The 57671-nt window shown below is 57.0% G+C and carries 48 protein-coding genes (2 of these 48 running past the window's edge); 28 read left to right on the plus strand and 20 right to left on the minus strand.

The window, feature by feature from the left end; translation table 11 throughout:
- From ACZ5AL_RS03895 to ACZ5AL_RS03910, 4 genes are all read right to left on the minus strand, one after another.
- Positions 1-1195, minus strand: the 5' portion of a protein-coding gene (locus ACZ5AL_RS03895) for a sigma-54-dependent transcriptional regulator (protein WP_464512306.1). It extends 329 nt beyond the left edge of the window; the window shows 1195 of its 1524 coding nt (coding positions 1-1195); it begins with the start codon at positions 1193-1195; the stop codon falls past the left edge of the window.
- A gap of 173 nt (positions 1196-1368) precedes the next feature.
- Positions 1369-1548: a hypothetical protein gene (locus ACZ5AL_RS03900; RefSeq protein WP_464512307.1), complete on the minus strand. Its 180-nt coding sequence runs from the start codon at positions 1546-1548 to the stop codon at positions 1369-1371.
- Between the two features lie 304 nt (positions 1549-1852).
- Positions 1853-6058, minus strand: a complete 4206-nt coding sequence (locus tag ACZ5AL_RS03905; RefSeq protein ID WP_464512309.1) for an ATP-binding protein — start codon at positions 6056-6058, stop codon at positions 1853-1855.
- A gap of 147 nt (positions 6059-6205) precedes the next feature.
- Positions 6206-6733, minus strand: a complete 528-nt coding sequence (locus tag ACZ5AL_RS03910; protein ID WP_464512310.1) for a shikimate kinase — start codon at positions 6731-6733, stop codon at positions 6206-6208.
- A gap of 160 nt (positions 6734-6893) precedes the next feature.
- On the opposite strand from ACZ5AL_RS03910, the gene truA reads away from it, so the two are divergent.
- From truA to ACZ5AL_RS03935, 5 genes are all read left to right on the plus strand, one after another.
- The gene (truA, locus tag ACZ5AL_RS03915) at positions 6894-7661 is read left to right on the plus strand and encodes a tRNA pseudouridine(38-40) synthase TruA (RefSeq protein WP_464512311.1); all 768 of its coding nucleotides are present in this window, start codon (positions 6894-6896) and stop codon (positions 7659-7661) included.
- A gap of 95 nt (positions 7662-7756) precedes the next feature.
- The gene (locus ACZ5AL_RS03920) at positions 7757-8245 is read left to right on the plus strand and encodes a hypothetical protein (RefSeq protein WP_464512313.1); all 489 of its coding nucleotides are present in this window, start codon (positions 7757-7759) and stop codon (positions 8243-8245) included.
- A 227-nt stretch (positions 8246-8472) separates the two neighbouring features.
- Complete coding sequence (locus tag ACZ5AL_RS03925; protein WP_464512314.1) at positions 8473-10863, plus strand: TonB-dependent receptor; 2391 nt, start codon at positions 8473-8475, stop codon at positions 10861-10863.
- 650 nt (positions 10864-11513) lie between these two features.
- Positions 11514-12623 carry a flavin monoamine oxidase family protein gene (locus ACZ5AL_RS03930; protein ID WP_464512315.1) on the plus strand — a complete coding sequence of 370 codons (1110 nt, stop codon included), beginning with the start codon at positions 11514-11516 and terminating at the stop codon, positions 12621-12623.
- Between the two features lie 104 nt (positions 12624-12727).
- On the plus strand, positions 12728-15709 hold the full coding sequence (locus ACZ5AL_RS03935; RefSeq protein WP_464512316.1) for a DNA polymerase domain-containing protein: 2982 nt from the start codon (positions 12728-12730) through the stop codon (positions 15707-15709).
- Between the two features lie 520 nt (positions 15710-16229).
- On the opposite strand, the gene ACZ5AL_RS03940 is transcribed toward ACZ5AL_RS03935, so the two are convergent.
- On the minus strand, positions 16230-16502 hold the full coding sequence (locus ACZ5AL_RS03940) for a DUF433 domain-containing protein (RefSeq protein ID WP_464512318.1): 273 nt from the start codon (positions 16500-16502) through the stop codon (positions 16230-16232).
- A gap of 186 nt (positions 16503-16688) precedes the next feature.
- Positions 16689-17435 (minus strand): hypothetical protein, encoded by a 747-nt coding sequence (locus ACZ5AL_RS03945; RefSeq protein ID WP_464512319.1) that lies wholly within the window; start codon positions 17433-17435, stop codon positions 16689-16691.
- A gap of 406 nt (positions 17436-17841) precedes the next feature.
- Here ACZ5AL_RS03945 and katG point away from each other — a divergent pair, with 406 nt between their 5' ends.
- A complete protein-coding gene (gene katG / locus ACZ5AL_RS03950) occupies positions 17842-20094 on the plus strand; it encodes a catalase/peroxidase HPI (RefSeq protein ID WP_464512320.1) in 2253 nt (750 codons plus the stop codon).
- Positions 20095-20307: 213 nt separating this feature from the next.
- Here katG and ACZ5AL_RS03955 read toward each other — a convergent pair whose 3' ends face one another.
- The 7 genes from ACZ5AL_RS03955 to fsa all read right to left on the minus strand — a co-directional run bounded on the left by ACZ5AL_RS03955 (position 20308) and on the right by fsa (position 26027).
- The gene (locus ACZ5AL_RS03955; protein WP_464512321.1) at positions 20308-20928 is read right to left on the minus strand and encodes a hypothetical protein; all 621 of its coding nucleotides are present in this window, start codon (positions 20926-20928) and stop codon (positions 20308-20310) included.
- A gap of 93 nt (positions 20929-21021) precedes the next feature.
- Positions 21022-21426: a 6-bladed beta-propeller gene (locus tag ACZ5AL_RS03960; RefSeq protein WP_464512323.1), complete on the minus strand. Its 405-nt coding sequence runs from the start codon at positions 21424-21426 to the stop codon at positions 21022-21024.
- Positions 21427-21553: 127 nt separating this feature from the next.
- Complete coding sequence (locus tag ACZ5AL_RS03965) at positions 21554-22027, minus strand: hypothetical protein (RefSeq protein ID WP_464512324.1); 474 nt, start codon at positions 22025-22027, stop codon at positions 21554-21556.
- Between the two features lie 28 nt (positions 22028-22055).
- Positions 22056-22850: a sulfotransferase family 2 domain-containing protein gene (locus ACZ5AL_RS03970; RefSeq protein WP_464512325.1), complete on the minus strand. Its 795-nt coding sequence runs from the start codon at positions 22848-22850 to the stop codon at positions 22056-22058.
- A 298-nt stretch (positions 22851-23148) separates the two neighbouring features.
- The gene (locus tag ACZ5AL_RS03975; RefSeq protein ID WP_464512326.1) at positions 23149-23571 is read right to left on the minus strand and encodes a hypothetical protein; all 423 of its coding nucleotides are present in this window, start codon (positions 23569-23571) and stop codon (positions 23149-23151) included.
- Between the two features lie 308 nt (positions 23572-23879).
- Positions 23880-25304, minus strand: a complete 1425-nt coding sequence (locus tag ACZ5AL_RS03980) for an MBL fold metallo-hydrolase (RefSeq protein ID WP_464512328.1) — start codon at positions 25302-25304, stop codon at positions 23880-23882.
- A 54-nt stretch (positions 25305-25358) separates the two neighbouring features.
- Positions 25359-26027, minus strand: a complete 669-nt coding sequence (fsa, locus tag ACZ5AL_RS03985; protein WP_464512329.1) for a fructose-6-phosphate aldolase — start codon at positions 26025-26027, stop codon at positions 25359-25361.
- A 159-nt stretch (positions 26028-26186) separates the two neighbouring features.
- Here fsa and murB point away from each other — a divergent pair, with 159 nt between their 5' ends.
- The gene (gene murB, locus ACZ5AL_RS03990) at positions 26187-27275 is read left to right on the plus strand and encodes a UDP-N-acetylmuramate dehydrogenase (RefSeq protein ID WP_464512330.1); all 1089 of its coding nucleotides are present in this window, start codon (positions 26187-26189) and stop codon (positions 27273-27275) included.
- A gap of 542 nt (positions 27276-27817) precedes the next feature.
- Positions 27818-28282: a hypothetical protein gene (locus ACZ5AL_RS03995; protein ID WP_464512332.1), complete on the plus strand. Its 465-nt coding sequence runs from the start codon at positions 27818-27820 to the stop codon at positions 28280-28282.
- Positions 28283-28289: 7 nt separating this feature from the next.
- Here ACZ5AL_RS03995 and ACZ5AL_RS04000 read toward each other — a convergent pair whose 3' ends face one another.
- Together ACZ5AL_RS04000 and ACZ5AL_RS04005 are read right to left on the minus strand one after the other, a co-directional pair.
- Positions 28290-28520: a YodC family protein gene (locus tag ACZ5AL_RS04000; protein WP_464512333.1), complete on the minus strand. Its 231-nt coding sequence runs from the start codon at positions 28518-28520 to the stop codon at positions 28290-28292.
- 213 nt (positions 28521-28733) lie between these two features.
- Positions 28734-29702, minus strand: a complete 969-nt coding sequence (locus tag ACZ5AL_RS04005; RefSeq protein ID WP_464512334.1) for an ADP-ribosylglycohydrolase family protein — start codon at positions 29700-29702, stop codon at positions 28734-28736.
- Positions 29703-29845: 143 nt separating this feature from the next.
- Between ACZ5AL_RS04005 and ACZ5AL_RS04010 the strand changes: the two genes are divergently transcribed.
- Positions 29846-30517: a heme exporter protein CcmB gene (locus ACZ5AL_RS04010; RefSeq protein ID WP_464512335.1), complete on the plus strand. Its 672-nt coding sequence runs from the start codon at positions 29846-29848 to the stop codon at positions 30515-30517.
- Positions 30518-30639: 122 nt separating this feature from the next.
- Here the strand turns inward: ACZ5AL_RS04010 and ACZ5AL_RS04015 are convergent, their stop codons facing one another.
- From ACZ5AL_RS04015 to ACZ5AL_RS04030, 4 genes are all read right to left on the minus strand, one after another.
- On the minus strand, positions 30640-33561 hold the full coding sequence (locus tag ACZ5AL_RS04015; RefSeq protein ID WP_464512337.1) for a glycosyltransferase family 117 protein: 2922 nt from the start codon (positions 33559-33561) through the stop codon (positions 30640-30642).
- A 593-nt stretch (positions 33562-34154) separates the two neighbouring features.
- The gene (gene rsmI, locus ACZ5AL_RS04020; RefSeq protein ID WP_464512338.1) at positions 34155-34820 is read right to left on the minus strand and encodes a 16S rRNA (cytidine(1402)-2'-O)-methyltransferase; all 666 of its coding nucleotides are present in this window, start codon (positions 34818-34820) and stop codon (positions 34155-34157) included.
- 48 nt (positions 34821-34868) lie between these two features.
- Positions 34869-35378 carry a hypothetical protein gene (locus ACZ5AL_RS04025; protein WP_464512339.1) on the minus strand — a complete coding sequence of 170 codons (510 nt, stop codon included), beginning with the start codon at positions 35376-35378 and terminating at the stop codon, positions 34869-34871.
- Positions 35379-35432: 54 nt separating this feature from the next.
- A complete protein-coding gene (locus tag ACZ5AL_RS04030) occupies positions 35433-36071 on the minus strand; it encodes a hypothetical protein (protein ID WP_464512341.1) in 639 nt (212 codons plus the stop codon).
- Between the two features lie 159 nt (positions 36072-36230).
- On the opposite strand from ACZ5AL_RS04030, the gene ACZ5AL_RS04035 reads away from it, so the two are divergent.
- From ACZ5AL_RS04035 to hslU, 13 genes are all read left to right on the plus strand, one after another.
- On the plus strand, positions 36231-36806 hold the full coding sequence (locus ACZ5AL_RS04035; protein WP_464512342.1) for a DUF3177 family protein: 576 nt from the start codon (positions 36231-36233) through the stop codon (positions 36804-36806).
- Positions 36807-36969: 163 nt separating this feature from the next.
- Entirely contained in the window at positions 36970-39438 is a 2469-nt protein-coding gene (locus tag ACZ5AL_RS04040) for a heme lyase CcmF/NrfE family subunit (RefSeq protein ID WP_464512343.1), read from the plus strand.
- 1088 nt (positions 39439-40526) lie between these two features.
- Entirely contained in the window at positions 40527-40823 is a 297-nt protein-coding gene (locus ACZ5AL_RS04045; RefSeq protein ID WP_464512345.1) for a LapA family protein, read from the plus strand.
- Positions 40816-41766 carry an LD-carboxypeptidase gene (locus ACZ5AL_RS04050; protein ID WP_464512346.1) on the plus strand — a complete coding sequence of 317 codons (951 nt, stop codon included), beginning with the start codon at positions 40816-40818 and terminating at the stop codon, positions 41764-41766. The genes ACZ5AL_RS04045 and ACZ5AL_RS04050 overlap by 8 nt, the downstream gene beginning before the upstream one ends.
- A 93-nt stretch (positions 41767-41859) precedes the next feature.
- Positions 41860-42531: a phosphoribosylglycinamide formyltransferase gene (gene purN, locus ACZ5AL_RS04055; protein WP_464512347.1), complete on the plus strand. Its 672-nt coding sequence runs from the start codon at positions 41860-41862 to the stop codon at positions 42529-42531.
- On the plus strand, positions 42515-44098 hold the full coding sequence (purH, locus tag ACZ5AL_RS04060; RefSeq protein ID WP_464512349.1) for a bifunctional phosphoribosylaminoimidazolecarboxamide formyltransferase/IMP cyclohydrolase: 1584 nt from the start codon (positions 42515-42517) through the stop codon (positions 44096-44098). The genes purN and purH overlap by 17 nt, the downstream gene beginning before the upstream one ends.
- A gap of 544 nt (positions 44099-44642) precedes the next feature.
- The gene (locus ACZ5AL_RS04065) at positions 44643-44753 is read left to right on the plus strand and encodes a pentapeptide repeat-containing protein (protein ID WP_464512350.1); all 111 of its coding nucleotides are present in this window, start codon (positions 44643-44645) and stop codon (positions 44751-44753) included.
- Between the two features lie 301 nt (positions 44754-45054).
- Complete coding sequence (locus ACZ5AL_RS04070; protein WP_464512351.1) at positions 45055-46062, plus strand: rod shape-determining protein; 1008 nt, start codon at positions 45055-45057, stop codon at positions 46060-46062.
- 75 nt (positions 46063-46137) lie between these two features.
- On the plus strand, positions 46138-47106 hold the full coding sequence (gene mreC, locus ACZ5AL_RS04075) for a rod shape-determining protein MreC (protein ID WP_464512353.1): 969 nt from the start codon (positions 46138-46140) through the stop codon (positions 47104-47106).
- Between the two features lie 62 nt (positions 47107-47168).
- Complete coding sequence (dacB, locus tag ACZ5AL_RS04080; protein ID WP_464512354.1) at positions 47169-48668, plus strand: D-alanyl-D-alanine carboxypeptidase/D-alanyl-D-alanine endopeptidase; 1500 nt, start codon at positions 47169-47171, stop codon at positions 48666-48668.
- A gap of 83 nt (positions 48669-48751) precedes the next feature.
- On the plus strand, positions 48752-49318 hold the full coding sequence (hslV, locus tag ACZ5AL_RS04085) for an ATP-dependent protease subunit HslV (RefSeq protein ID WP_464512355.1): 567 nt from the start codon (positions 48752-48754) through the stop codon (positions 49316-49318).
- 207 nt (positions 49319-49525) lie between these two features.
- Entirely contained in the window at positions 49526-50632 is a 1107-nt protein-coding gene (locus tag ACZ5AL_RS04090; RefSeq protein WP_464512357.1) for an NYN domain-containing protein, read from the plus strand.
- A gap of 134 nt (positions 50633-50766) precedes the next feature.
- Entirely contained in the window at positions 50767-52236 is a 1470-nt protein-coding gene (gene hslU, locus ACZ5AL_RS04095) for an ATP-dependent protease ATPase subunit HslU (protein WP_464512358.1), read from the plus strand.
- Between the two features lie 335 nt (positions 52237-52571).
- On the opposite strand, the gene ACZ5AL_RS04100 is transcribed toward hslU, so the two are convergent.
- On the minus strand, positions 52572-53084 hold the full coding sequence (locus tag ACZ5AL_RS04100; RefSeq protein WP_464512359.1) for a BrxA/BrxB family bacilliredoxin: 513 nt from the start codon (positions 53082-53084) through the stop codon (positions 52572-52574).
- 184 nt (positions 53085-53268) lie between these two features.
- Between ACZ5AL_RS04100 and ACZ5AL_RS04105 the strand changes: the two genes are divergently transcribed.
- From ACZ5AL_RS04105 to ACZ5AL_RS04130, 6 genes are all read left to right on the plus strand, one after another.
- The gene (locus ACZ5AL_RS04105) at positions 53269-53814 is read left to right on the plus strand and encodes a C40 family peptidase (RefSeq protein ID WP_464512361.1); all 546 of its coding nucleotides are present in this window, start codon (positions 53269-53271) and stop codon (positions 53812-53814) included.
- Positions 53815-54408: 594 nt separating this feature from the next.
- Complete coding sequence (gene greA, locus ACZ5AL_RS04110) at positions 54409-54885, plus strand: transcription elongation factor GreA (protein ID WP_464512362.1); 477 nt, start codon at positions 54409-54411, stop codon at positions 54883-54885.
- A gap of 20 nt (positions 54886-54905) precedes the next feature.
- Positions 54906-55607 (plus strand): monofunctional biosynthetic peptidoglycan transglycosylase, encoded by a 702-nt coding sequence (gene mtgA / locus ACZ5AL_RS04115; RefSeq protein ID WP_464512363.1) that lies wholly within the window; start codon positions 54906-54908, stop codon positions 55605-55607.
- 89 nt (positions 55608-55696) lie between these two features.
- The gene (locus tag ACZ5AL_RS04120; RefSeq protein ID WP_464512364.1) at positions 55697-56716 is read left to right on the plus strand and encodes a threonine aldolase family protein; all 1020 of its coding nucleotides are present in this window, start codon (positions 55697-55699) and stop codon (positions 56714-56716) included.
- A gap of 251 nt (positions 56717-56967) precedes the next feature.
- Positions 56968-57528, plus strand: coding sequence for a carboxymuconolactone decarboxylase family protein (locus tag ACZ5AL_RS04125; protein WP_464512366.1), 561 nt, complete (start codon positions 56968-56970; stop codon positions 57526-57528).
- Positions 57529-57662: 134 nt separating this feature from the next.
- Positions 57663-57671: the 5' end (the start) of a carboxymuconolactone decarboxylase family protein gene (locus ACZ5AL_RS04130; RefSeq protein ID WP_464512367.1), read on the plus strand. Its footprint extends 540 nt past the window's final position; only the first 9 of its 549 coding nucleotides appear in the window; it begins with the start codon at positions 57663-57665; its stop codon lies beyond the right edge, outside the window.

Below are 57671 nucleotides of genomic sequence, written 5' to 3' on the forward strand. Positions count from 1 at the left end.
GGATAGAGTCTGCCCTCTTTTCGTTGTTTTCAGAAGCGTCGGGCTGTGTTGTCTGCTGTTGGCCGGGGAAAAGATCTGTAGCGCCGATTTCAACGCCAGAGGCAGCTTCTACTCCGCGCTTAATGGTGTCTCGTAGTTCTTTGAGGTTGCGAGGCCAGTCGTGCTGCATCAGGCGGCGCATCGCAGAAACAGAAAACGAAAGCGCGTCGGTGTCCGTCTCCGAGGTTTCTTCTCGAAGGAGACGTTTAGCCAGCAGTAAAATGTCTTGCTCGCGCTTCCGTAGAGGGGGAATCGGGACGGGACACTGGCTTATCACATGGTACAGGTCAGACCGGAGCGTGCCCTCGGTAACGGCCTGTTCGGGGTCAGTGTAGGCGGCTCCCATAACGCGGCCCTGGTAGAAGGTGGGTGTGTCACTCCCTACTGGTGTATAGGCGTGGTGGCAGAGCACCTCTGGAAGCAATGCTTGCACGTCAGGATCCATCTGGTCCAAATGGTGCAAAAATAACGTGCCGTTTCCGGCTTGTGCAAATGCCCCTTCTATGGTGTTTGAGGTTGGTTCAGAGGGGACGGTGCCAAAAAGCGTTTCTGCTGCGGTATCGGGGACAAGCGTTCGCGCATCCAGCTCAATAAAGGGGGCGCCGGCCTGCTCCGACTGTTCATGGATGAGCCGGGCAACGCGCTCAAGCTCGGTTCCGGCCTCGCCCGAAATGAAGATAGGGTCATCCGTTGTGCGGGCCCGCTCGATCCAGCACAACGTCTTTCGCATAGCGGGGCTGTCGCCAATAAGCAGAGGGCTTTCGGATGCGGGGAGGGTGAGCGTAGACGAGGTGCGCGTGCTGACCTGGTCGATCCACCACTCGATACGATCCAGGTCGGAACGCCCTGTCATGAGCAAATCGGTTGCCCCTTGTGCCATCGCCTCGGCAGGGTCAGGCGCTTCATCTGGGCGTACCAGGAGCAAGATGGGCACAGAGGGCCACCCGGCTCGCATCTGACGAATGAGTGCAAGACCCGTGCTGTCGGGCAGGTTTGCATCCACCACCACGAGCGCAGTGGTATCATCAAGCGTGCGAAGCGCCTCGGGACCTGAAGAGACGGCCTCTAACTGGATTGACGGATTGTGTGCAAGCCGATAGCGAACAAGCGTATGATACGTTGTACTTGTACCGACCAGTAGAACCGGGGCAAACATAGCAGTCGGGGAGCAAGGAAGATACGGTGCAAAAGAGGGGGGGACTGCATGCATCGCGTCTACACGAGCATGTGGAAAAGCAATCTTATCTCAACTCAAACAGGCAAGCTGCCTTCAATAAATGCTTTGTAGCTACGCTTAATCAATACAGAAAAACGTACGAAACAAGCCGTTCATTGTTTGCTTTCGTTTGGGTTGTCTTTGGAGGCATCGGCAGAGGGGGCGCGAAGTGTAGCGGCCAGGGCTTCTAGTTCGGCCTGAAGCATGTCGATGGTGTCGTGCTCTGATGACTCCTTTTTTGTGGAGGTCGGAGGGGCACGGTTGGAGCGCTTCGTTGGAGCAGGGGTGGACATAGCGGGGTAGCGTTTCGATTCGAACTCGCACGATTTCGGGGCTCAGGCAAGCGGCTTCGTCCTAAGCTGATCTCTATAATAGGAAGCTGATTGTTTCTTCGCTTGTGTCAGCGTGCCAAATGTTTGACTATACGTGTCAAAATGAGGGATATTGGGCAGAATCGATCAATAGGGGACGTGGATTGCTTCTGGATACGTCGTTGTGATGCCGCTTGGATCCCTCCATCGGGGGACGCAGGAGCGTTCTGAAGACCGTGTCGACGCAGAGCATCGACACAAGGAGACACAGGGGTAAATTGCGTGTTCAGTCACGCATTACGCTGGTAGGGGCGTGTCCGAAGTGGTCGGAGAACTGGCGCGAAAAGTGGGAGAGGCTCTGAAAGCCTACGGCGTATGCGACTTCAGAGACGGTGCCTTCGTTGTTGTTGAGTAGTGTGTAGCCTTGCTCAAGGCGTACAGTACGGATAAGAGCGGCAGGGCTGGGGGCGTCTGCGTTATTGAGGCGACGGTAGAGCGTGCTACGACTTACGTTCGCGGCATTGGCCAGCCACTGCGCATCGAGGTTGGGGTTCGTGATATGGTCTTGAATCACGCGTCGCAGTTTGTTTTCAATGTCAGAGCGAGATTCGTCTTCAGTCGTCGGATCCGGTGCCGAATCGGTATCAGACGATTGGGCGGCGGCTTCTTCGAGCTTACGGCGCAAGCGGTGTTGGTAGGCCAGGGTGCCCCGTATCCGTGTTTCGAGCACACGTGCATCAAATGGTTTGCGAATGTAGTCGAGGGCGCCCGCTTGCAGGCCTTCGAGTTCGTCGTCGATACCGGCGCGGGCGGTGAGCATTACAATTGGAATGGCTGCCGTTTCCGGCTCGGTGCGCAGCTGATTTGTCATTGCCAGCCCGTCCATTTTGGGCATCATGATGTCGGCAAGAATCACATCGGGGAGCAACGTGCGGGCCTGTTCGAGTCCGGCAACACCGGTAGCAGCTTCGGCAATGCGAAAGGTAGGATGTAGCACAGTACGCACGTACGTACGCACATCGTCGTTATCGTCGACAATGAGCACCAGCGGGCGGTCTTCGTCGGAAGGAGGAGAAGCGGCGTCGGAGGGCGTTGTGGCGGGTCCTTCTTCAGTCCCCTGAGGCATTGTGTTGGCGGGAGGCGTAGCGGGGTCCGGCTCAGTGGGAGAGGCATCGGAGGCTGGGGAGGGAGAAGCCGAGGCATCCGGAGATTGCACGATGTGCTCTTCGGGGAGGTGGGCGTGTCCGCGTTGAAACGTGACGCTAAATGTTGTGCCTTCGCCCTCGGTGCTGTCTACGGTCAGGGTGCCGCCGTGCAGCGACACAAGGGTGTGCGTAAGCGCCAGCCCGATGCCGGTGCCTTCTTGGGTGCGGGTGGAGGCATCGTCAACCTGCGTAAACCGCTCAAAAATTTGGGTCTGCTGTGCTTCAGGGATGCCGATTCCTGTATCCGCGACGGCGAGTTGTACGGTGGTGGGCGTGGCGTTAATATGCACGTCGACGTGTCCGCCTTTCGGGGTGAACTTAATCGCGTTGGAGAGCAGATTGCCGAGGATCTGTTCCAGGCCGTCTGGATCCAAATAGACCGGTTCGGCAGTGTCGCGGTGGTCGGTGCAGGTGAGGGTGAGCTGCTGCTGTTCGGCCAGGGGGGCAAACGACTGGGTGATGCGTTCCGCTTCGGTTCCCAGGTCGGTGGGGTGGGCGCGCAGTTGCAGCACTCCGGCGTCGTGGCGGGCCAGGTCGAGGATTTGCTGCACCATGCGGAGCAGGCGGTATGCATTGCGTTCGACGAGGTCGAGCTGGTCGGTGGCAGCTTTGGGGGGAAGCGAAGCACGGCGGTTGAGCGTTTCCTTGAGGCGGCGCACGGGGCCTAAAATGAGCGTGAGCGGCGTGCGAAACTCATGACTAAGGTTGGCGAAGAAGCGCGACTTCGCCTCGTCGAGTTGTTTTAGGTCGTGGGCTTGCTGGCGGAGTTGTTCTTTCTGGGCCTCGACCTCAGCGGTGCGGGCGGCGACGGTGGCTTCTAGCGTTTGCTGGCGAGCGCGCAGGTGTCGCGAGCGCCACTGTACCAGTGCAATAATGCCGCCTGTGGCCAGGAGGCCGTACATCAGGTAGGCCCACAGGGTGCGGTACCAGGGGGGCTGGATGCGAAAGGGAATGGTGTGCACAGCGCTACGAACGCCCTCGCCCGTTTCGGCTTGTACATGAAGCGTGTATGCCCCCTCGCGCAGGTTGGGCATGGTGTAGGTTGAGTTTTGCGTCCAATCGCTCCAGGTGTCGTCATTGGTGCGGTAGCGAAAGCGTGTTTCTCCGGGGGTGCGATACGAGGGGGCTGCCACCTGTGCGGTGATGGTGTTGTTCGCATAGGCCACATCGAGTGGAGATTCAGACGACCATGCCGATGGAGAAACGACGCGGTCGCCTGCTGTCAGGTGGGTAGTGTGTACGTGGGGCGTGTGGGAGGTGGTGGTGTCGGTGGCGCTAAAGTGGTGGCGATAGAGCGTATCGTCGGCTCCAAACCAGAGCAGCGTATCGCCTGCTGTGGTGGTTTCCAGGTGCATGCCGCTATGTGAGGCGAAGTGTTGAAATCGGCGGTACGGGAGCGCTTGTTCGGCATAGCCGGTATCGGTGGCTCGGAAAAGCGCGGGGCCTTCGGTCGTTTTGCCCCACCATATCGGGGCATCGGAGGTGGCGATGCTCGGTGGAAGCGCGGTAAGTTGGGTAAGTGCTGTGCTGGTGGTGCGCACGACGGTGGTGTCGCGTGCAAAGGGTGTTTCTGTATCGTTTTCGGGGGAGCGCAGCGTATAGGCGGTACTGTCGTAGTAGGCGAGGACCCGGTCGTTTGCGCGCACGAGAGAGGGACGTCCTTCGGGAAGTTCATGCTCGGTGGTGAAGGTGCGCAATGAATCGACCCCCTGTGCGTTTGTCCATACCTGCTGGATGCCCTCTTCAGGATGTTGCACCCAGAGCGAGCCATCGGGCGCCTCAACGAGATGCTGCGACGCAACGCCGACGTCTTCGACCAGATCGAGCGCTGTCCACTGGTTATCGTCAAACTGTGCGATGCCCAGCCCTGCGCTGGTTGTAGCGTAGATTCGTGTAGTGTCGTGGGTTGCTGGATGGAGCGCATACGTGGTGGCCTCCCATAAACGGCGTGGGTCGGCTTCTGCGCGATGTACATCCAGCCCGTTGATTTCGGCCACGAGCAGCGTTTCGCCGACGGAGAGAAGGTCCCAGGTTTGACTTTGGGTGACGGGTTCCAGCATTGGAGGAGAGGCGGGGGCGTCGTTGGGAACCAGGCGGAGCAGGCTCGTCATGGTTCCAATGTGGAGTTCGCCCTGATGCCGAGCAAACGTATTGATGCGTCCGCTTGTGTTCTCGTTGACATCGACGAGTGGCTGCGTGGTCACCGGCATATCGAGGTGCCACCGCACAATAGAGCCATCGAGCAGCCCCCACAGTCCGCCATGCTGGTCGAGGTGGAGGTTTAGCACCGGGGCGTCGGTGGAGTAGTGGGTTGCGAGGCTGCCATCGGCGTTCAGGATGAACACCCCGTCGTGAATGGTGCCCAGCGCAAGTTGGCCGTTGGGCAGTGCGATGCCATTGTACGTCCACGCGTCGTTGAGGCGCTCTTGGATGGGAGACGTAATTTCCTCAAACGTACCGTTGGATCGCACGAATATCTCGCCGTTGTACGACGCCATGACGAGTCCGTCATCGTCGTATCCGTCGAGGAACGCGGCGTAGTGGGCATCCCGAAGCGCGCTGGAGGTGGCTATTTGCAGCGTGTCGAGCGGCGGCAGCGCGAGGGTGTCGTCATGCGCTGCTATAGCTTCGGAGCGCCGCTCGGAGGAGTGGGCATGAGTGGTAACGGCTACGATGCCCTCGCCGGAAGCATGGGTGAAGAGGGTGTCGCGCACGAGCGCCTCTCGGGCAATGGGCGTATCGGGCGCCCAGCCGTACATGGTTTGGGTGGCCTCTTCCCAATACAGCAAGTGATCGAACGAACGGAAGTACACACCGCCATCGACGGCAATAGTCCCATCCACATCGCCCAGGGGACGAAACGCATCGGGAACGTGCTCTAATAGAGAGATCACCTCCAGCGAGCCATCGGGCTGGCGCACCACCTGTCCGATGTCGTCATTCATCCCGATGTATAGCGGGCCGTCAACACCACCATCTACTGATCGCACCAACGCACTGCCCGGCGCTTCCATGCGGGTCCACGCTGTGCCGTTGTAGGCAAGCAGGCCGCCCGAGTTGGCCACGTAGAGTTGGTTGAGGCTGTCGCGCGTGGCCGCCCAATTCTGCGGCGAACTCTCGTAGTCGGCAGGCTCAACCGTGTGCTGCAGCACATGGCCGGCCTCGCTGTCTGGCGTCAAGAGCCTGGAATCGGGCATTTGGGCATGGACAGGAGCCGTTACCATTCCGGCGATCCCGAACAGGCTCATCAGGATGGCAGAAAGGGGGAGTCGCTGAAGGAGGGACACAGCACAGCGCTATTGGTGGGGAAGCCTTTAAACCTATGGATACAAGGAAGTCAGCAGAATATCCAGTGTCTGCCGATGTATTACCACATCCGTATGGTTTGACGTTGAAGAGGCAGGGGCTGTGCATGCCAACAAGCGCTCGGGCATTTATCGGTGGAGAAGGGTGTTGGCTATGCGTGTCGCTACCGTAGGAGGAGACGCATTGGCATCCACCGTCACGTGAGCGGCTTCGTAGAACGGGGCACGGGTGTTCAGCAAATCGCTGATGCGTGCATGCAAATCATCTCCGGTGCGCGGTGTGCCGGTGGCATCACAGAGAAGCGGACGGTCGGCAGCATCGGGGGTCAGGCGGGTGTGCAAGACATCCACATCCACGCGTAGGTAGACAACCGTGCCCAGCGTTTTGGCACGCTGCATGTTGGTGGGGTTCACCAGCATTCCGCCGCCGGTAGCAACCACGGCATGGTCGTGCGTGGCTGTGGCCTCCAGCGCATCGGTTTCGCGTTGCCGAAAGGCCGCTTCGCCTTCAGACGCAAAGTATGCAGGGATGGACATCCCGATGTGCTCCTCAATCCACGTGTCGGTATCGATAAATGAGCAGCTCTGCTGTTCTGCGAGCAGGCGTCCTACCGTGCTTTTTCCGCTGCCCATAAATCCAGTGATATAGGTGCGCATCTGTTTGTATTTTTGAGATATGTGATCTGGGGCGGCGTGATACATATATGCTTTCTGACGTCCACCGTTCAGACGGGTCTACAGGAACGTATAGGCGTTGATTGCATAGCGCCCCATCCGCGAAATAGCATTCTTGTATGTACTGAACACCGGTTCGTTTATGCCCCGCTTGCGTCTCTGTATCGAATACGACGGTACCAATTTTCACGGCTGGCAGGTGCAGCCGGAGGTCGATACGGTGCAAGGCGCTTTGGAGGAGGCGCTCGATACGGTGCTGGCCACAAGTCCGCGCCTTACCGGCTCGGGCCGCACCGATGCAGGCGTGCACGCCCGGGGACAGGTGGCGCATGTAGACGTTCCGTCCGATACCGACCCCCATCGCTTGCGCCGGAGTCTGAACGGACTTACGCCCAGTGGCATTGCGGTGCGCCGGGTGGAACGCACCCATGCGGATTTCCACGCGCGGTACGATGCTCGATGGCGACGGTATCACTACTATCTGTGCACACAGCCGCGTGCCCTTGACCGACACACGCGCACGCACGTACGCCCCGTGCCCAACTTCGACGCGATGCGCCAGGCTGCGTCTGATTTGCTGGGCGAACAGCACTTTGGTGCCTTCTGCCGGGTGCAGTCTGACACACAGAACCGCGTGTGCACGCTTCGCCATGTGCAGTGGGTGCAGGAAACGCCGCACGGCGACTGGCGCTTTGAAGTGGAAGGCTCGCGCTTTCTACACGGCATGGTACGGGCCATCGTAGGTACGCTGATCGACATCGGCCAGGGGCGCCGTCCGGTAGACGATCTGCCGCGTATCCTCGAAACCCAGGATCGGCGCGAAGCAGGACCTGCAATGCCGTCCGAAGGATTGGTGCTTGAGCGTGTGATGTACGAAACAGACCTTAGGAAACCGACCAAAACGCACTAATCTCGTCTCCCTTAAGTCTTTACGCCCTCTTGGAATCCTGGAAGGACGGTGTGTATATCTATGCGTAGCGTAGTTTATAGTCCGAAATTAAGCCTATGCGCTGGCTTCGCCCCCATACCGATGGTCCAACGCTGCCCGCTCTGGGTGTCGTGGTTTTGGTATGTGCGCTCATGATGAGTGGGCCGCTGGGCAATTGGACCCATCTGGCGGGCTACCTGACGGTTGGAGCGCCTGTAACGTGTCCTCATCATCACGACGGTGCCCATGTGTGTCCGCACCACGCGGCCATGGCAGCGGCACAGGCGAATGACGACATGCCGCCGATGCCTGATGGGGCGGTCTACTGCCCCGATCATCCGCCGGAACAGACCGAGGCTATTTCCGAGGATGGGCACCAAATTCGATGCACGTGTGACCATGACGGTGAAGGCCCGAATAGCGCAGTTATTGTGCTCGATAAGTTCGTGCTGACGGCCCTTGCCGAGCCGACGCGTGCCCTGTACACCTACGCTCTGTATCGCACTTCAAATACACTCGGACCCACCGTGTGGGCCGACGACATTTTCCATCCACCCCGGGGATAACGACGACGCACTGGGTTGGGCATGCCCCTGCACATCCATTTAATGGGTGAGCTATATCAACAGCACAGATCGCTGCCGCGCAGCGTCCTGGCAGAGGAATGTCATTGCAGACCGTTTTGGACAACCATTCACGGGTGTCCAGCGGAAGCCATCTCAGCGCGTCGTGGCTCGCACAGAGCATACTGATCCGATCTCTTTGTTTTGATCCGTTATCCCTGTATATCATTATGGATACGCAACATACCCGTGCGTTTGCACGCCTCTCGTTTATCTTTTACCTGCTTCTTGGAAGCGCCCTGATGGGTAGTTTTTCGCCAGGGGCCCTTCATGCACAAGCAACCGGCATGCTGACAGGCGAAGTCGTAGATGCCGAAACCAACACCCCCATTCCCAACGCCAATATTACGATCATCGACACGGATCGTGGAGTCGCTACAAACGCGGAGGGGCAATTTGAACTACGCAATCTGGCTCCGGCTACGTACACGGTGCGCGCCAGTGCCATAGGCTTTGTGGCGGAAGAGCGCGACATTACCATTGAGGCAGATGCCTCGGTCAGCGTCTCGTTTGAGCTGCGCTCCGATCGTGTTGCACTTGACGAGGTTCAAGTGATGGCTACGCCGCTGGAAGAACGCCTCACCACGAGCATAGGCATTGGCGAGTTGGAGGGGGCTTCCATCCAGGATCTAGCCGAAGGGCTCCAGACCGTGCCCGGTATCAACTTGCAGCGGCGCGGTGGACTCGGACTCGACCCGAATGTGCGTGGACTCACGGGCACGCAAGTTTCTACTTTTGTGGATGGCATGCGCAGCTTCGGCGGCGGGCCCGCCCGCATGGATACGCCGTTAAGCCATGTAGATCCGGGCAGTGTGGAGCGCATGGATGTGGTGCGTGGTCCCTACGCGCTTGCCCAGGGGCCCAGCTTGAGCAGCATCCGTGTTCACACGCAAGCTGCTATCCCCGACACGCCACTCACGGGGACACTCCGCACTGGTTTTGCCAGCAACCGGAATGCGTTTGACACGAGCGGACGTGTGTTAGGCCGCTCCGGACCCGTGTTCTACGATGTGACTGCTGCCTACCGGGAAGGAAGTGACTACACAGCTGGAGATGGCACAAACGTTCGTGGCGAGTTTGACTCTGCAGAAGTACGTGCACGGCTAGGCGTAGACCTCAATGATGCATCCCGGCTAAGTGGTCAGTTCAGCTTTCAAGACCAGGGTGAAATTTCCTACCCCGGGCGCCCGCTCGATGCGGTCTACTTTGAAACCCTACGTGGTTCACTGACCTACGCGTGGGCCGGCACTGGTGCGTTGAAGCGCGTGGAAGCGCAAGGTTACGGCTATCAGACGCTGCACCGCATGAACAACGATAACAAGCGAACGGCCCAGCCGCCGATGGGACCGCAAGAGACGGGGCTGTACATAACAAACGACACCGAAATCGCGACGATTGGTGGACAGGTCAACGCTGGGGTGCAGTTGGCGCCTGACTTCACGCTCGATTTTGGCACCAGCGGATATAGTGCGTTTCGCACTGCCACACGCGAGCGCGGCCCCCGAACGGAAGAAGGAGAGCAAGGCATGGTTATGCACACCGACATCGTCTGGCCCGATGTGCGCACTACGGAAATAGGCGGCTTTGCCAAACTGGAACGGTTGTTTGGCGATGCGCAGGCCACTGTTACCGGACGCCTTGATGTGGTGAACAGCGACCCCCAAAACATCGGGGACGGCTTTCTTGATCGTGCAGAGGCCGCACGCGGAATCACGCTTTCGGATGACCTCGCCGAAACTGACGTGCTCTGGAGCATCGCCGCCAGCGGAACGCTACCCCTCATCGATCCGCTTTCGATTACAGCAGGCGTAGGCTCCTCAGCCCGTGCGCCTGAAGCACTAGAGCGCTACGGCGATCGTATGGGAGCCACGCGCACGCAGCGGGGCAACGAGTTTATGGGCAATCCCACGCTCAACCCCGAGCGGACCTACCAGGCTGACCTGAGCCTGGAGGCCACTACGCTTCGCTTCAATGGGTCAATCACCGGATTTGTGCGCCATCACGATGATTACATCACCATCGTAGAGGCGCCGGGTGTTGATTCGGCGCTTCCTCTCACGCCAGATATGGTGTTCGGCTATGCCAATGGCGAGGCGACATTCTGGGGCCTCGAAGCGACCGTATCCGCTCAAGTGCATGAAACGCTTCAGCTACGCACCAGCGGGGAGTACCTGTGGGGCCGCGACGCGTCGTTTGTAGAGGATGAGCCTGCATACGGGGTGGCTCCTGCTCAATTGCGCATGGGCGCTCGCTGGATGCCTGTGGGTGACACGTTCTTCCTCGACGGATCGCTCCGGGCCGTAGCCGAGCAAACGCGGGTGGCCACCATCCGCAATGAAGGCGAAACCGACGGGTTCACGACGGTGGATGCAACTGCTGGACTTCGTCTTCCGGGCAATGTCGATCTACAAGCAGGCGTGACCAACCTGTTCGATACGACGTACCGTGAGCATTTGAACGCTCGCGCCTTTGGTTTCGATGCGTTAGCTGTTGAACAAGATCGGGACTTTGTTCCTGAACCCGGCCGCAGTCTCTTTGTGCGGCTGCAGTATGCTTTCTAACGAGAGCCTACATGCCTGGTATCATATAGCTGCCCCCGATGGATACCTTCCGTTGGGGGCAGTTTTTGTGTGGTAGCGCATGGCTTTTGTCTTTCTTTTTTTTCTTTATCAATCCTTCGTTTATGTTTGTGTCCGGATAAACACAGAAAATGCGCATGGGGGTAACGAGCACGGACCGAACGGTTTTATTCCTACAGGTCTTGGCTCATCAGGGTCGTTGCATGAGGGCGCAATCATTGGCTAACTGATTGCGCGGTTAGGTGAGGCTCTGCTGGACGTACTCTGTCTAGTCCAGTTTGTCACTTTGTACCCTTTGCGTCTTGCTGTGCGGTGCACAGTATGACGCAACACGCGCAGTGCCTTCCACGGGGGACGGGAAGGGCTGCGCGTTTTTTGTTTGGGTGAACATGTCTTTAGGATAGGAGGATAGAATAGGTCTGTAAGTGAGATCGGGTTGAAGCTACGCAACCAGGGTGTTCATGGCATCGTCAAACATGATGGGTTTGGATATGCATACCATGTGCCCCCAGTCCATCTTATTGATGTTCGTGTTACCACCAGGATGGTGATTCGAACATCAAGAGAGCCGCCGGGTGTAGAGCCCCAATATTCTCATACTCCAGACTGCAAACGAATCCTATCGATCATTTATGCACAGTGCTGCTCCTATTGGCGTCGTCGGTGCCGGACTCAGCGGACTCATTGCCGCCATGCGGCTGCACAGTGCTGGACATGAGGTTATCGTATGGGAGACCCGCGACCGGATTGGGGGGCGCACATGGAGTCCAGCTATCGGTCCCAATTCAATGCAACTGGATCTGGGGGCCGCCTGGCACTGGGCTGAGCACACCCGGGTGCAGGGCCTGGCGGAGGAACTGGACATAGAGCGTATCGTGCAGCACGAGCCTGGCACCGCGCTTTATGAGCCTCATGCCGAGCAGCCGGTGCAGCGCTTTCCGTGGCCCGAAACCCCGCCGCACTCATGGCGCCTGCAGGGGGGCACCCACGCACTGGTCCGAGAACTCGCCGCACAACTCCCCAGTGGCACGGTGAAGCTCGGCCATCACGTCACCGCTGGGTGTCAGACCGATACAGGCGTGCAGGTGCAGATTGATAGCTCCGACGGCTCGTCATCTGCAACCGTTGCGCGTCTGATTGTAGCCGTGCCGCCCCGACTTGTAGCGCACACGATTGACTTCGACCCGGCTCTTCCCGACACGCTTACTTCGGCCCAGCGCAAAACGCCCACATGGATGGCCGCCTCAGGAAAAGCCGTAGCTACGTTTGGGGATGCGTTCTGGCGGCGGCAGGGCATCGATGGGAGGGTTGTGAGCCATGCGGGTCCGGTAGCCCACTGGCACGATGCTGTGGCGCCCAATGGACGTGCCGCACTCGCGGGCTTTTTGCATCCCACCGGGCTGCAAACCCTTGCTACCAACGAACGCGAGGCGCTGCACAACGCCATTCGCAAGCAGCTTGCGCACTGCTTCGGGGACGATGCCCCCACGCCGACGGCTATCGCCACAAGCAACTGGCGCACTGATCCTGCAACCACGCCGCCTGGTGCTGATCCACTCTATGTTGAGCATCCTCCTGCACCGCCAGCTGTCCTCACCCAGCCGCACTGGAACGGACGCCTGGTGTGGGCCAGTGCCGAAACGGCCACCGAGCACCCCGGCTATCTTGATGGAGCCATCGAGGCAGGCGAGCGGGCTGTGCAGCAGGTGCTCGAGGCAGCATCCTTAGTACTCGACCGCTGATGTAGGGTCTCGCTACCATGTAGCTTAAACGGAGCAGCCGGCACCTCCTGCCCGTCCAGCGGTTTATCCTGTGCGCATCCCCCTGAATCTGGTTCATAGATTACATGGCCACGCCTGCTCCAGATACCTCCGATGCCACGCTCTACGGCCATGACGATACGCCCCGCATTGTGGATGTGCAGCCGCTGCTGAACCGTTCCTCGCGTGAGCAGGCTCTGGTGCGAATCTATCAGCGTAGCGAACACGGCGCGGAGGTGCTCACCGACGATGCGCCGCTGTATCCGTTCTTCTTTATCTCGGATATCGGGCTGCTCCGCCACCGCCGCGACACCTTTCGCGCCTCACGCCTGCAGGGCGGCGGATTTTTCGAGCACGTCGTTGTGTTCTCGTGCTGGCAGGACTACTACGAGGCCATCCGCCACGTGAAGCGCCAGACCGACAGCGACCAGCGGCAGCCTGAGGAGCTGTATCTCATCACCGATCCGGTGCAGCAGTACCTCACGCAGAGCGGACGTACCTGCTTTAAGGACATGACGCTCGACGACCTGCATCGTCTGCAGCTCGACATTGAGGTGATCAGCGACGGTTCGTTTCCCAACGCCGACCGTGCGAGCGACGAGGTGGTGATTGTAGCGCTCACCGACAACCGGGGCTGGTCGGAGGTGCTGCATCAGCGCTCCGGGGTGTCGGAGGCGATGCTGCTGCGCGAGGTGGTGCACACGATCAACGAGCGCGACCCGGATGTTATCGAGGGATACAACATATTTGCCTTCGATCTGGCGTATCTGCTGGATCGGTGCACCCTGCACAACGTCGAGTTCGCGATCGGACGCGATGGGTCGGTGCCGCGCACGTTTGACAGCAGCATGCGGTTTGCGGAGCGCACGGTCGACTTTCCGGCGATGGATATTGCCGGACGCCATGTCATAGACGCCTATTTTCAGGTGATGGCCTTCGATGTGTTCAAACGCGACCTCCCGGACTACAGTCTCAAGACCGCTGCTCGCTACTTTGGCTTTGCGCCTGAGGACCGCACATACATCGCGGGCGAAGACCTGACCGAGGCGTGGCACACCGACCGCGCGCGGCTTCTGGATTACGCACTCGACGACGTGATTGAAACCGGACGGCTGGCCCGGCACCTCTCCGGATCTACCTTCTATCTAACGCAGATGCTACCCATGACTTACGGACGGGCGGCACGGCGCGGCCCCGCGGCGAAGATCGAATCGCTCTTTGTGCGCGAGTACCTGCGCCAGCGCTACGCCTTGCCACAGAGCAACTGGGGCAGTCAGTCGATGGGCGGCTACACCGACATCTTCCGCACGGGTGTCATCGGCCCGGTGGTGTACGCCGATGTGGAGAGCCTGTACCCCTCCATTATGCTAAACTACGACATCCAGCCCGCCGGCGACGCGCTCGATCTCTTTCCGCGTCTGCTGGATCGCCTCACCACGCTGCGCCTCGACACCAAATCCGCCATGCGCTCCGCCGAGGACGAGGAGGTGCAGAGCGAGCTGGATGCGCGGCAGTCCTCGTACAAGATTTTGATAAACTGCTTCGACCCCGAAACGGAGATCATGACCGTGCAGGGTCCGAAGAATGTGCGCGACGTGTCGGTTGGCGATCGGGTCTATTCGTTCAACCCTGACACGCTCGAAGCCGAAATCAAGCCCGTAACGCATGTGCACCACCAGCCGATGTACCGGGGCGAAATGGTCCGCCTGAAGAATTATCACGTCGACTTTCTGGTGACGCCCAATCACCGCCTCCTCACCAACCGCGTGAATGGCTACCGAGAGACGGGCTATCAGTGGGTCGAGGCGGGTGATCTTTTTCGGACAACGTGCTGCCACTATCTTCCACCACAGGCAGTCCTTAACCACGAGGATGTCATTGCGAGGCGCCCTGGGCGCCGAAGCAATCTCATGCCTGATGAACTGGAACTGCTCCACGGGCAACAGCACAAGATCGCCGCGTCTGTCGCTGCGCTCCCTCCTCGCGATGACACCCTCGGACGTATTACCCCGTGTGTTGAACCCGCTCATCACTCCACGGTCGATTACGAAGGCTCCATCCACTGCGTCACCGTTGCCGACAACCACACCGTGCTTGCAGGGCGCAACGGCACATTCAACTGGATCGGGCAGAGCTTCTACGGTATGCTTGGATTCAGCCTGGCTGCCTTCAACGACTTTGCCGAGGCCGACCGCGTCGCTCGCATCGGGCAGGACCTGGTACAACAGATCATCGATGTGATTCGCGAGCGCGGCGGCACGGTCGTGGAGGTGGATACCGACGGCGTCTTCTTCGTGCCGCCCGAGGGCGTCCGCGGCGCAGAGGCGGAGCGGGACTTCACGGTCGGCCTCACCGACGCAATGCCGGAGGGGATTCGCATCGGATTCGACGGGCGCTACAAGAAGATGCTGTCGTACAAGAAAAAGAACTACGCGCTCCTCACCTACGAGGGCGACCTCAAGTTCAAAGGCTCTTCGCTCATCTCACGCTCGAACGAGCCGTTCGGGCGCACCTTCGTGCGGCGCGCCATCCGTCGCTTGCTTGACCACGACATCGAGGGGTTGCATCAACTTTATCTGGATACGCGGCAGCGCATCATCGACCGCACCTGGGAGCAGGGCGTGGACAGCTTTGCCTGCACCGAAACCCTGAAGACCAGCGTCGAAGAGTACGAAGCCGCGGTGGAAGCCGGGGATCGTCCGCGTGCAGCCACTTATGAGTTGGCGATTCAGCGCGAAGAGGAGACCGGGCAGCCCGTGCGCGTGGGCGACCGGATTTCGTACTACATCACCGGCGAGTCGGCCAACGTGACGGCGTTCAAGCACTGCGCTCGCGCCGAGCAGTGGGACCCAGACGACTCCGAAGCACCCAACGAGAACACCGCTTACTACCTGAAGCGTCTCGACGAATTCGCCCGCAAGTTCACCCCGTTCTTTCGCGAGGAAGACTTCGACCTGGTCTTCTCGCCCGAAGATCTGTTTGGCTTTTCAGCAGAGGGCATCGAACTGGTGACCAAAGTACATGAGTCCGAAGAGGACAGCGAGGCAACAACGGAGGTGCCGTTTTAGAGGAGGGGTGACTTTGTGAAGCGCGGGCTCGTCGCCTGCAGCGTTGGATTTTGTGGAGCTTTGCGTTGGTATCGCTACTTTGGTTCGTAGAAACGGTCGAATACCTTGCTCGCATAGCCCACGCTTCAGCCCCTTGTCACCTGTAGCGACGTGCTTATATGGATTAGCTCGATTTAGAAGGGAAAAGCTTTATGTACACACTCCCTTGATCGACTGCAAGCAATCCTTTGCCTTCTTCTTCATCTTGTCGCTTATCTGATATTTATTATACCGGGCCGTCCAAGACGTATTCTTCAACCAGTTGTATTCGCCTGCAACTGAAATTAGATGTCTGTAGACTAGATCAGACCTTAGTTTATGCTTTATGGATCCATCCAGATTCTCAATAGGAAAAATTTCGTGCTCAACGAAATGTATGGCGGAATAGAAGGCGGTAGTCACAACCCAGTCATTAAAACCGCCTTCATCGACACATTTACAGACTCTTTCATTGTGTAACGCGTGGTCTAAAGGCGCTTGGTTACTCATCTTCCTCGGGATATGAAAAGCTAAAATCGTCTGCGAGATTTTTTTCTTCAGAGGTGTTTGCGCGTACCAACTCTTCCTGAGCAAGATCTAAAAATGCCTTGGCTTGCTCACGCTGCACAGAGGGGAAGTCGTCGAGGAATTCCTCCAGCCGCTTTCCATGCTTAAGGTGCTGAATAAGCGAATCCACTGGAACGCGCGTGCCGGTAAAGACCGGTGTCCCGCCGAGAATATCGGGGTCGCGATGGAAGATCTGATCACGGTCCATAGCTGCGCCTCAGTGATTAATGAGTCCTTCAAAAATGAGGCGCGTTTCTTGTTTGGTTTGAACTATAGCCATAACAATTAGAAAACAGCTGCCGCTCGCGGATGTTGCCACGCACCATAACGTGGACATTCAGCCGAGACGGGCTATCCGACGGCGCGCAGCCCGCGGAGAGTTTTCAGACGCTGCCTAATCTGCCTGGTCTTCTCCTTTCTGAATATTGACGCGATAATGTGTGTAGGAATCGGACCGTCCCGGTTCTAGCCGCTTCTGTAGCATCTCCAACTGAAATGTATCTTCATCAACCCACAGGGAGCGCACGGGCCCTCCCATCTCTCTAGATCGAGCCCTCCGTCCGGTTCTGAATTTTATACTTCCTGTTCTGAAATGGATCACTTCATTGAACCAGCCTTCTCTCACAGCGAACAACTGCAATCCCTTTGGTGACCATCCCGAAACCGTATCGCCCCCCATCGTAATGAACCACTTCCCGTTTGGTGAGAAGATAGGGGGACCAAACGCAACAGCGACTTCCCCCGTCCCACGCGCTACGACCACGTACCGCCTGTACTTATTCTCCCGGGACTCAAATAGGACAAGTTCATGCTCGGGATAGTAATCTGCCAGCGAAAACGAGGCGTAGGGGGTTGAACTGTGAGCCTTTGGGTCAACGTAGACGGTATCGGTACCTGCAAGATCGGGGTTGTTATCTGTTAAGGCGATCTTCCACACTCCTCCAACTTTCTTATCCTCGCTCGGCGGTTTCAGAAAGGAGTAATCGGTTGGCGAAACCGAATCGGGAAGAGACGGAGGGTCAGGATACTCAAGTGAATCGGTCTGGGCGACCTGCAGGTAATAGGTGCCTCGATCAATCGGAGGTGGATAGGCATCAGGGAGATCCTGCCCCAAAACCAGGATCGGAATCGCGTTGATCAAAAAAGCGAGGGCGAATTTTCTCATCGATATGGTCTGTCTGTGAGTTGTCGCATAACCTATCCTCAAACCAACCCACGTCACATATCACACATCAAGAAAGTCCGCGCAACACCCTGGCATGACTATGCGATGGGCGATGTCGGCTCGGTCTTATGTCAAGAGGTTGGACTAAACGCAATATGCCGGGTTTATGGGATCTGGATGCTGATTTAGTATAGTACAGCAGCGCACCGGGTGCAAGCATTATGGGAGGCGCGCATGGGGGGCGGGCCTGCTCCCCGCGTGCGCTTTCCACATCCAATCTGGATCGGATTTTTAGCGAGTATATATCAACTTCGCTACGCATTCTCCGGATGGGCTCTTACATTTCATGTGGCCGTACTTAAAACAATCAGTGAGGTACATTATGGAGCATTCTCAAAAGCAGTCTCCATCAAGCAACTCGGGGAATGGGGCAAGCGGATGCCCGGTCCATGGCGGAGGGGCGGACAAGGTCACCGGCAATCGGTTTAGCGATCATGACTGGTGGCCCGACCTGCTGCCTCTGAACATCCTTGACGACAATGCCTACGGTGGGAATCCGTACGACGCAGATTTCGACTACGCAGAGGCCTTCCTATCACTGGACTTTGAGGAGGTCAAGGAGGACATCTACGAGGTGATGACCACGCCTCAGGATTGGTGGCCCGCTGACTATGGACACTACGGACCGTTCTTCATTCGCATGGCCTGGCACAGCGCCGGCACGTACCGCACAGCGGATGGCCGCGCGGGCGCCTCAGGCGGTCTCCAGCGTCTTCCTCCGGAAAGCAGCTGGCCCGACAATATCAATCTCGACAAGTCGCGCCGCCTGCTGCAGCCGGTCAAGCAGAAGTATGGGCGGAGCCTCTCGTGGAGCGACCTGATGGTTCTTGCGGGCAACGTCGCGCTGGAGTCGATGGGCTTCGAGACGTTCGGATTCGCAGGTGGTCGCGAAGACGCGTTCAAATCCAACGAGGCGGTTCTGTGGGGGCCCGAAGAGGAATGGGAAACCACCTCGCCCCATCGCTTCCGCGAAGGAAAGGTCGGGCAACTCAAAGATCCGCTCTCAAATACCGTGATGGGGCTCATCTACGTGAATCCCGAAGGGCCGTACGGCGAGCCGGATGTGGAGGGATCTGCTAAGAACATCCGCGAGACGTTTACGCGGATGGCCATGAGCGACGAGGAAACCGTTGCGCTCATTGCCGGCGGACACACCTTTGGAAAAGTGCACGGCGCCGACAACCCTGAGGAGCATCTTGGTCCGGAGCCCGAGGCCGCTCCCATCGAAGAGCAGGGCCTGGGCTGGCAGCATGAGTTTGGCGATATTGGTGGGATGATTACCAGCGGCATCGAAGGGCCGTGGAACGCCACTCCCACGCAATGGGATACCAGCTATGTCGATAACCTGCTGGACCACGACTGGGTCTCTGTCAAAGGTCCTGGAGGGGCATGGCAGTGGAAGCCGGTCAATCAAGACGAAATCGAGCACGCCCCCGGTGCACAAGATCCGTCCACAACCGAGCAGCCCATGATGCTGACAACGGATCTGGCGCTGAAGCACGACCCCGATTACCGCGAGGTGCTGGAACGCTTTCAGGAGGATCCCGACCTGTTCCAAGAGGCGTTCGCCAAAGCGTGGTTCAAACTTCTGCACCGCGACATGGGGCCGCCCGAGCGGTACCTGGGTCCCGAAGTGCCCGATGAAACGATGATCTGGCAGGATCCGCTTCCCCGTGCCGACTACGACATGATTGGGGACGAGGAGATCGCTGAGCTCAAAGCGCAAATCCTGGACACGGATCTTTCGATCGCGCAGCGTGCGAAAACGGCCTGGGCGTCCGCCTGTACCTACCGCGATAGTGACAAGCGCGGCGGAGCGAACGGAGCCCGGATTCGCCTCGCGCCACAGCGCAATTGGGAGGTGAACGAGCCGGACGCACTGAAGACTGTACTGGAGACGTATGAAGCGATCCAGGAGGCCTTCAACAGCGCCCGTTCTGATGATGTGCGCGTTTCGCTTGCCGATCTGATCGTGCTAGGCGGACACACAGCTGTTGAGCAAGCTGCTGCCAAGGCTGGATACGACGTAGAGGTGCCGTTTGAACCCGGTCGCACCGATGCCACGCAGGAGCAGACCGACGTCACGTCGTTTGAGGTGCTGGAGCCCAAAACCGACGGCTTCCGCAACTACCTCGGTGGCGACTATGACGACCTCTACGACACGCTCGAAGAGCGGATGGTCGACCGAGCCGAGCTGCTGAACCTGACCGTGCCGGAAATGACGGTACTGGTCGGCGGTATGCGTGCGCTGGGTGCGACCTACGGAGACTCCGACCGCGGCATCCTCACCGATCAGCCGGGCACGCTGACCAACGACTTCTTCAAGAACCTGCTCTCAATGGACTACACGTGGGAGCCGGTCGATGAGGACAAGCAGGTGTTCGAGATCTGCGACCGCGACACTGGCGATGTCGAATGGGAAGCCACCCGCTTCGATCTCATCTTTGGATCGGATGCCCGCCTCCGCGCTGTTGCGGATGTCTACGGGGCTGATCCCGCCGAGGAGAAGTTCGTGCATGACTTCGTGGACGCCTGGACGAAGGTCATGACGCTGGATCGGTTCGATCTGAAGTAGATAACCACGTCATAACGTTCCGAGGCTCCAACACGCGCCTCTGGACGACTGCAAGACGGGTGAGCGGCAAAACGGGGAGAGTACTCTCTTTCGTTTTGTTCGCTCGCCCTGTTTTTTGTTGGGAGGGGCTTTGGAGGAATGCGATCACCGCACAAATCACTTCTCGCTCCTCTCCTCAAGCAGGCGTTCTATCAGCGCGACCACTTGTGCGTGTTATTGTTGCAACTCATATTTGACCACTACCGGTCCGCCTGATGCATCCTCATGGTCAACGGCATAAACGATATCCCCCTGTGCGGCTTCAAGCTGAATGGATTGTGGCATATCGACCCACCCATGTAGGTTTTCTTCTGCATCGGTGACGACCCATACGGTTGTGTCCTCGGCAATGTCGCGCAGACCAAGCCAAACACGGCCCCGGTCATCGGCGAAAAAACCGCGAGTGGCTGGCCAGCGGTCGGGGATGCGGGCGCGGAGCACCTGCCGGAAGTCAGATGCCATGTGTGCGGGTTGCCAATCGCTATCGATCATGTCTCGCCGATCAGAAGACGTGAGGGCAGCCCCATCGTGAGGCATCGTAATCTGGTTGCGATGATTCAGTTCTGTGTTATACACATCCACGACAGCGTGTCCCGACCAGTGGTGATACAGCCGATCGCGGGCAAACGCAAAATGGGATTCACGGTAGTAAGGCAGTGCATGAAAAATGGCCCCGTCCTCATTCTGGACAATAAAGTTGTCGGTGCCTTCTACAGCATGTACGGAGTCCTGCAAGCTTCCATCGGGTTTTGTCTGGCTTAGAATGGCTTTGTTCTGCAGATCCCGATCGTCCATGCTCCGAATGACCGTGGGGCCATCTTCGACCCAGAGAGCCCCATGTGTGTCGCGCGCTATGAGCGTGCGGTCAGAGAGCGGTTCCTTTGGCGTTCACATCCGGCCCAACTCCGGACTCCCTGTTGGCCACAGGTTCATGCGGCGTGCCATGGAATCGTAGGCATAAAGCGTGTCATTGAAGACGGCAAGGTCAGAAAGAAAAGAAAACTCGCCGGGTCCGTCACCGGATTCCCCAACGGTGTAGAGAAACGAGCCATCAGCATCGAAGGCAGAAATCTGAAGGGCCTGTCCGTCTGCGACGTAGACGCGTCCCTCTGCATCCGTCGCGATGGCTGAAATCGATCCGAACAGAGGTTCATCGAAGCGATCCACCTCCTCCAGAGACAGGCGTGGGAGGTCTTCGAGCCAGGCCGTCGTATCGGCACGCTCGTTCTGGCATCCAAGGAGGACAACAACGAAGGCAAGTACGAGAACAGAAAGAGCGTCTGTTCGATTCATCGAGGTGCGGTTTGCTTCGTGAGAGGGGCTGGGTTACAGACATACGAGGAGCCCCATACCGCGCATGGTCTTGCTGGGCATGGGCGGTTGGCGCTGAGATCCGTCTGCCTATCGGCGTCAGGATGAATTATGGAGCCTCTTGCGTCTGGGTAAGGCTGATGCTGACTTCTTCACTGCCACTGAAAATGAGACGCGGGCACGGCCCCTGCTCCTCGCGATTGGCATACTCTACATCGCCAAGATCCACGCGCTTGCTTTTGTAGGTGGGAGCAGAAGCAGTGAACGCGTACGTTGCTTGTTGGCGAGCAAACGAGCAGGGAACGGTGCATACGAGCGAATCCCCCTCTACCTCGACGTTTTCTCCTTCACGGAGGCCTGGAAACTGCACCCTAACGGAATCCTCCTCGACAACGAAATCAGTCAGCGAAATGGTGGAGATGGACTCGTTGGACGAGACGGCGGTCGCGCTCGTGATCTCAATAAGCGGTGTTTCCTTGATGACGTCGCACGTCCCTAATTTAGACTCTCCAAAGAGATCACAGCCTGCCATGAGCAGGGCCGCAAGGACGACAGCGGTGAGGTGGCGGGGGAGTTGGTTCATGGTGTGTTGTATCCTGCTATACAGTGATTTAGTTAAGAAGCTTTCTTCCGTTTCGGTAAAGCCATAGAAAAGGTGGAGCGATAACTTTAACGACTTTGTTCCACCGTCTAAAACGGTGCAGTTCCTCATCAACTTCCTTGGATATGGTCTCCCAGAGCGTCTCAAATCGCTCTTGGGCAAAGCGATATAAGGCCAAGTCAAGCTCATTATGGGTACGAACAGCCTCAATAGTCTTCTGAGACAGTTCGTCAGTTGAGGGGCGGTCGGTATTTACTTTTCGGTAGACATAGAAGGGCATGCGCGACCACCCCAGGCGCCTTCGGAATAGAAGAAGGCTTTCATCAAAGCGTTCGGTAAGTCCAAAAGCAGCGAATTCGTTCTGGAGCCGATTCTTCGCTGTGGCGAGAGCAGCTTCAGAATCAGTCTCTGGATCCATGGCAGAGAGAAATTGCACCTGTCGGTTTGAGTCGGTGATGGGGTGATCACTCTGCAAAAACTCCTGCAATGGAAGAGAGGCTAAAAGAGAGTTTGGATTTCGGGCACGGTTGTAAAAGTAGTGCGACACGACTCGCTCGATTGGATGCCTTAGGATGGTGAAGTACCGGCATTTGCCCACAAGATGTCGGTGGAGCCCGTACCGTGCATGTCCCGTAACGAGATCCTGCATTTGAACACGCTTCGGTGCCTCGGTCGCTTTCCAATGATTGAGCTTATCCCCCATATCAGGCAGATGATGAACAGATCCAGGCCCGTACACCCACTTTAGAGCTGTCTGGGCGCTCATGCCACCAGTTTTAGGAATGTGTAGAAAAATGTCAGGCATCAGAAGATAGATATGAATCAGGCACGAGAATACTCTATCTATAGGGTCTCCGGCAGAGTTTGAGTAGCGGTCATATCCAGGCGAACTACTTCACGTACTCAAACACAGGCGTATCAACGACACGATTCGGGGTCTGCTGATCGTGAAAGCCAATACGTTTTATCTAAGAGACACCGCTTAGAACAGTTTATTTAAACCGGACTGTAAAGGATCGTCTGACTTTTATCGTGCACTTTGCGAGAAAACTGCTTTGCTAATTCAAGACACTTCATATTTGGGGTCTTATTCTGCAAGTAATTTATTCTTTGCCGTCTAAACAATCACGAATCAGGCTTTTCATCATGTCTGTCTCGATGCCTCGCAGGACAAAAGCTTCGGCATCTTGCTCGCCCATGTCCGCATGCAAATTAAATTCCCGTTTTAAATTACTGTGGCCATAATAGTCAATTGACTCATACAAGCGTGCAGCATCACGTTCACCAAACACCTCCTTAAGTGCTGCAATCATTGCCTTATTGGCATTGCGTGATCCTATCTTCTGCATACGTATAATTTGAGCTACGAACCCAAACACATAACCGGAAACTGAAGGTGAATCTAGACAACTAGCCAGAGTGTCTTCATCTCCAATTTCACCTCTCATTTCAAAATACTGTCTTTGAAGTGCTTTACGAGAATTAATAGAAACACTTTTTCTTGCAAACCAACTGAAAATACCCATGTTAGAGTCGCGAAGTTTTTATTAGCCATAGAACTTATACACATCGTACCACATGACATAGCACGCATTTAGAAAAAACGCCAGCATACAGCCAAATCTATTCTATGACAGCAGCCCGTATCCGGACATGCCACGCTATGTGCAGCGCGTGTAAATGATAGTGGCGATTTTATAAAGATTACGCAACCTCTCACACACATGCAACTTCACGCAAAGCTGCAGAGAAAAACCATCCCCCCAAACCAAAAACGCCCCTGCCGCGATGACAAGGGCGTTGAAGCACTACGTAGAAAAAGTTCAGGGAGGCCTTACGCCGACACATCCGACCGCTCGTTTAGCAGGTCGATGGGCACACCACCCTTGGGCTGGTGGACGGTAATCGAGTCGTCGATGGCGCGGATGTGCTCCTCCATCCAGTCGCGGGCATCGGGTTCGCCGTGGACGAGAATCACTTCGCGCGGCGCCATGTGCTCGACCACCTGCAGCAGCTCGTGACGGTTGCTGTGTCCGGAGAAGCGGAAGCGCTCCACCGTGCAGCGCACGGGCTGGGCGCCCGTTTCGGGGTTGAGTACCACTTCGGACGATTCGCTACCGTTCTGGGCGGCATCAAACAGACGGGCCGCGGGCGAGCCTTCTTTGGAGTAGCCCACCAGCAGAACGGCGTTCTTGGGATCGTCGATGATGCGCCGCCCAATCCGGTTGGAAAGGGTCGGCTCGAACATCATGCCGCTGCTAAGCACATGAATGCTGGGGCCCTGCAGGGCTTCCTCCTTGCGAGAGGTGCTGCGCGGCAGTCGCTTCTGATCGACGCCAAACACGCGAAAGTTGCTATCCACGCGGGGGGTGCTGGTGCGCGTCTGATCGTACAGATCGGCAATCGCACGCATCGACCCCGCGGTGTAGATGGGCACATCCTCGTCGATCTTGTTCTGGCGCTTCAGGCGGTCGAGCACAGCCAGCGTTTCCTGGGCACGACCCATCACGAAGACTGGGATGAGCGCGGTGCCGCCCCGGTTAAGCGTGCGCTGCAGCGCCTCGGTGAACTTCTTCATCTCCTCGCCCCGGCTGGTCTGCGCGGCCTCTTCGTCGTTGCCGAGCGTGGATTCGAGGATCAGCACATCCGTTTCGTCGGGGTACTGCGCACCGGGCAAGATCGACTGCGCGCTCAGCTTGGTGTCGCTGGTGTAGAAGATGCGCGTGGCGTCGTTATCCGGATCCACCGTCAGCTCAACGCCCACCCCGCCGAGGATGTGTCCGGCCGTGTAGAACTGGGCTTTAACCGGCACATCCCCCTTGAGGCCGGTGACGTCGAACGGCTTCTGCAGGGCGTGCGTCAGGTACAGATCGCTGAGGGGCTCGACCTCCTTCTCGGTGAAGAGCGGATCGGCTTTGCTGCTGCCCTCGCGCACGCGGCGGGCCTGCAGGCGGGCCGAGGCCGGCAACAGAAACTCCAGCAGGCGCCGCGTGGCATCCGTCATGTGCGTGATGACGTGCGGAAACTCGCGGTACAGCACCGGCACCGACCCCATGTGATCGTGATGCGCGTGGGTGACAAACGCATGGTCTACAAACCGATCGTCGGAGCGGTGCACAAGGTCAAAGCTGGGGAGCGAGTCGGACCCGTCGGTGCGCGGATCCACCCCCGCATCCAGCAAGATTCCAGTGCCCTGCAGGTCTAAGTAATGACAGCTAGCGGCGATATCGTCGGTTTCGCCAAGGGCAAGAAATTCCATAAGGCACACAACAAGCAACAGTAAAGTATACGAAGCCCCCCAGCAAATCAGCGGTTACGCCGCCTCGGCAGCCAGCTCTTCCTGATACGCGTTCCAGTCGTCGAGGAAGCGCTCCAGGCCGCGATCGGTAAGCGGGTGCTCCAGCAGCTTCTGAATGGTGCCGAATGGAATCGTCGCCACATCGGCTCCGGCCAGCGCTGCTTCTTTAACGTGCATAGGGTGCCGAATGGAGGCCGCCAGAATTTCGGTTTCGAAGCCGTAGTTGTCGTAGATGTCCACGATCTCCTCAATGAGTTGCATCCCGTTGGACGAAATGTCATCGATGCGTCCGATGAACGGACTGATGTACGTGGCTCCGGCTTTGGCGGCGAGTAGCGCCTGCATGGGCGAGAAGCAGAGCGTGCAGTTGGTGGGAATGCCTTCGTCAGAGAGCGCCCGGATGGCTTTGATGCCTTCGCGGATAAGCGGCACCTTCACCACCACGTTGTCATGGAGTTGCGCCAGTTCATGCGCCTCCGTCATGATGCCCGCAAAGTCGGTAGCCGTCACTTCCGCCGACACATCGCCGTCCACGATGTCACAGATTTCGCGCACGCGCTGGTGGAAGTCGATATTGCCTTCCTTCTTGACGAGTGAGGGGTTGGTTGTTACCCCATCAAGCACGCCCAGGTCGTTGGCTTCTCGAATTTCGTTAAGGTTGGCGGTATCGATGAAAAATTTCATAGCGCGTTCGTTTGTTCGGTGACAAGTACATGGCGTATAGCATTGATGTAATGCGTATGGCGATTCAGAGTTCAGCACCAAGCAGCGTGGCACAACTGAACGGGTTGGCTCGTTGCAGAGACGTCTTTGCATTCTGCTGTCTATCGTGTTGTTACCTTCATGCCCTCATTTCCCCCTCCGTATCACCAAAACGGCACCGCCCCTACGCTTTCGGATGCGACGCTTGCCCGTGCTATTGATGCGTTGAAGCCCCATGCCGGAGCGGCGCTGCAACGGGATGTCCCCCTTGCCCCGTACACGACATTCAAGATTGGCGGCCCTGCCGATTTGTTCTGGGAGGTGCAGTCTGCCGATGAACTCGCCACCGCTCTCTCTGTGGCCCGCTCGCTGCAGATCCCGCACCACGTCCTTGGCACCGGAGCCAACCTGATCATCGGAGATCTCGGTGTGCGCGGACTCGTCATTCGCAATGCGGCAGATGCGATACGCATCGATCCCGAGACGCAGCAACTCTGGACGGAGAGCGGTGCCATCATGTATCCGGATGTGATTCATGCGGCGGTAGAGGCGGGGCTTTCGGGGTTGGAGCACTACGTGGGCATCCCCTCTACCGTGGGTGGCGCGCTGTGGCAAAACCTGCACTTTCTATCGCCAGCCCCCGAGCGCGAGCGGACGATGTTCATCGAGGAGGTGGTCTCCGAGGCCGAAATCCTGACCGAAGCGGGCACGCGCCGCACGGTCGGCCTGGACTACTTCAATTTCGACTACGACTATTCGATTCTGCACGACTGTGACGACATCGTGCTTAGCGCTACGTTTCAGCTGGAGCCGGGCGATAAATCGCGCATGCGGCGTATCATGGACGAGAACCTGGAATGGCGTTCGCTGCGCCACCCGCCGCTCGATACCGAGCCCAGCGTCGGGTCCATCTTCAAAAAGATTGAGGGCGTCGGTGCCGGACGGCTCATCGATGAGTGTGGGCTGAAGGGCATGCGCATAGGAGGCGCTGAGGTGACGCACCGCCATGCCAACATTTTCGTGAATCGCGGTGGGGCGACGGCGGCTGATGTGTGCGCGCTCATCGACCGGGTGCAGCGCACGGTGGAGGCCGAGACGGGCTACTTTCTGGATACCGAAATCGGCTTTGTGGGCGTCTTCGACCCGCCGTCTACCACAGAGCCGCGCTTCATGCCCAAGCCCGAAGGTGTTGTCACCGCCGCCGAACGCGCAAAGATGGCGCGCTCTTGATGTGTAATCAGGAAGCAAAGTTTACCCTCGTCGCGATGTACAACCGGCATGACCTTCGGCCCCTCTGCGTCGCGACGAAAAACTGGACGCTCTGCGTCCGACGCTGGGGACGCTGGAGCATCCCAAAAAACGTGGCGACGCTGGAGCATCGCCACGAGAATGAGAGAATGCGGAATTCGCACCAACGTATCCCGATCCACATGTTTGTCATGTTGAGCAAGCGGAGGGCCCCCAGGCCCGGAGCGCGTCGAAACATCTCCTCGGCGCTCAGCAGCTACTTTTAAAACAACTGTCCCGCCCATTTCGGGGTAGATCTTTATTCGCTACGCTCGTGTCGGAGATGATCCCTCATAGCGATGCGCTGCGTCGGTCGGCCTGGCTTCTAAAACTCTGCAGTGCCTATCACATGCGCCGTACAAATCGCCGGGGACGCAAGCGGTCCCCGGCTATGGGATTCCTTAGCTCGGGATCAGAAGCGGAGCGGATATCCCGGGCGATCAGTGGCGCGGTGCAATCCAGACCTTGACACGTAACAGAACCCCATGATCTACCGTTGGCTGCACATCGTGAATGCCGGACTGGTGGGACTGACCCTGGCGCACTGGGCATCGGGTCGGATACAGGGAGTCGAGATTCTTGCTGGGGCAGACATCTCAATTGCAGGAGTGCTGGTGGTAGCGAGCATCTGCTACGGCGCGGCGTGGACCGTCTGGGCGGTGCCCTCGTCAATGAATGTGCCGAATCAGGAGGCGTACGATGCACTGTCTACAGCCGCGAAGCGTACAATTATCGCGGAGACGCTTCAGCCCTTTTTGTATGTCAGTGCCACGCTCTGGCTAGCTGTCGTACTCACTGTCGCCTTCATCCCGGCGCTGCTGGCGATTGTTCTGCTGGTCCTTGTGGGGCACTTTGTAGAGTTGGCACTGGCCGTCCACTTCCTTTTTCTGAAGCTACCCCGTGAAATCAAAACCCAGCAGCAGATAGCCGACTCGCAGGGAGACGTGTGAGCATCCCTTATCCGTCTGCATCCACACGCGTTAGCGCCTCAGCCGCAAAGCCCGAATCTTGCTTTTCATCGTCGGTATTGAACCACGTGCAGATGACATCGCCTTCCTTCAAGCCCTGATTCTGCAGGAGATTGTCCATCTGCGGGTTGCCGGTGGGGTCGCCAACCACCCGGGTAACAGTCATGGTGGGCCCTCCAGATTTCAGTCGGACGAGGTCGCCGGTTGCAAAGTTAGCCATGGGGAGTGGAGATGGGTTTGGGGATAGAGCCAACGGTTTAGGTAGACACACAAAAGAACCTTTGAGTATGTCATTGCGAGGAACGCCAGCGACGTGGCAATCTTGTACTTTCAAACTGGCGGCACTGCCCAATCGCAAGGCATGAGATCGCCACGTCGGTCGCAGGCTCCCTCCTCGCGATGACAAGGTGTAAACGTATTTTTGCTGAGCTACTTAGGATGCGGGCAGGTCGAGCGATTCGGCGAGCCCCTCGGCCTGCACGCGCAGATGATCGGCGCCTTCGAGCCCTTCTTTCCATTCGGTGGGAAAAGCCTCCCAACCATGCAACGTGCCCAGCAGGGCACCCATCATAGCGCCGGTGGTGTCGGCATCGCCGCCTACGTTGATGCCCGAAAGCAGCGTGTTTTCGAGCAGATCGGGTGCGCGGGCGACCATAGCAGCAGCAAACGGCCAGGCCTCATCGGCAGCCAGTCCAGCGCCGTTGCACAGATCGCGCAAGTCGAGTGGAAACTCGTTGAGCTGGTCGGAAAGGCTGCGGAGGCGATCGGACACGCGGGTGTCGTCGCCCAGTTGCGCTTCTGCCCAGGCAGTGGCATCGGTGATGGTGACCCAGAAGTCATCGGGATCAAAGTCATCGAGGCCGGTGATGGCGCAGTAGCGTGTGGCAGCGGCTTGTCCCCATCCGGCAGCCAGCGCCGCGGGGTGGGCATGGGTTACGCGCAGGAGGTTGCGAATTGGTGGGAACGCTTCATCACGCGTAGCCTGGGTGGCGGCCCACCAGAGGCCAAGCGGAGCTGCGCGCATGGCGGCGCCGTTGGTAGCGCGCTCGGCATTGCCCGATCGGCTGGGCGGTGTACCTTGGGCCAGGTGCTCAATCGCGGAGGTCGTGGTAGGGCCCCAGCGGCGTGCTTTATCCTGCATTGACACATACTCCATGGCAACCTCGGCGGGCCAGTCGGCAGGAGCGGCCGTCCACACGACGCGGGCTGTAGCAAACGTGAACTGCGTATCATCCGTCCATTGTCCGGCCTGCAGGTCGCCGCGCTTTTCATCGTCGCGGTACTCTTTGATGCCTTTGTAGTAAGTCCGGATGTTTTGATGGCTGAGGCCCTCAACAGGCATGCCAAGGGCATCTCCAACGGCAGTTCCAAGCAGCGTACCCAGGCAGGTATCGGCGGTCATAAGCACTTAGCGATAAGCAAACGAAGAAGGTGATTAGGCGCAACGTGCTGTACAAACACGGGTACTACGCACCGAGCAACAGCGAGATGCGTTCCTATACGCAGCCTCAACGCTGGATGTTGACTGGTTTATTTTCCTTTGGCATGATGGATTGGCTGGCCGGTACCTACGCGGTCTTTCGAAAGGATGTACAGATTGAACTACGGAAGCGCGTGGCGCTGAACATGCTGGGGCTGTTTGTGCTGGCTACCCTGGCGCTGGTGCTCTTTGCCGTAGGCCAGGAAACCCTTGATCCCGCTGTGGAATCGGCGTTGCTGTGGATCGTGATTCTCTTTTCAGCGTCCATTGGCCTTGGGCGCACGTTCATGAGCGAGGCGGAAACGGGGACGCTGTTGTTGCTTCAGTTGCATGTGCAGGGTAGCATGGTGTTTGCCGGAAAGCTCCTGTTTACGCTGTTGTTGGTGTTCGGGCTCAACGCGGTGGCGGTGGCGCTTTTTGTGCTGATGTTGGATGTGCAGGTTGCTGCTCCGGGATTGCTGCTTGTCACGCTGGTATTGGGCGCGCTCGGGCTCTCCGGAGCCACCACGCTGCTGGGCGCGCTCATTGCGCGAGCCACACAGCGCGGGCCGCTGTTGCCCGTGTTGCTGCTCCCTGTGCTGATGCCGCTGCTTCTGTCGGTGGTGGAAGCCACACGCATCGCCTTGCAGGGCGGCACCTGGGTGGCGGCGCAGGATGAACTGCTTACGCTCGTTGGGTTTGCGGGCACGACCATCACCGCCGCTGTGCTTCTTTTCGATTATGTGTGGACCGACTGAGCGTAGAGGGCGGTTGGCGTCGACCCTTTCTCCAACACCCCCGATCGTCGATTCGTGCGCACAAAATTGGCAACTCTGAACGCAGGGTTCGTCCCCCTTCTTTTGCAGTGATAGATGCACGGTTACGGGGTGGGGGCAGCTGGAGGCATCTGCTGTGGCGTCTCTTGGGGAAGACCTTCGGGCAAATCATCGGGCACGTCTTCGGGGCCTATGTCATCAGCAAGTCCATAGTCGCGCATGATCTCCTGTGGGATGTCATACGGAAGCTGCGGACGGAGCGCATCGAACGCCTCATCGAAGGCATCGACCTTCTCGGGGCGGTTGGCGTCGAGGTAGCTCATCCGTACGGATCCGGCAAACTGAAGTGCAAAGAGAAACTCTTGCGTGTCGCGTGCCATGCGCAGCTCATCGAAGACGAGCGGCTCCAGATCCACCATAATGTCGGCTACACGATCGGTGGCTCCCATTGCTTCATAGGCTTGTGCTGTGAGCACATAGCTTTGCACGTTTCCGGCGATCGTTTCGAACGGCACGCGCGCTACGAACGCATCTAGGAACTCGCGGGCTGCTTCGGGATCATCCTGCGCCCATTGTTCGGCCATGTGGGTGGTGAACAGGCGATATCCGTCGGCCATGCGACGGGCGTTTTCGTCATGATAAACCGTTGGATCGTCGAGCCCCCGATAGCGGAAGTCGCGCATCCGTTCTTCAATGATTTCGGGGATTACACGTCCAAATCGGATGTCGTGCTCTACCGGTACAACCCGGTAGGCTTGGCCCTCAAGCTGCAGGTAGTCGTCGAGACCGATGCGCCCGCTTCCGGCCACGGTCACGGCAAAGTAGATGGGGCGCTCCCAGCCTTCTTCCGCATTGCTACGTACAATGTCAAATGCGGCGATATCCGCGATCTGCAGCATATTGCTTTGCTGGTCAAACGGGCGGCCCTCCAGGTGCCATCGCATGGGCGAGCTGACATTGGCTGAATCGGAGGGGTGTACTACGTTGTTGTGGAGTACCGTTTCGGTATCCACGGAAACGGCCACGTCTTGGGCATCCCACGGGCGCGGGCGGATGTTTTCGATCTGTTCATCACTTAGCGACATGGGGAGCGGTGCTGAATCGCGCGCCTGGTTGTGCTTCAGTTGTCGCAGATACCAGGAGGTGTTCAGGAGCGAGAGATTCACCACACGCACATCACGACGTACGCCTTCTACTTCTTGCAAGTACCACAGCGGAAAGGTATCGTTGTCGCCGTTGGTGAAGAGAATGGCGTTTTCGTCTACGCTGTTCAGCATGTTGTAGGCGTAGTCGTGCGCCAGGTAGCGCCCCGAGCGGTCGTGGTTGTCGTAGTTTTGGGTGAGCATCCAGCCGGGTACGGCCAGTAAGATGGCGGCTCCGGCAGCCCACAGGCTGGCCTGTCGCTTAAGATCGGGTAGCTTGTCGTTGAGGCTATCCTTGAGCAGATGCAAAAGTCCCGTAGCGCCAAGGCCCACCCATAAGCTGAAGGCAAAGAAACTTCCGGCATAGGAATAGTCGCGCTCGCGGGGTTGAAACGGCGTTTGGTTGAGATACAGAATGATCGCAACGCCGGTCATAAAGAACAGCACCGCCACAGCGGAGGCCCGGCGCCAGTCCCACGTAAAGTGATAGAAGATGCCAAACAGCCCAAGGAGCAGCGGCAGCGCAAAGTAGACGCTGCGTCCGGCTTGTTCGCTGGGCGTTTGCCCTACCAGTTCGGCGCTTGCTTCGGGCGGATCGATCCACGATATGCCGGTGGCCGCGGGGGCATCTTGCACGTCCGAGGCGCGCCCTGCAAAGTTCCACAGGAAGTAGCGGGTGTACATCTTCCCGAGTTGGTGGTGCAGGAAGAACGACAGATCGGAGTTATACTGATCGTACACCTGTCCATGACGCGGGTCGGGCGACCAGCGGCGGGGGAAGAGCGCATCGGAGTCGCGGTCTACCTGGCCGAGGCGATCATCGTAGGTGGGGCCTCGGAAGAGAGGCCGATCGCCATATTGCTCGCGTCCCATGTACGAGATAAACGCCTCAATGGAGGACGGGTCGTTCTGGTCAATCGGCGGGTCGATATCGCTCCGGATGGGAATGAGCGCGTACGAGGAGTAGCCAATAAGCGCCAGGGCGATGTACAGGAAGAGCAAGTTTGCGATGCGCATGCGCTTGGTGTGCGTGATGTACACGCCATAGGCCACGCCGCCCAAGATGATGGTTAGCACCAGCAGGGGCGTGTTTGTGGCCCCCAGCAGTGAGGGCAGGCCCTGAATGATGCCGGGGTAGAGCAGCAAGAAGATTCCGGAGGCCACACCGCCCGTTAGCGCCAGGTACTGCAGCCGTGTTGCTGTGCTCCAGTCGGGTTGGTCGTAGCGCTGAAAGAACACGATAAGCGCGACGAAGAACAGCGAGAGCAAGCTCAACAGGTGGATTCCAATGGCCAGCCCGTACAGATATGCAATTACGAGCAGCCACCGTTCGGATTTGGTGCCTAGCACGTGGCGTACGCCTCGGGCCAGTGCCCGGTCTTCAGCACGAGCGTACTCGCTCCATTTTAGCGCGAGCCACACACAGAGCGTGGTGAAGAACGTCGAGAGGGCGTAGGTTTCGGCCTCCACGGCGTTGAACCAGAACGAGTCAGACACCGCCAGGGTGAGTGCTCCCACTACCGCTCCAACATAGGCTCCGATGCGTACATCCGGGCTCCAGTCGGATTTTGGGCCGCGCCATTCCCGGATCAGTTGAAGAATGATGAGATAGGTGAACAGCACCGCAAAGGCGCTGGAGAGCACGGAGATCAGGTTGATCGATAGAGCCACGTACTCGGTGGGCACGAACATCGAAAAGAACCGCCCGATCAGCATGTAGAACGGAGCTCCAGGCGGGTGCGGGATTTGCAGGGTGTTCGATACCGCGATGCGTTCGCCCGGGTCCCAGAACGAGACGGTGGGGGCTACAGTCAGTGCATACAGCACCAATGCAAATGTGAAGACGACCCCGGGAAGAACCCGATCAAGACGCGACCAATTCATGCAGATGGCAAAAGCTACAGAGACAGGAGTACGAACAGTAAGTGGGTCAGACGGTGGGAAACGCTGTGCCGGTAGCTGAAGGCAAGAGCGCGCCGTACACATCAATGCAGTGCACAGCCGACGGATCCATGGTGCCCGCCCGAGAAAAGCACATCAGACCGCATGTACGATGAGGAGACTGTGAAGGTGGGGGGCTTCGTGTTCTTCCTCCCTGTGCCTCCGAGTCCCCGATTGTCCGGTATGTTTAGACGCCTGGGCGCAACCCGCTTTAATGATGTCATCCTGAGCGGAGCGGCTCCGTCTAGCAGGGCCGCTGAATCGCCCAGCGTCTGCTGAACGCCGGGGAGATGGCTCGGCGTGCTCCGGGTGGGGCCCGTCGCGTGCACTCTAAAAGCACTTCTTCCCTGCGACTGACGCGGCGCTGGGCGTAGCCCGAGTACTCCTGGGGGGCGATCTCATGCCGTTGATTGGACAGTTGCACCCGACCTGATGGCATGAGATTGCGTCGCTGCGCTCGCAATGACAAGATCGTGAGTTATTCTCGGTACGTTAGGGGGCCATGTGTTACCCAAACATTGACCTGTGACACAGCACTATGCCCCATCCACCACAATAACGCACTCACCGCGCACCTTCGACTGACCCGCAAAATACTTGCGTAGTTCGTCGAGCGTGCCGCGCCGCAGTTCTTCGTGCATCTTGCTGATTTCGCGTGCCACGGCGGCCAGGCGACCAGGCGAGAGGGCGTTCGACAGGTCGCGCAGTGTGCGAATGAGCCGATACGGCGACTCGTAAAAAACGAGCGTGCGCGGCTCGGTTGACAGCTCTTTCAGGCGGGTTTGGCGCCCTTTTTTGCGAGGCAAGAACCCCTCAAACACAAAGCGATCGCTGGGCAGTCCACTGGCAGTTAGGGCGGGCACAAAAGCAGTAGCGCCCGGCAAGGCCGAGACCGGGATGCTTCGTTCGTGGCAGGCACGCGTCAGGTAAAACCCCGGATCAGAGATGCCCGGCGTGCCGGCATCACTGATGAGAGCAATGTCATGTCCCGCCCGCATGCGTTTGACCAGGTGGCGCGTTTTGTCGTGTTCATTGTGGGCGTGAAAGCTGGTTGTGGGCGTGTTGATGCCGTAGTGGTTCAGGAGCACGCCCGAGGTGCGCGTATCCTCGCACGCAATTAAATCGACCGATTTGAGCGTGTCTACGGCGCGATAGGTTATATCGGCCAAGTTGCCGATGGGAGTGGGAACGAGGTAAAGCATGCAATGGGATCGTCAGCGGGTAGGGGGAGAGGTAGACAGCGACGGTAGTTACCAAGACCGATCGTCATCGGGCATTTCGCGGGTATCTACGTCGGCGTCAGCGTCGTCGTCACCGCTGAGCAGCGAGCCCCCCAGGGCGCCACCAATAGCCCCAAACACAGCCCAGAGAATGGCTCCCATAATGAGCCCCACCAAGAGGGCCCCCATGCCGGGCTCTTGCATTGCTGCTTGCTCTTGGCCCTGCATAAAATCTTCCATGCTCATGCCCGACATGCTTTCGGCAAAATTTTCCATGATGGATTCGCCGTCAAGGCCTAAGGGACGCAAGATCCAGTCGAATCCTGCGCTAAGCAGTGATCCAACTACACCGGCACCAGCACCCAGGGTAGCCCCTTCAACCGGGTCAATGGATGTGTTGCTTGTCGTGATGTAATGCCACGAAGCAACAAACCCGCCCGCGATCACGCCTGCACAGCACAGAAGATTAATAAGCGAGAGGTACGACGTACTGAGCACGCCCACTACCACTCCGCCAACAAAAATTGATTGGATGCGCATTGTGCTATATTGAATTCAAGATGAGGGAAAACGCAAAATGTGCAGTGTACGTCGTTACGCGTCGTCTTCGTTTGCGTTGGTGTCTTCATGGCCCCACGGAGCGGGAGGCGTATCGACGGCTTCAGAGAGGTCAAAGTCAACGCGCCAACTCCACTCGTCGCCGCGAACCGTACCATAGCTATAGCGGGCGCCCGGCTCAATCTCCAGTCGCCAGCCCCGCCAGATGCCGGTTTCTTCGGTGCGCTCTTCCGAGAGAAACTCTTGCCGCATTTCAGTGCCCGCGGCTTCGGTAAACCCGCCGTACATGGTAACGTCATCGTCTTCGCCATCTTCGGTGCGATGGTCGTGGCGAATTTCGATGCTATCGTCGTGGCGTGTTAAGATCCAGGTGCGCGAGCGATCCCAACCGTCCTCGGTTTCGATGTGGAACGGGATCTCCATGCGATTGTCTTCGCACACGCGCCAGTGGGCAATCAGCAACTCATCGCCGTCGAGCATCTCGTCGCCCTCGGGCTCCCGCTCTAGAGCCCCTTCATAGGCATTGCCGCACTGCTCCTGCATGTTACTCCAGAATGCGGCTTGCGGATCAGTTTCTATATCCTCAGGCGACTCGTCGGAATCAGGAGCGCATCCGGCAAAGACAAAGGCTCCAAAAAGAAGGCCAGCACACGATACAAGGACCGTTCGTAGCATAGTAAAACCGGTGATTGGTTTGAAGCTAATGGGATCGGAACCGTAAGGTACAACACAAGATGGACGAATGCATACGGGGCTGATTTAAGGGGGCGGAACCCGACAGACCGAGCAGGAATGTCACAGACGCCCGTTTTTTCGATTCTGGTTCCCTGTCTTATGGATGCTGATGCATGGTATCGCGTAGCCTACGCTGAGTTTGCCTTTGCGACGGTAATGCTCATTGTAGTGCCGCTCGTTATGCTGCTGGCATCGTGGAACCAACCGCCGGTGCGTAAACGGCTCCTTGCATACTGGCGAGCGGCTGCGCTTTTGGGTATCACCGTATACCTGTGGATTGCCGAAATGACGATGGGCTTTGCAACCAGTTTTGTGGCCCGCGCGGTCGTTCCACTGGTGCTATGGCGAGGCGATATTGGGGCCGTGTGGAAGCGCCCACTTCCTCAAGCCACGACCCGACTGGCGCGCCTGTACCGGGTCTGGTGGTACTTTGCTGTGATCTACTCGGTAGCTGGGCTGCTCTCCATGATTCCACTTCTTCCATGTGCCTTTGGAAGCGACGCAGCCCCCGCGTGCCAGGCGTGGTATGGACCGCCGCAGGCATACGCTGAACTACTGCATCCGCACGCCGATTGGCATCAGTTGGGGCTCTGGGCCTGGGTTGCGCTTAGCATCTATACCGTGTATCTGATGGCCACAGCGTACCGACTGCGCATGCGCAAGAACACGCAATGAGGCGATACGCTCCTCTCCTTTCGGGTGATCGAGGCAGCCGCAAATTAACATGAATACGGCGCTGGAAGGCGTTAGGCGCCTGTAAAGACAGGAACTGCACCTCATCGTGCAGTTTCCAAAATACCAACAGCCCCACTCTCTTACGACACCTGCCTGCTGTATTATGATCGGTACGATCGGGGAGCTCTTCATTATCACCGCGTTCGTTACGTGCGCTTTATCCGGGCTAACCTTTTTCTGGGCAGCCCAGTCTTCCAATTCGAACGAAAAACGCTTTTGGACGCGCACCGGACGCTGGTCGTGGGGCGCGATGTCGGCGGCGGTGCTCATTGCCTCGGGCATCTTGTGGTTTCTGCTGCTCACGCATCAATACCAGTATGCGTATGTGTACCAGCAAACCTCAAACGACCTGCCGCTGCGTTATCTCATCTCGGCATTTTGGGCCGGGCAAGAAGGGTCCTTTCTGTTCTGGATCCTTACGATGTGTGTCACCGGTGGGCTTCTCATTAGCTACGTAAAGCGCCGCTACGAGGCGCCGGTCATGGCCGTTGTGGCGTTCTGCCAGTTTGCACTCCTTGCCATGGTCGTTGGGCTGCAGTTTGGGTCGTTTCCGATTGGCGCATCCCCGTTCATGACGCTGGGCGAGAAATTTCCGGAAGCGCCTATTTTTCAGGATAACCCGCACTTCATTCCAGCCAACGGGCAAGGGCTGAACGACCTGCTTCAAAACCCATGGATGACCATTCACCCTCCGGTGCTCTTTTTGGGCTTTTCGTCGATGGTGGTGCCTTTCGCCTTTGCTTGTGCAGCCCTCTGGAAACGAAAGTACACGCAGTGGGTGCGCCCGGCACTGCCGTGGACCATCTTTGCTGTGCTCACACTTGGACTGGGCATTGCACTGGGAGGCTACTGGGCATACATCACGCTTTCGTTTGGCGGATACTGGGCGTGGGATCCCGTGGAAAACTCCTCGCTGGTGCCGTGGCTGCTGGGGGTGGCGGCGCTCCACACCATGCTCGTGCAAAAGAAGAGCGGTTCTAGCCACAAAGCGGCACTCATCCTAAGTATTCTGGCGTACATCTTTGTGGTGTACTCCACCTTTCTAACACGTAGTGGCATCTTGGGGGATGTGTCAGTTCACTCCTTCGTAGACCTGGGGCTGTACAACCAACTACTGCTCTGGATCGTGTCGATGGCGGTGCTGGGGCTTGGCCTCTTTGCGTGGCGGTATCCGGAGTTGCCCACGCCGAAGAAAGAACCGCGTATCATTTCGCGCGAGTTCATGATCTTCTCAGGGGCAATGATTCTGTGTACCATTAGCGCCGTAGTGATTTTGGGCACCAGCTCGCCCATCTTTGGTCGTATTTTCCAGGATGCCCCCTCCACCGTGCCTATTGAGTTCTACAACCGGTGGACGCTGCCGCTAAGTATCGGGCTGGTCTTCCTGGCGGGCATTGGCCAGCTTATGTGGTGGAATAAGATGGGCGTAAATGATCTGAACCGCATTGTGATTAAGCCGCTAGCCGCGGCAGCAGTGGCCACGATTGCTATTCTCGTGCTCACGCCGTTTGCGCAGCAAACCGTCATCCTGCCCGCTGATATGCCAGTGCAAGAATTCGCCCAGGCGGGCTTCACCGAAGGCCTTGGCGTGTTCTGGGATACGTATGGATACGCCCTCATGCTGCTTATGCTTGTCTTTGGGGCCTTCTTTTCCCTCTTTGGCAACGGCATGGTGCTATGGCGCATTGGCAAAGGAAATCCGCGTATGGCTGGAGGAGCCATTACACACATCGGATTTGCCATTATGATGTTAGGTATCGTGGCGTCAAGCTCGTTCGACCGCGCGCTGCCGATGCTCGATCAGATCCGGACCACGGAAGACGTCGAAAATAATGCACGTGAGAATTTTGTGCTCGCTAAAGGCGAAACGCGTGTGGTAAGCGGATACCAGGTCACGTACCGAGAGCGTGATGTGAATGACTACGGACGCGATGAATTCATCCTTGACATCACCGATCGACAAGACCGTAGTTATACCTTGCGCCCCGAAGCCTACGAAGATGACGATGGGCAGTGGTTCATGCACCCCGGCGTGAAGAAGTTCTTTGAGCAGGACCTGTTTGTGGCCGTTACTCCACGTGCCGCCACGGGTATTGACGACGACCCCGATGTTACTGGCGGCGAGTTCCAGTTGGCACAAGGCGATTCTACGGTTATCGGAAACGAACAGTACGCAATTGCTTTCCGCGGCTTTAATCTGGATCTGCCCGAGCATGAGGTGCCCGACGATACGCGCTTGGCGGTAGCGGCGCTCATCGAGATGACGGATCTGGAGACTGGCGAGACTCGCTCGCTCGATCCGGTGTACATGGTGGCTGAAGACCGAACCGAACGCTATGTGGAAGCCCAGATAGAGGACTGGGACATCCGTCTGGCCTTCACTCAAATGGATGTGGACTCTGGCAAAGCAAACTTCGCAATTGACGGGGTCGAGGTGATGCCTGATGATTGGGTAGTGGTGCAGGCTAGTGTCAAACCTCTTATCAGTCTGGTCTGGATTGGCTTCATCATGCTCTCGATTGGGTTTGTGGTAGCGCTGGTACGACGCGTACAAGACCTGCGTACGCGCTGATATGTGTCGCGCGTGATTCTGCTTTAGTGCTTTAGTGCTGTGTCACAGGTCAATCTTCGGGTAACGCATGTACCCTCTAACGTACCTAAACTAACTCACGTCCTTGTCATTGCGGTCGGAGCGAAGCGCCCCGACCGCAGGGAGGAAGTACTCGTTCGCTAGCGCTCACAGCGCCGCGTCGGTCGCAGGCTCCCTCCTCGCGATGACAAAGGTGTAAGTGTATTTTTGCTGATCTACTTAGGCAGAGCCGCTCCGCTCAAGATGACAACATTAGGTAGCGGTAAGATGTTAAGTGATTGACATGTGGGTTACATCATCGCAACCCGCTCAAACCCCCTCTGTCTTCGAGCTTCGCCGCAGGCGTGATCCTATGGACATATCCCCCCTTGGCTAAGCTAGTCTATGCACACAACCTGAGATGGTGATAATCGCTGATGATCGCTTGCCTGTCCTGAACTCGATTCAGGATCTGGATGACATTCGAGGAGGTGGCGTTCGAGTTGAAAGGAAGCTTTCGTCTCCAGCACCGTCCCCCCGACACGTCATCCTGAACTTGATTCAGGATCCACTCGCCCGAGCAGACGCCCAGGAGGGTTCTTTTTGTGGGGTCCAACAGTCCCTCATTGAACAGGCGGTGGAGGAGTCAAATTTCCCACCAACGAAATACCAGAGACAAAGTTATGTACAAGGATTAGCCTTGGCTAAGGGGGAGAAACCCGACACGAGCCCGGAGGGCGACTGATGGAGCGAAGCCGAATAAAGGAGAGGGGGTTCGAACAAGAGAGAACTGCGATCTCCAATCACCTTATCATTTAGTGTCTATCCAGTGCCCAACATTAAAACGGGGTGCGTTGTCCACCAACCATTGACGTGTAACAGCACAGTAGTACCTTCGCATCGCCATTCTGAGGATAGCGATGCGTTTGAAGCCGTAGAGGCGACGTGCTTTTAGACGCTGCGTGGGTACACCATGTCCATCCGTTGGGGATAAGGAGCCTGCAATAGGAACAATGGCTTGCAAACAGGCTGCACATTCCCCTATCTTGAAGCATGTATTCGTGTGCTGTCTTCGTTAAAGCGTTCTTGCTATGCCCGACCTCTCAACCCCACGCGTTCAGCTTGCGCTGGGCGGTTCGTTGCTCCTCGTACTTTTGACTGTGATCTTCGCGCTTCAAAACACAGAGCCTATCCGTGTCAACCTGATCTTTTTTAGCACAGAAGGATCGGCAGCGTTGGTGTTGCTTCTCACATTTATGATTGGCATTGGGGTGGGTTTGCTCGTAATGGTGCCCACGCGGATGCGTGACCGCAAGCGCATCAAGCAACTCCGGAGTGAGATCCAGGAACTGGCTGGCTCCCAATCGTCTACAGCATCTGATGAATAGTCCCTTGGCCTCACCGTCCATGCCCGTATTGGAGCCGAGGACCTCCGCACATCTGATCGCGCCCGCGAGTCCACCGCGTGAAGACACCGACTACCCCGCCGTGCTAATGGCCATCCAACGCGACTGGTCGATACGCACGGCCTACGCGCCCGGCGCCCCACGAGGCTACCTGGCTGCCCCCGATGCCGAGCGGACCTCTGCTCTGGAGCGAGCGCTGACTGATCCCGAGGCCCAGGCCGTGCTCTGCGTGCGGGGCGGATACGGATGCCTGCGTCTGTTGCCTCATCTGAACTGGAACGCGTTGCAGCGCGCTACGCCCCGTTGGATCGTCGGGTATAGCGACATCACCGCGCTGCAAATGGCCTGCTGGCACAAGCTCGGATGGCCTAGCATTACGGGACCTGTGGCCACCGAGTGGCCGAAGCTCTCACGGACTATGCGTAATGCGGTTTTTCGCAGCACCCAACCCACCCCTTGGACTCCCTCGCTTCCTCCAAACACGAGCGCCCCCGTCTCATTGACGCACGGTACGGCAACCGGTCCGCTTTTAGGAGGGACGCTTTCAGTGCTTACTCGCTTGCTCGGTACGCCATATATGCCCGACCTTACAGGGGCGATTCTGCTCTTAGAAGATGTACAAGAGCCGCCCTACGCGGTGGATCGCATGCTTATGCATATGGAACTGGCAGGCGTACTCGATCGGTTGGGTGGGGCGGTCCTCGGGCAGTTTCGCCTGCCGGCCTCTGTTTCGGAGCCTACGTTGTCGATGGACACCGTACTGGCCGACTATTTTGCCGACCGTCCGTATCCGGTACTCATGAATGTGGCATACGGACATTGTCTGCCTCGTCTGTGCTTGCCGATGGGCGTACCGTTTCGGCTGCACCTTACCCCGAAAACCACTTCAATGACGTGCTACCCAGTCCAGGAATCGCAATATTAGGCAAATTGAGCCAGAGCGGTGGCACTTGTGCCTGTCGCCTCTGATGTTACAGATGTGCTATTCACTGATTGGTCCTTCAGAGCTTCCTCTTGCATGAGCGATTTTCGGTTGGCGGTGTGCGCCTCAGGCGGCGGCACAAACATGCAGGCGCTGATCGATGCAACCGAATCGGGGGCGGTGCCCGGTACGGTGGTCGGATGCCTCACAGATCGCCCCACCGCTGGTGCTCTTGATCGAGCCGCTGCCCACGATATTCCCACTGCTGTCGTCGCACCCTCTGACTATGACTCGCCTGCCGCATTTGGGGCGGCTCTCTGCGACGTACTCGCAGCGTGGGATACCTCGTTTGTTGCGTTGGCAGGGTATCTCAAGAAAATTCCGCCAGTAGTTCTACAAGCATACCCCAACCGCATTACCAATATCCACCCGTCGCTGCTTCCCGCATTTGGTGGATCCGGTATGTACGGAATGCGCGTGCATGAGGCTGTGCTCGACTACGGAGCGCACTGGACCGGCGTTACGGTGCATCTGGTCAACGAGGCGTACGATGAAGGACCCATTGTCGCCCAGCAGCCGGTGCCTGTATTGCCCGATGACACCCCTGCTTCATTGCAACAGCGCGTGCTTGCGGTTGAGCACGATTTGTATCCGACCGTAATTCGTCACTTTGCACGCGGCACCGTATCCGTGAATGGTCGCCACGTAACTCTCAACGGATCCTCTGCATCGCATCGCCCCCCAACGTCCCATGCCAACCCCAACTGACGATTTGTCTACTCCCCGTATTCGCCGCGCACTGCTTTCAGTGTACGATAAAACGGATCTGGTGCCGTTTGCCCGTACGCTGTATGAGCATGGTATCGAGCTTATTTCAACAGGTGGTACAGCGGCTGCATTGCGCGAGGCCGACCTTCCGGTGACTGAGGTGAGCGACATAACCGGTGCCCCCGAAATGATGGACGGACGCGTTAAAACGCTGCATCCCGTCATTCATGCAGGCATTCTGGCGCGTCGTAAGACTCCAAGCGACGCGCAGGAGCTAGCGGCCGAAGGCATCGCACCGATTGACCTGGTGGTGTGCTCCCTCTACCCGTTTCGGCAGGCCCGCCACCGCTCTGATCTCGACGAAACCGCGCTGATGGAGTTTATTGACATTGGCGGCCCAACGATGCTTCGTGCGGCGGCCAAAAACCATCAGCGGGTCGGGGTGGTCTCCAGCACGCAGCAGTACGATCAGGTCGTTCAGGAGCTAGAGGAGAACGATGGAGCGCTTACCGCTGCGACGCGCCGGGAGCTAGCCGGACACGCGTTCGCCACCACGGCTTCCTACGATACAGCCATTGCTAATCACCTTGGCAGTAACCAGGACGATGATGCACTGGATGCCCCTTACATTGCTGTAGAACCTCAAGCCCAAACGCTGCGCTACGGCGAAAACCCGCATCAACGGGGAGCGCTATACGGCACTCCATTTTCTTTTGTCGATCCGCTTCACGGCAAGGCGTTGTCCTACAACAACATGCTGGATGTGCACGCCGCGCTTGCGCTTATCGACGAGTTTCAAGACGACGGCCCAACATGCGCGATTCTCAAGCACACCAACCCGTGTGGTATTGCTACCGCCGATACGCTACCTACGGCCTATGAGCGCGCCTTTGCCACCGATACCAAATCGCCGTTTGGAGGCATTGTAATTGTAAATCAACCGCTTGATCGGACCACAGCAGAAGCGATCAACGAGGTGTTTACCGAGGTGATTATCGCTCCCGAGTTCGAGCCGGGCGTTATGGACTTTCTGACGCAGAAAAAGCGGCGCCGTATCTTGAAACAAACGGGCTCCTTGCGTAGCGACCCACGTCTGCAGGTGCGATCGGTGATTGGCGGAATGCTCGTACAAGATCGAGATCCCGTAACCCCCGGACGCGCTGCAAGCCAGCAAGCGTGGGACGTAGCCACCGATACGGCACCCACCGATGCACAGTGGGCCGACCTCTACTTTGCCTGGCGCGTGGTAAAGCACGTGAAGAGCAATGCGATTGTGTACGCGCGCAACGGACGCACACTGGGCATTGGAGCCGGACAAATGAGTCGCATTGACGCCTCGGAGCTTGCCGTGCGCAAAGCCCAGAACGAAGACCTTTCATTGCAGGATGCAGTGATTGCTTCTGACGCGTTCTTTCCATTTGCTGATGGACTCGAAGCAGCCATTGCTGAAGGGATTACCGCGGCCATTCAGCCCGGCGGATCCATTCGTGATGATGAAGTGATTGCTGCTGCCAACGCTCACGACATTGCCATGGTCTGCACCGGGCAACGTCACTTTTGCCACTAAGTTGGTACTAAGCGGCAGAAATACGTTTACACCTTGTCATCGCGCTAGTCTATGCACACAACTCGAGATGGTGATAATCGTTAATCACGGGTTGCAATCTGGACTTGTTGTTGACGGGATCATCAACGTATTGGCCAGAACGAGGGACGGCGCCCGCGGGACCTCGTGCGGCCGGTGCCTTTTCTGGATCCTGGATCGCGCTCGCCGGCTTGCTTGCCTGTTCTGAACTCGATTCAGGGTCTGGATGACATTCGAGGGGGTGGCATTTGGGTTGAAAGGGAGCTTTCGTCTCCCAGCACCGTCCCCCGACACGTCATCCTGAACTTGATTCAGGATCCAATCCCCCGACTATTCCCCCGAGAAGACGCCCAGATGGGTTCTTGTTATAGGATCCAACAGTCTCTCATTGAACGGGCGGTGGAGGAAACCAACTTTAAGTAGACAACATAGCGAAGAAAAAGTTATGTGCAAGGACTAGGTCATCGCGAGGAGGGAGCCTGCGACCGACATGGCGCTGTGAGCGTAGCGAACGAGTACTCCTGGGGTGCGATCTCATGCCTCCCGGCTGGGCAGTGCCGCCCAGTTTGAAGGCACAAGATTTGAAGGCACAAGATTTGAAGGCACAAGATTTGAAGGCACAAGATTGCACCCTTAAAGGCACTCCCTCGCTGGCGCTCCTCGCAATGACATGCTCAAAGATTCTTTTGTGGGTCCACTAGGCGTCGGCGGCATGTAACGAAAAGTTGTCGGGATGGAATCTTTTTAGTTGTCTATGCATGCGAACACGGTGTGCGTTCTCTCCCTTGTAGCGCATGGTGCTTCCCCACATGCTGTTTGTGCGTCCTATAAATGGACGTCCTATGACCCTATTGTAGCATAGCACCTTACTACGTATTACGCGGTGCACTGCGTACGCACCGTCTTTTTGGACTTTACCAATCCCCTTGTCCTGATCTATGTTTTTCAACTTCACACAAGACGTTGCCATTGACCTCGGTACAGCGAATACGCTTATCTACATCCGAGGCGAAGACATTGTCTTGAATGAGCCCAGTATCGTTGCCGTGGATCATAGTACCCGCGAGGTCCGCGAGATTGGGCATGAGGCGCTACAAATGCATGAGCGTACCCACAACGACATCGAAACGATTTGGCCCTTGAAAGACGGCGTGATTGCTGACTTTAAGGTGGCCGAACAGATGATCCGGGGCCTCATGCAAAAGGTGCGGCGCAACTGGTTTACGTCCATCCGGTCGATGGTTGTGTGCGTTCCCAGCGGCATCACCGAGGTTGAAAAGCGGGCTGTGCGCGATTCGGCTGAGCATGCCGGTGCGAAGCGCGTGCATTTGATCTCCGAGCCCATGGCTGCAGCGATTGGCATTGGCCTTGACGTAAGCGAGGCTGTAGGCAATATGGTGGTGGATATTGGTGGAGGCACCACCGAGATTGCTGTCATTGCATTGTCGGGCATTGTAATCGACGAGTCGATTCGTGTGGGGGGCACTGAGTTTGACAAGGCCGTTGTGCAGTACTTTAAGCGCAACCACAACCTGTTGATAGGATCGCGGACCGCCGAGCGCATCAAGTGCGAGATTGGGAGTGCGATTGAAATGGAAACCGAAATGGAGTTGTCCGTTCGGGGGCGCGACCTCGTCAGCGGGATCCCTAAAGATCGTTCCATTTCTTCGGTCAATGTGCGCGAGGCGCTACGTGATAATCTTGACCAGATTGTAGCAGGAGTGCTCCGTTGTTTGGAGCGCACGCCTCCCGAGCTAGGGGCTGATGTGCTGGAGCGTGGCATTATGCTTACAGGAGGAGGCGCCATGCTCCACGGCCTTGACGACATGCTGCGCGATCGCGTAGAGTTGCCCGTGTATGTGGCCGAAAACCCACTCACGGCTGTTGTGCGTGGCACAGGCACCGTACTCGAAAACCTTGAGGAATATAAGCGTGTACTTGTATAACCGTTGTTCTGGTGGAATCACCAAGGTGCCCCAAGCACTGCTTTAAAGAGGTACACAGCCTCCGATCCTGTACGCATGCAACAGCCTTCACAATACGATCGGCTTCAAGATTGGGCCCTTTTTTTGGCGCTCATGGCACTATCGCTTGTGGTGTTGTTCACGGGAAATCGCAGCATGAATCAGTCGCTGCGCGCATATGGACTGGAGCTTACTGCCCGTATTGACAATCAACTGGCGTGGGTCGAACGGTACACCCGGGCTCTTCAAGAAAACGAGGTGTTGCGAGCTCGCAACATTGAGCTGGCTGGTGAGGTAGCACGCTCTCGCGATGCGCGCCAGCGCAACGATGAACTCGAAGCTATGTTGTCGTTGCAAACCCATGCCGATACCGTGTTTGCAGAGCGCGAACTCGTAGCAGCACGCATCTTACAGAAAGACATTACCCAACAGCATAATTTACTCACGCTCGATGTAGGGCGACGCGATAGTGTAGAGACGGGCATGGCTGTACTCACACCCGATGGCATTGTGGGTACCGTTTTGCTGACCAGCGAGCGCTTCAGTCAGGTTATGCCCTTTCTAAACACAGACTTTCGGGTGCCGGGTGTCATCAGTGCAATTGGAGCCGAGGGCATGGTGCAGTGGGAGGGCGACCGCCTTGACGCACTTAGCATGCATCATGTGGTGCAAACTGAGCCCGTAGAGGCCGGGCAGCAGGTGGTGGCTAGCACCTACAGTGGCGTTTTTCCTGCTGGATGGCCCATTGGAACGATAGATTATGTAGAAACACAAACCGGGCGTAATGATCTGGCCATTACGCTACGCCCGGCTGTTTCGCTGCATGCGACAAGCCATGTGTTCGTAGCGCTGCGTCCAGATCGACTAGAGGCACTAGACGATCAGTTCGAGGCGCCTGGGTATGCGCCTGAGCCATCCCAGGCTGCACCTGGACTGCCGCCCAATGTTGTGCCTGCAGATCCTGAAGAAGTACCGCCCGACGTTCCGGACGATCCTCTTCCTGATACCGAACCGGACTCCCGTTAAGTGCATTCATGAAGACGGGATGTGCCTGCCACTCTTTTTATATCTGCTCTACCCTGACCATTATGATGCGCGCCTATCAAATCGTATGGATTGCAAGTGCAGTTCTTGTAGGAGCTTTTGCTGGTTCTCCGGATCCGGCCGCTGCGCAACTCTCGTGGGACGACGAGATGCGCAATGCGATTTACGAAGTACTCGAGGAGCACGATGCTTCGACGGGCACGTGGCATCTTACCGTCAAAAATCTAGAGACCAATGAACTCCTCGTTGAGCAGCACAGCCACCGTGCGGCTATTCCAGCGTCGGTTGTTAAAGTGCTGACCTCTGCAGCAGCGCTAGAGCTGCTTGGGCCAGACTTTCAGTATGAAACAGCGCTTACCGCAACGGCTCCGCGCAGTGGAGACACCGTGCCCGGGGATCTAATTCTGCACGGGAGCGGTGACCCCTCGTTGGGGTCGGTAGCGTCATCGGAGGATGTACTTGCGAACTGGGCGAACGGGTTGTATCACGCCGGCGTTCGGCATGTCGAAGGGCGTGTTATCGGAGACGACACTCGGTTTGATGAGCCCGCCATGGCGCCGGGGTGGAGTTGGGATGATCGCCCCTATGCCTACGCTGCTCAAAGCAGTGCTCTCTCGTATCGCCAAAATGTTGTGGATGTGGAAGTTGAGGCCCCGTCTCACCTTGCTCGTCCCCGCGTGACCTGGCGCCCCGAAAACACGTCATACATTACGGTAAGCTCCAATCTGGAGCGCGTGTCTGCCGGCCATTCCATATGGCGCTCGTTCACCCGTCGCCCGGGTCAGAATGTGATCGAAGTACGAGGACGTATTCCTGCTGGGCGTTCCACGGAGTTTTCGGTTACCGTAGACAATCCTACTCTATTTACAGCTACTCTTTTTGATGAAGCATTACAGCGAAACGGCATTACCACTGGCGACTTTCCCGCGCTGATGCGCGATGTACCGCCGCCTGCAACTCAGGATACACTCACCACGGTGTATTCCCCGCCGCTTTATGAGCTTGTCAAAACGATGAATCAAGACAGCAATAACCTTTACGCTGAACAGATTATGCACACGCTTGGCGCCTACGCGCATGGCGATTCGTTACGTGCTGTCTCTGGAACTCGGGCACGTGGGATTCGGCTCACCGAAGGGGTGCTGCAGCGTGCGGGCGTGTCACCTTCCAACATCCGTCTTGTAGACGGCTCCGGTCTGTCGCGCTACAATCTGATTTCCACCGGAGCAGTTGTTGACTTGTTGGTGTACATGTGGAACCACCCTGACCCTGAAGTGCGCCAAGCATTTTGGGCTTCGCTGCCCGTTGGTGGACAGAGCGGCACGCTCCGCAATCGATTCCAACGAGCCACTATTGCGCGGGGCAATGTGCGTGCAAAAACAGGAACGCTTTCAAATACAAGCGCGCTAGCTGGGTATGTCACGTCGTTAGATGGTACCCCCTTGGCCTTTGCAATCATAATTAACAACCACGTTGGCAGCACCCGTCCGCTTCGTGCAGCACAAGACCACATCGTTAACATACTGGCACAATATCCGCGCTAAGTTGGCGAACTGCACGGCGTGTTGGATGTAATACCCATGCTACGGTTTATAGTACTCTTCCACACACGCGACTACATACGTATATGCCTACCGATTCGCCCCTGCATGGAACTACTGTACTTGGCGTTCGCCACAATGGTCAAATTGCGATGGGATCCGATGGCCAGGCAACGATGGGCGAAACGGTTATGAAGCACAAAGCGGAAAAGGTGCGCACGCTCTACAACGATGGGATCTTAGCAGGATTTGCCGGCTCCACCGCTGATGCGTTTACCCTGTTTGAACGCTTTGAAGAAAAACTAAATGAATATGGTGGTAACGTAACGCGTTCAGCTGTAGAGCTTGCCAAAGATTGGCGCACCGACCGTTACCTGCGGCGTTTGGAAGCGCTGTTGGCTGTAGCCTCGAGCGATCGACTGCTCGTTATTAGCGGCAGCGGCGATGTGATCGAACCCGATGACGATATCATCGCAATCGGATCGGGTGGCTCATATGCGCTGGCTGCCGTGCGCGCCATGCAAAAACATGCCCCCAACATGGATGCGCACACGATAGTGGAAGAAGGCCTGCGGCAGGCGGCAGACATCTGCATTTACACCAACCACAACCGGACGATCCTTGATCTGAAGGTGGATTCTGACGCCACGTAGCAGCGCAACAAAGCAACGGGATACCACACGTATTCTCCAGGTATTTCCGCTCTGCTTCCTCTCGATACGTGCTTCTCTGTAACGATGTACACATTACACCAACGCTGTACACCCGAGGGATCTGCGTATCTCAGGGGGCACCGGCCGTGATATACACATACAAATGCCGGTTTCATTGAACTAAATGAACCTGACCCTAAGCCTATTATGCCCACCGTATCAGGAGATCACACTGCATCCGCCGCTCCCCGCGCGGCGTTGTTTGTTGACTATGATAACCTCTATACCGTGCTGCACGCGCAGGATACTGAGCGCGCTCCCAAGGCACTGGCCATACGTATCATAGATGAAGTCCGTCGTTATCTTGAAGAAGGAGACGACACCCCCACCGTATATGCACGCGCATATGCCGATTTTGCTACGCTCCCCGATGCTGTTCCTGGCAGTGCCGAAACAGAGCTTTACGAACGAGGATTTGCACCGCAGGTAACCCCTACGGCCGTGCAACTGAACGCGTCTGAACAACACCTGACGGTTGATGTCACCGAACTGCTGAACACGCGTCCGGATATCACTTCAGTGGTTATCGTAACGGGAGACCGGCCTTACCTGCCGCTGATCCGTGCGATCCGTGAGCGAGGGGTGCGTCCGCTCGTTGCATCGGTGCATCCTCCACAGAACGAGGATATCTCCCCGTATCTAGAAGACGAAGCCTACCTCGATGCCCGCAACCTGCTCGGCTCGTCGGCACGTACCACGCTCACCTCGCGTGAACAAGCCAAACGCCCCAGTCGCCGCCGTACACGGGCATCGAAGCCCCCTGTGCAACAAAAGCCGCTCGAAGATCCAATCCTGCGGGCCACGATCGAAGTGACTGAAGAGTTCTTCGGGCAGTACGACGAGGTGTACCTGACCCCACTCCTTCGCAAAATCTCGGAAGAACTGGGCGAAGGCTACGATCCAAAGGCACTCGTTAGCGATCTTGAGTCAGCAGGAGCCGTATGGCTCGAAAAACGCGACGGCTATCCGTACGATTACACGGTGTTGATCGTAAATGAGGAGCACGAAGATGTGCAAGAGATCCTCGACGATTACTACCGCGACCGTACGTTTGGAAGTGGCTATAACGGAGCGTCTGAAGAAGAGCCTGTTTCAGCTGCTGACGAAGTGCCGGCTGAAGAAGAGCCCGTGTCTTATGATGAGTTCGACGCTCCCACGCGGTCGAGCCTCGACGACTACGCTGAAGATCCTGAAGATCCCGATGAAGCCCCAGAGGCTGAATCCGATGAGCCGACGTCTACCTCATCGTATTAAATCGGTCGAATGCACGTTGTGCACGTGCGTGGTGAGTTCGGAGCCTTACGACCCCTCTACGCTGATGAAAGGGCCTTCGAATAGCTCCAAATGAACCACGCACGATTTTTTGCATCCATTGATAACTTGCTTTTATGGGAACGCATCCTTCGCTCGACGAACTTACGCCCCGTCAAATTGTCGAGGAGCTCGACAATTACATCATTGGACAAGACAAAGCAAAAAAGAATGTAGCTATTGCATTGCGCAACCGCTGGCGTCGCCGAAATGCGCCAGAGGACATGCGCGAGGAGATTATGCCCAACAACATCATCATGATTGGGCCTACCGGAGTCGGGAAGACAGAAATTGCCCGCCGGCTCGCCAGACTTGCTCGTGCACCGTTCATTAAGGTGGAAGCTTCGAAGTTCACCGAGGTCGGATACGTAGGGCGCGATGTAGAAAGTATGATTCGCGACTTAGCCGATATTGCCGTGAACCTGGTGCAGGAAGAGCACAAAGAGGCGGTGCAAGAACGAGCCGCGCAGCGGGCTGAAGACCGTATCCTCGACATTCTGATTCCACCCACCGACTCCCAAAAAAGCAGTACCGGCAGCAGTGGTGCTTCGAGTATTACCGGGCCGGGCTTCGTGCTGCAGCGCGATGAGTCCAACGGCGATCCCGAGTCTGCAGAAGACGCCCCGCCCACCGAGGCGAACCTGCGTGAACGCACGCGCGAGAAATTTCGGGAGAAGCTGGCCCGGGGCGATCTCGACGAGCGTGAAATTGAAATCGAAGTGTCATCGGACTCCTCGTCGCCCATGATGCAGGTCTTTGGCCCTATGGGCATGGAAGAGATGGGGGTAAACCTGCAAGAGCTGTTCGGCAACCTGGGTAGTCAAAACCGCAAGAAGCGCCGTGTTACCGTTGAGGAGGCGCGCGAGCTGCTTACTCAAGAAGAAGCGCAAAAACTGATCGACATGGATCAGGTAAAAGAAGATGCGCTAGAGCGGGTGCAGCAAACGGGTATGGTCTTCATTGATGAGATCGATAAGGTCGCTTCGGGGACCAATAAACGCGATCAGAGCGGTGCTGGCCAGGGCGTGTCGCGCCAGGGTGTTCAGCGCGATCTGCTTCCTATTGTGGAAGGCTCGAACGTGCAGACCAAGCACGGAATGGTGAAGACCGATCACATCCTGTTTGTGGCCAGCGGGGCGTTTCATGTGTCAAAGCCCAGCGACCTCATTCCAGAATTGCAAGGCCGGTTTCCAATTCGTGTTGAGCTTAACAATCTCGACGAAGAAGACTTCTATCGGATTCTTAAAGAGCCGCGCAATGCATTGCTGAAGCAGTACCGAGCATTGCTGGCTTCTGAAGGCGTAGAGATTACGTTTGAAGATGAAGGAGTTCGCGAGATTGCACGTGTAGCGGCGCAGGTAAACGCTGATGTGGAAAATATCGGAGCCCGTCGTCTACACACGATCCTTACGACATTGCTGGAAGACATCCTATATGATGTGCCCGACCAGATGGATGACACGGAGGTTGTGATTGATGCTGAACGCGTTAAGGAACGTCTCAGCTCTATTGCGACCGACCGCGACCTGAGTCAGTACATTCTGTAGCAAGCTGTGTGGCATGCGGTACAGCGTCAATGTGCTTCTACCATTGTGCCACCTAGATACAGACAGCAACGGCCCGCTGCCCTCACAGGCAGGCGGGCCGTTTTGCGTTTCCTTGCTCTCAGACAAGCAAACAGGTGTCAACACAAATACGCGTTTCACTTGTTCATCACGAAGAGGGAGCCGGCACCGGATGTAGAAATCTCATTCTACCGTTTGATCGGTGTGGACCTATCGAACGGCCCGAGATTGCACGCTGGGAGTGTCTGTTCTTCCAAAGTGCGTCGTTGCTACCGTTACTCACCAAACCATCTTTAAAGATGCGTTTGTGCATCTGATCAAGAGAACGACTGAAAGCTAGACGGAAGCCCGGAAGAGGCCGACTGCTGTGGGGTTGGACTGCTGGGAGCATCCGAGGGGACATCGCCATTGCAATAGGCTTCGAAGGCTGTTTTTAGATCGTTTGCTATCGCATTGGCGCTGCGCCCTTCAATGTGTTTCCGCTCAATGATGTACACCGGCTGTCCGTCTTTAAACAGTGCAATAAACGGTGATGATGGAGGGATACCCGCCAGGTGATTTTCACGCACATGCTCGGTAGCCTCCAAATCTTGGCCGGCAAAGACCGTCACATACTCATCAGGTTGCACATCTAGTTGCGAGGCCATAGCAACGGCAGGACGCGCGTTTCCTGCGGCGCATCCACATACCGAGTTGATAACGAGTAACATGGTTTTGTCAGCAGCATCTGCAAAAGCAGCATCCACTGCATCGGCATCAGTAAGCTCTTCAACACCAATGCGCGTAAGCTCTTCGCGCATGGGGGCAACCATTGCTTCAGGATAAGGCATAATCGGAAGGATCAGTAACAGGTAAGCGGGGTGTATACACACTAAGCAAACCTATTTATAGATGAGGTGATCCTCCTCAACCTGCTGATTCAACCTGTTGTTGCAGGTATGAACGCATTATGGAGATGGGCCTTGAAAGTTACGTATTGCTTCGTTGTTTGTATCTCAACGTGTCTCTTGTCCTATGCAACGTGTACTGTTTTCGGTTCGGCACCTGCTTGTTTGGGGCAGTTTGGCAATTTTGATCGTGGGGTGTTCCAGTTCGGCATCAACCATTGACAACACATCGGGCGAACATCGTGACGTGGTAGATCGGTGGGAGCAAGCAGCAGATGCGTGGGACGGTGTGCCACATCAATGGGGCGGTACCACCACGCGCGGTATTGATTGTTCAGGGCTTGTGCAGGTGCTCTATCGTGACGTCGCCAATGTTGATATGCCCCGCACAACCAGCGAGCAGGTACAAGTGGGCGACCGGGTGCGGCAGCGTGATCTGGCACCAGGCGATCTGGTGTTTTTTCACTACGATAAAGGCCAGCACGTAGGCGTGCACATTGAAAACGGTCGCTTCGTGCACGCGTCGTCTAGCCGAGGGGTGATGGTGTCGAATCTCAACGAAAGCTACTGGCAAAACCGGTACTGGACGGCCCGTCGCGTTGATGATAGCGTTGCCACCGCCGCGTCAGAGAGCCAGCCTCCGTCGTCCTCCCAAAGTCGTGGAGGATGGTAATGCTGATTATGGAAACACGCGGGGGCGCCGTTTCCACCGGCTGTTGATACGTACTTTTCAGAAGCCTTCTGTTCTTTCGTGACATGCATCGTGTGATATGTAATGGGACCGCAACGAGAAGGAACATTTGACTTCCATTCTCGAATAACAGGATAGAATTTGCAACATACGACAGACCGCCGCCCCTGTGCACGTCCACGCTGTGCACGCACGGGTGTGGCGGTCTGTCTTTATGATGAATCCCTTGTGGAATGAAAGCGGCTAAACTTTACGATCTTTTACGGACGTGAAAGCTTCGCATTTGTCGTGGCATACAGCCGTCAACGAAAAAACGTCCTGTTTTCAGGTTCGTTATGCCGTCGCACCGATACCCAAGGGCGACATACACGCTGCCAAAAACATCGTACCGTCGGGCTGGCGGGAGCACTGCAACGTGCTAGTGCCTGTGGAGAAAACGGTAAGGCTTGTACGCTGTTGAGCAAAACCAAGCACGGTTCTGAGAAACAGGAAGTCATACTCGCGAGAGTGAATCCCCGCTCTCTTTAGTCGGGGGAGAAGTCAAGATGTATTGCTCATGAGATGTACGCACCCTTTATGACGAAGAAAACGGTATACCTCACAGAAGAGGGCCTTCAAGAACTCAAAGATGAACTGCAATTCTTGAAAACAAAAGAGCGTTCACGGATCGCTGATGCGATTGCGGAAGCGCGGGCCAAGGGCGATCTATCGGAGAATGCGGAATACGACGCGGCCAAAGAAGAGCAGGGCAAACTCGAAGCCCGCATTTCAAAACTTGAAGACACCATCTCTCGGGCTCGGGTGGTGAATGAAAATGAGGTTGACGATAGCAAAGCCTACATTCTATCGAACGTTACCGTCGAAAACCTGACGACGGGGGCTGAACAAACGTACACGCTTGTTGCCGAACAAGAGGCTGATGTGTCGGAAGGCAAAATCAGTGTAGACAGTCCGGTGGGCAAGGGGTTGCTTGGCAAAGAAGAGGGAGACGAGGTAGACATTAAGGTGCCAGCGGGAACCATCACGCTGAAGATTCTGGATATCACCCGCTAATCCATTAGAGGTGAACCGTCATGTCGTCGCAATCGTCCGGGCCAGCCCGCAGGCTTCTTCGGCTTGTGGGTCGGGGCCTGCGCGGGATTCTACTGGTGGCGGCGGCTTACCTTGTAGGATGTACGCTCTTGCTTATCGCGTATACCACGTTCTGGCCGCCGCTGACTGGCATTCAGGCACAACGAGCGGTGGAGGCATGGTGGGCTGGCGATACCACCTATACGCGAGTGTATCATCCGGTGTCGTCTGATGCGATCTCGATCCATATGCCTCGGGCCGTTGTGGCTGCCGAAGATGGCCGCTTCTACGAGCACCGAGGCATTGATTGGGCGGCCATTCAGGACGTGTTTGAGGAGTCTGCGGGCCCGCCACGTCGAGGCGGTTCAACGATTACCCAGCAGTTGGTTAAAAACCTGTTTTTGACGACTCACCGGTCGTATGTGCGTAAGGCGTTTGAATTACCGCTGGCATACCTTGCAGAACTCATTCTGTCGAAAGAGCGGATCTTGCACCTGTATGTAAATGTGGTGGAATGGGGCCCTGGTATTTATGGCGTAGAAGCGGCATCACATCACCACTTCGGTATTACGGCCAACGACCTTTCACGTCATCAAGCGGCTGGGTTGGCGGCCTGCTTACCCGCTCCCCGTTCGCGTAGCCCTCACTACATGACGCGTTACACCCGCACCATTGAGCAGCGGATGGCACAGCATGGCTGGTAACAGATTTGCAGTGCCATAGCAGCAGCACCATAGCAGCAGTGCATAGCATACGCACGCTCCAACTCGTTATTCTCACTTTTCGGCTCGGTATGATCGACTTACGCAGCGACACCGTCACACGTCCAACCCCAGCCATGCGCCAGGCTATGATGGATGCTGAGGTGGGCGATGATGTATACGGCGAAGACCCAACGGTAAACCGGTTGCAGGACAAAATAGCGATGCTCCTCGGGAAAGAGGCCGCACTGTTTGTTCCTTCGGGTACTATGGCGAATCAAATTGCCGTGCATGTGCTTACCGAGCCCGGTAGTGAAGTTATTCTCGACGCCAGCAGTCACCTTTATAACTATGAGACCGGCGCAGCAGGCATGCTCTCGGGCGTGCAGCTGCATCCGGTAACGACCGACGAGGGGCTGTTAACGTCGGACGCAGTGACGGCTGCGGTGCGTCCAACAGGAGCGGTATTTGCCCCATCCCGTTTGGTGGCCATAGAGCAAACAGCCAATAAAGCAGGCGGACGCATCTATCCGGTCGAGCAATTGCATGCGGTTGCAAAAACCGCACACGAGCATGGGTTGAACACGTTGCTTGATGGGGCGCGTCTGTGGAATGCAAGCGCCGCCACGGGCATCTCGGAAGCCGAATATGCTGCTCCGTTCGACATGGTGTGGGTGGCATTATCCAAAGGGCTTGGCGCTCCAGTGGGGTCGGTGCTTGCCGGAGCCGAATCTACCATTGCCCAGGCCCGACGCACCCGCAAACGATTGGGCGGAGGCATGCGGCAGTCTGGTATTCTTGCTGCTGCCGGGCTCCATGCTCTGGCCCACCACCGTTCCCAACTGGCTAGCGATCACGACCACGCGCGCCAAATTGCCGAAGCCGCCACTCAGTGTGCCGGGTTTCATGTGGATATGGACCGAGTAGAGACCAACATTATAATGGTTCATACCGACACGCACACGGCGGAGTCGGTTTCAGAAACATTGGCTGCCCACAATGTGATGGTTACGCCCTTTGGCCCTCATACCGTACGTATCACCACGCATCGCGACATATCTGAAGTAGATGTAGAACAGGTGTGCACGGTCCTGCACGCAGTCTATTCGTAGGAGCCAAAGGCCGACAGATCTAGAACAGCTCGAAACAGCCTCACGGCGTTCAACCAATCAGATGTAACGACATCCACAAAGAAAGAGCAATGAGCGAGGCAAACTTGCTCTTCTCATATGCCAGATCCTATACTCTATCACTGACATGTGGGGGCATCCCCCACACCTCTTCTTTTAAAGTATGTATTGTCAATGAAGTACTCTAAATGCCGCAAAGTACGCTCGCAAAATATCAGTAGCCCATCAGTACTATGAACTCTGTTATAGACGAAGCTAAGCAGACGTACGGTGTCATCCCTAACTTTTTCAAAGAAACCAATACATATACCGCAGCTCCTTCTGCTGTATATATGATTGCCGACGAAGCGCTTGTTAATGGAGTGTTGTCGCGACGCGAACAACAGGCGGTGCTATTGGAGTTGGCACGCTATCATAACAGCCGATACGACGCTATTGTGCATGCACGTATGGCGTTAGATGCGGGGCTTGGGTATCGTGTAGTGAATCAGCTTTTGTCGGATGAGCCCGTGGACGATGCACGGCTTCAGGCACTTGTCGAAACTACGCGCCGCTCCTGCAATCAGCGCGGATGGCTTACGCCGAAAGAACTACGTGCGTTGGAAAAAAATGGGGTCTCGCGCGGGGAGCTCTACGAAATCTTTGCCTTCATTGGCATGAAAAAGATGACGAGCTACACCCATCACATTGCCGACTTTGATGTGGAGGCTCCGCTGAAGCCACTAGAGGCAGAGATAGAGACCCTGCCCGAACCGCCTGATACGTCACGTCGTCAGCGTCTGTTTATGGGCTAATCGGCTCCACACAATGCGCAGCACGCTCATGCACTCTGCCCATCTGCTCTACTTTGTAGTTTTTGCTTATGGCTGTATCCACATCCGAGAAACCTTCAACACATTTCGACACGCCTTCACGCCGTGTGCGCAGCATGGCCAAA

The organism is Natronotalea proteinilytica (assembly GCF_055379935.1).

Excerpts from the sequence above, each read along its gene's own strand:
- ACZ5AL_RS03900 (WP_464512307.1), bottom strand. The coding sequence starts at position 1,548 with ATGTCCACCCCTGCTCCAACGAAGCGCTCCAACCGTGCCCCTCCGACC.
- ACZ5AL_RS03910 (WP_464512310.1), bottom strand. The coding sequence starts at position 6,733 with ATGCGCACCTATATCACTGGATTTATGGGCAGCGGAAAAAGCACGGTA.
- truA (WP_464512311.1), top strand. The coding sequence starts at position 6,894 with ATGCCCCGCTTGCGTCTCTGTATCGAATACGACGGTACCAATTTTCAC.
- ACZ5AL_RS03920 (WP_464512313.1), top strand. The coding sequence starts at position 7,757 with ATGCGCTGGCTTCGCCCCCATACCGATGGTCCAACGCTGCCCGCTCTG.
- ACZ5AL_RS03925 (WP_464512314.1), top strand. The coding sequence starts at position 8,473 with ATGGATACGCAACATACCCGTGCGTTTGCACGCCTCTCGTTTATCTTT.
- ACZ5AL_RS03930 (WP_464512315.1), top strand. The coding sequence starts at position 11,514 with ATGCACAGTGCTGCTCCTATTGGCGTCGTCGGTGCCGGACTCAGCGGA.
- ACZ5AL_RS03935 (WP_464512316.1), top strand. The coding sequence starts at position 12,728 with ATGGCCACGCCTGCTCCAGATACCTCCGATGCCACGCTCTACGGCCAT.
- ACZ5AL_RS03940 (WP_464512318.1), bottom strand. The coding sequence starts at position 16,502 with ATGGACCGTGATCAGATCTTCCATCGCGACCCCGATATTCTCGGCGGG.
- katG (WP_464512320.1), top strand. The coding sequence starts at position 17,842 with ATGGAGCATTCTCAAAAGCAGTCTCCATCAAGCAACTCGGGGAATGGG.
- ACZ5AL_RS03955 (WP_464512321.1), bottom strand. The coding sequence starts at position 20,928 with ATGGACGATCGGGATCTGCAGAACAAAGCCATTCTAAGCCAGACAAAA.
- ACZ5AL_RS03960 (WP_464512323.1), bottom strand. The coding sequence starts at position 21,426 with ATGAATCGAACAGACGCTCTTTCTGTTCTCGTACTTGCCTTCGTTGTT.
- ACZ5AL_RS03965 (WP_464512324.1), bottom strand. The coding sequence starts at position 22,027 with ATGAACCAACTCCCCCGCCACCTCACCGCTGTCGTCCTTGCGGCCCTG.
- ACZ5AL_RS03970 (WP_464512325.1), bottom strand. The coding sequence starts at position 22,850 with ATGCCTGACATTTTTCTACACATTCCTAAAACTGGTGGCATGAGCGCC.
- ACZ5AL_RS03975 (WP_464512326.1), bottom strand. The coding sequence starts at position 23,571 with ATGGGTATTTTCAGTTGGTTTGCAAGAAAAAGTGTTTCTATTAATTCT.
- ACZ5AL_RS03980 (WP_464512328.1), bottom strand. The coding sequence starts at position 25,304 with ATGGAATTTCTTGCCCTTGGCGAAACCGACGATATCGCCGCTAGCTGT.
- fsa (WP_464512329.1), bottom strand. The coding sequence starts at position 26,027 with ATGAAATTTTTCATCGATACCGCCAACCTTAACGAAATTCGAGAAGCC.
- murB (WP_464512330.1), top strand. The coding sequence starts at position 26,187 with ATGCCCTCATTTCCCCCTCCGTATCACCAAAACGGCACCGCCCCTACG.
- ACZ5AL_RS03995 (WP_464512332.1), top strand. The coding sequence starts at position 27,818 with ATGATCTACCGTTGGCTGCACATCGTGAATGCCGGACTGGTGGGACTG.
- ACZ5AL_RS04000 (WP_464512333.1), bottom strand. The coding sequence starts at position 28,520 with ATGGCTAACTTTGCAACCGGCGACCTCGTCCGACTGAAATCTGGAGGG.
- ACZ5AL_RS04005 (WP_464512334.1), bottom strand. The coding sequence starts at position 29,702 with ATGACCGCCGATACCTGCCTGGGTACGCTGCTTGGAACTGCCGTTGGA.
- ACZ5AL_RS04010 (WP_464512335.1), top strand. The coding sequence starts at position 29,846 with ATGATGGATTGGCTGGCCGGTACCTACGCGGTCTTTCGAAAGGATGTA.
- ACZ5AL_RS04015 (WP_464512337.1), bottom strand. The coding sequence starts at position 33,561 with ATGAATTGGTCGCGTCTTGATCGGGTTCTTCCCGGGGTCGTCTTCACA.
- rsmI (WP_464512338.1), bottom strand. The coding sequence starts at position 34,820 with ATGCTTTACCTCGTTCCCACTCCCATCGGCAACTTGGCCGATATAACC.
- ACZ5AL_RS04025 (WP_464512339.1), bottom strand. The coding sequence starts at position 35,378 with ATGCGCATCCAATCAATTTTTGTTGGCGGAGTGGTAGTGGGCGTGCTC.
- ACZ5AL_RS04030 (WP_464512341.1), bottom strand. The coding sequence starts at position 36,071 with ATGCTACGAACGGTCCTTGTATCGTGTGCTGGCCTTCTTTTTGGAGCC.
- ACZ5AL_RS04035 (WP_464512342.1), top strand. The coding sequence starts at position 36,231 with ATGGATGCTGATGCATGGTATCGCGTAGCCTACGCTGAGTTTGCCTTT.
- ACZ5AL_RS04040 (WP_464512343.1), top strand. The coding sequence starts at position 36,970 with ATGATCGGTACGATCGGGGAGCTCTTCATTATCACCGCGTTCGTTACG.
- ACZ5AL_RS04045 (WP_464512345.1), top strand. The coding sequence starts at position 40,527 with ATGCCCGACCTCTCAACCCCACGCGTTCAGCTTGCGCTGGGCGGTTCG.
- ACZ5AL_RS04050 (WP_464512346.1), top strand. The coding sequence starts at position 40,816 with ATGAATAGTCCCTTGGCCTCACCGTCCATGCCCGTATTGGAGCCGAGG.
- purN (WP_464512347.1), top strand. The coding sequence starts at position 41,860 with ATGAGCGATTTTCGGTTGGCGGTGTGCGCCTCAGGCGGCGGCACAAAC.
- purH (WP_464512349.1), top strand. The coding sequence starts at position 42,515 with ATGCCAACCCCAACTGACGATTTGTCTACTCCCCGTATTCGCCGCGCA.
- ACZ5AL_RS04070 (WP_464512351.1), top strand. The coding sequence starts at position 45,055 with ATGTTTTTCAACTTCACACAAGACGTTGCCATTGACCTCGGTACAGCG.
- mreC (WP_464512353.1), top strand. The coding sequence starts at position 46,138 with ATGCAACAGCCTTCACAATACGATCGGCTTCAAGATTGGGCCCTTTTT.
- dacB (WP_464512354.1), top strand. The coding sequence starts at position 47,169 with ATGATGCGCGCCTATCAAATCGTATGGATTGCAAGTGCAGTTCTTGTA.
- hslV (WP_464512355.1), top strand. The coding sequence starts at position 48,752 with ATGCCTACCGATTCGCCCCTGCATGGAACTACTGTACTTGGCGTTCGC.
- ACZ5AL_RS04090 (WP_464512357.1), top strand. The coding sequence starts at position 49,526 with ATGCCCACCGTATCAGGAGATCACACTGCATCCGCCGCTCCCCGCGCG.
- hslU (WP_464512358.1), top strand. The coding sequence starts at position 50,767 with ATGGGAACGCATCCTTCGCTCGACGAACTTACGCCCCGTCAAATTGTC.
- ACZ5AL_RS04100 (WP_464512359.1), bottom strand. The coding sequence starts at position 53,084 with ATGCCTTATCCTGAAGCAATGGTTGCCCCCATGCGCGAAGAGCTTACG.
- ACZ5AL_RS04105 (WP_464512361.1), top strand. The coding sequence starts at position 53,269 with ATGCAACGTGTACTGTTTTCGGTTCGGCACCTGCTTGTTTGGGGCAGT.
- greA (WP_464512362.1), top strand. The coding sequence starts at position 54,409 with ATGACGAAGAAAACGGTATACCTCACAGAAGAGGGCCTTCAAGAACTC.
- mtgA (WP_464512363.1), top strand. The coding sequence starts at position 54,906 with ATGTCGTCGCAATCGTCCGGGCCAGCCCGCAGGCTTCTTCGGCTTGTG.
- ACZ5AL_RS04120 (WP_464512364.1), top strand. The coding sequence starts at position 55,697 with ATGATCGACTTACGCAGCGACACCGTCACACGTCCAACCCCAGCCATG.
- ACZ5AL_RS04125 (WP_464512366.1), top strand. The coding sequence starts at position 56,968 with ATGAACTCTGTTATAGACGAAGCTAAGCAGACGTACGGTGTCATCCCT.